Origin of the sequence: Sorangium sp. So ce362 (assembly GCF_051519845.1) — a bacterium.
In the GTDB taxonomy this organism is placed as follows: Bacteria; Myxococcota_A; Polyangia; order Polyangiales; family Polyangiaceae; genus Sorangium.
Window position 1 is genome coordinate 8,467,168 of the sequence record NZ_CP150332.1, and the last position, 57,671, is coordinate 8,524,838.

The window sequence follows — 57,671 nt, forward strand, 5'->3', positions numbered from 1 at the left end:
GGGCTGAGCGAGCTCTCGACCGGTTGCTCGTCGGCGCTCCTACCCCTTCCCTACTCGAAGTCCATCTGGACATCCCTCCGGCTCATCTGGACAGCCCCCTCGCCCATCTGGACATCCCGGCCGCTCATCTGGACATCCCCCCGGCCCATCTGGACATCCCCCCGGCCCATCTGGACATCCCACCCCTCGGCCTCGCCTCCCGGGTCCCCCCACCCGCGTCCAGACGCTGTTCCGTGCTGGACATCTCCACGAACGAGCTCATCCTCGACGCTTCGCGCCGTGCCCCGAGGGGCGCGGGACGCAGGAGGAAGGATCAAGCAGTCATCATGGCAAAGCAGGGGAAGGACTTCGAGCGCTGGGTCTAGGTCGCCGCCGAGACGGGGCGGACCGACAACCCGCTGAACATTCCGTACGATATCGCCGTGCGCGAGGCGTGGCCGCCGCGGCGTTCGTGAAGAAGTACTGGGAGCCCGACGGCGATCGCCTGGGCGCGGCACGGCCTCTCACCAGATGGAGCTACCCACTCGGGACGTGGCGGTTGGGGCGCTGCTGACGATGGTGCATGGCGAGGTCGAGCGCGAGCGGGTGTCGACTGCGCTGGGCGCTGTGCTGCCGTGGGCTGATGTTGGATTCGTGTCGGAGGGAATCTCGGTCCGGCACCTTGATCGGCTGCTGGATGGGCTCCTTCTGGCGACGTCGCCTCGCGTCGAATGGGCGAAGCTTTTGCGGCGGACTTACGCCGTAGATGTTCTCGCGTGCCCGCGATGCAGCGGACGGATGCGACTCATGGCCGCGATCACGGATAAGGCGACGGCGAGGAAGATCTTGAGCCACCTCGGTCTGTTCGCCGAGCCGCTGGAGTGCCGCGCGCGGTACCCGGCGGACCCCGCGTGACGAAACCGACAGGGAGGGACGCTGCTCGACGACGTGGCCGGGGGGAAGTCTGCCCTGAGGTGCGTGCGCCGGCCATCACGACGCGCCGCGAACCGCGACGGCGGCCGTTTGGACGAGCTCAGTAGGGTACAGCTATACGGTAGGATGCCTTCCGCTTGGTGCTACGTCGCGGTAATCCCAGGCGTTTCAGGCGTGGAAGACCTGCCTGCTCGCATAAGGCCCGTTCTGTCAATGAGCTCGTACCGTCGGACTGCAGGAGTCAGGAACGGCTCCGAGAATCTTGACTTTGCGGAACGCGTTTGCTTGTCCTATCCGCCGCGTGACCTTGCCCTCCGTGCGGAAGCTGGTCACGGCGGCGGAGCGCATCCGGGGCGGCGACCTCGATCAACGCTTCGAGGCGTCGGGCACCCGGGAGTTCGTGCACATCGGCGACGCGCTCAACGCCATGGCGCAGCAGCTCCGCGCGTCGTTCGCCGCCCTGGAGAAGACGAACGAGGAGTTCGAGCAGCGCGTCGAGCAGCGCACCGCCGAGCTCAAGGAGGCCAAGGTCGCCGCGGACGCGGCCAACCGTGCGAAGAGCGACTTCCTCGCCAACATGAGCCACGAGCTGCGGACACCGCTGAACGGCATCCTCGGGTACGCCCAGATCCTGAGGCGCTCCACGCGCCTGGGTGAGCAGGACCAGCGCGGCGTCGACGTCATCTCCGAGTCCGGCGCCCACCTGATGACCCTCATCAACGACGTCCTCGACCTGGCGAAGATCGAGTCGCGGACGATGGATCTCCACCCCAACGATTTCGACTTCCCGTCATTCCTGCGCGCGACGGTCGAGATCTGCCGGATCCGCGCGGAGCAGAAGGGGATCGAGTTCGTCTACAGGCCCGGCCCCGCGCTGCCCGCGGGCGTGCGCGCCGACCAGCGGCGCATGCGCCAGATCCTGCTCAACCTGCTCGGCAACGCCATCAAGTTCACCGAGCGGGGCCGCGTCACCTTCACGGTCGCGGAGGTGCAGGACGGCGCGCGCGAGGGCCTCCCGGACGACGGCGCGGGCCGCGTATCGCGGACCGGCAAGCGCACGATTCGCTTCGAGATCGAGGACACGGGCAGCGGGATCAGCGCCGAGCACCTCGACCAGATCTTCTTGCCCTTCAAGCAGGTCGGCGACAAGAAGCGTCACGGCGAGGGCACCGGGCTAGGGCTGGCCATCAGCCAGCGGATCGTCGCGCTGATGGGCAGCTCCATCCAGGTCAGGAGCGAGCTCGACAAGGACAGCGTCTTCTGGATGGACCTGACGCTCGCCGAGGCGCCGAACTGGATCGACAAGGCGAGGCTCACGGAGCAGGGTCGGATCGTCGGCTACGAGGGCGCGCGGCGGAAGCTCCTCGTGGTGGACGACAAGCGGGACAACCGCGCCGTGATCGTCAACATGCTGGAGCCCCTCGGGTTCGCGGTGACGGAGGCGAGCGACGGCCAGGAGGGCCTCGACAGGATCGCGAGCGAGGCGTTCGACCTGATCATCACCGACATCTCGATGCCCGTGCTCGACGGCTGGGAGATGATGCGCCGCGTCCGGAAGATGCCAGAGCGCGCGGATTCGATCCTGATCGCGTCGTCCGCCAGCGCCTTCATCACCGACCAGGACAAGAGCCTGGAAGCAGGCGCCAACGACTTCATCGCCAAGCCGCTGCAGATGGATGAGCTCCTCGAGAAGGTTCAGCGATACCTCTCGCTGGCGTGGATCCACGAGCGGCAGGGCGGCGCGCGCGAGGAGGCGGAGCCCAGGCCCGACCCGGGGGTGACCCCTGCGGTCGCCCCCGCGGATGTCCCCCTGCCCCCCGTCGAGGATCTCAAGGCCTTGCGCGATCTCGCGCGCAGAGGGCTCGTCAACCAGATCCAGAAATACGCCGACAGGCTCGATCAGGCGAGCCCTGCGAACGCGCCGTTCACCAGGCACCTGCGCAAGCTCGCCAGGGACTTCCGGCTGGAAGCCATTGAAGAATTCGTCGGCCGGCACCTCGACAGCGGCCCCCCGTGAACGGCGCCACGTGAACGCGCGTTTTTTCGTTGTGGAAAACAGCACTTCACGTACGTTCAAAAAATGCTGCCCGCATGCTGCCTGCGCCGCATCCTGGCTGTATGCACCGGTGCTACAGCCGCTCTTCTCGCTGCCGCTCTCCCCGCGGCGGCCGCCACGCCGTTCACGACCTTCGAATCGGGCCAGGTCCGCCCGATGGCCCTGTCGAGGGACGGCAAGCTGCTCTTCGCGGTGAACACGCCCGACAACCGGCTGGAGATCTTCCGCGTCCAGGCGGATCGTCTGCGGCTCAAGGCGTCTGTGCCCGTGGGCCTCGAGCCGGTCGCCGTGGCCGCCCGCGGTGACGACGAAGTCTGGGTGGTGAACCACCTGTCCGACAGCGTGAGCGTCGTCGACGTTCGAGACGAGGAAAAGGCGCGCGTCGTTCGCACGCTGCTCGTGGGCGACGAGCCGCGCGACATCGTGTTCGCCGGGCGGGGGCGCTCGCGCGCCTTCATCACCACGGCCCACCGCGGCCAGAACATCCCCTTCGATCCGCAGCTCACGACGCCCGGCGTCGGGCGGGCGGACGTCTGGGTGTTCGACGCCGACCACCTCGGGACGTCGCTCGGCGGCACGCCGCTCTCCATCGTGACGCTGTTCAGCGATACGCCGCGCGCGCTCGCGGTGACGCCGGACGGCAGCCGCGTCTATGCCGCCGCCTTCCACTCGGGGAACCGCACGACCAGCATCGACGAGAGCCTCGTGCCGAACGGCGGCGAGGCGGAGGGCGGATTGCCCTGGCCCAACACCAATTTCGAGGGCATTCCCCAGCCCGAGGTCGGGCTCATCCTCAAGTTCGACGGGGCCCACTGGGTCGACGAGCTCGGTCGTAACTGGGACGGCGCGGTGCGCTTCTCGCTGCCCGACAAGGACGTCTTCGTGATCGACGCGCTCGCCAATCCGCCGCGCCAGGTGGACGGGCCGGGCGGCTTCTTCACGGGCGTGGGGACCATCCTGTTCAACATGGTCGTGAACCCGGTGAGCGGGAAGGTGTATGTGTCCAACACCGACGCCCGCAACGAGGAGCGCTTCGAGGGGCCGGGCCTCTTCGCCGGCCACAGCGTGCGGGGCCACCTGCACGAGAGCCGGATCACCGTCCTCGGCCCGGGCGGCGTCGTCCCGAGGCACCTCAACAAGCACATCGACTACGACGCCTGCTGCGCGCCGGTCTCGAACGGCGAGAACGCGAAGAGCCTCGCGCAGCCGACGGGGATGGCCGTGACGCGCGACGGCGCGACCCTGTATGTCGCGGCGCTCGGCTCGGACAAGATCGGCGTCTTCGACACCAGGCAGCTCGAGAAGGGCACGTTCGTGCCGAGCCGGTCGAGCCAGATCCACGTCCCCGGGGGCGGCCCGACCGGCCTCGTGCTCGACGAGGACAGGCAGCGGCTCTACGTGCTCACGCGCTTCGACAACGCAATCTCCGTCATCAACACGCGGACCCGCCGCGAGGTCGCGCACGTGCCGATGCACAACCCCGAGCCCCCGAGCGTCGTCCGGGGGCGCCGCTTCCTCTACGACGCGTCGCTGAGCTCGAGCCACGGCGACTCGTCCTGCGCGAGCTGCCATATCTTCGGCGACTTCGACAGCCTCGCGTGGGATCTCGGGAACCCGGACGGCACCGCGCTGGTGAACCCGGGGCCGTTCTGCACCGATCTCTTCGGCCAGGACCCGACCCTCCATCCGATGAAGGGGCCGATGACGACGCAGAGCCTGCGCGGCATGGCCAACCACGGGCCGATGCACTGGCGCGGCGACCGGACCGGCGGCCATGACGCCCCCACCTCCCAGCCGGACAGCGGGGTGTTCGACGAGCGGGCGGCGTTCCAGAAGTTCCGGGCGTCATTCGTCGATCTTCTGGGGCGCGACGAGCCGATCTCGGAGGAGGACATGGAGGCCTTCACGGACTTCATCCTCCAGGTCACCTATCCGCCCAACCCCATCCGGGCGCTCGACGACTCGCTCACGCCCGATCAGCGCGCGGGGCGCGACTTCTTCGGGGGGCCCGTCTCGAGCATCCTCGGCGAATCGTGCATCGGGTGCCACGACGTCGACCCCGGCGCCAACCCGGACGACTTCGCGCCTGGCTTCTTCGGCAGCGACGGCGGCTCGGCCAACGCCAACGAGTCCCAGGTCTTCAAGGTCCCGCACCTGCGCAATCAGTACCAGAAGATCGGGATGTTCGGCATGGCGGAGTCGTTCGTGTTCCCGTTCGGCGGCTCCAACGACCCCATGGGCGACCAGGTCCGCGGCTTCGGTTTCCTCCACGACGGCGGGGTCGATACGCTCTTCCGGTTCAACTCGTTCTCCGATTTCGTCCAGATCCCGGAGAACCCCGGCGGCTTCCCCATCGGCCCCGAGGGGGACCTCCTGAAGCACCAGGTGGCAGCGTACATGCTCGCGCTGGAATCGAACCTGAAGCCGATCGTCGGCCAGCAGATCACGCTCACGTCATCGAACGCGGCGGTGGCCAGTCCACGCATCGCGCTGCTCATCGCGCGCGCCAACGCCGGCGACTGCGATCTCGTGGTGAAGGGCTGGTCCCACGGCGAGGAGCTGGGCTTTCTGTACACCGGGAATGGCCGGTTCGAGCCCGACCGCGCGCGCGAGCCGCGGCGGTGGGACACCGAGCTCCGTCAGCTCCCCCGGGGGCACCGCGGCGAGCTGACGTATACGTGCGTGCCGCCCGGATCGGGGGAGCGGATCGGCATCGATCGCGACGGCGACGGCTTCCGCGACGGGGACGAGCGGGACGCGGGCAGCGACCCGGCCGACCCGGCGAGCGTCCCGTGACGGAGCGTTGACGGAGGGATTGCGGGGCGGGCCCGCGACCCGCCGCCGGACGAGCCGCCCCTCGACGAAGATGGCCAGTAGGGTACAGCTATACGGTAGGATGCCTTCCGCTTGGTGCTACGTCGCGGTAATCCCAGGCGTTTCAGGCGTGGAAGACCTGCCTGATCGCATAAGGCCCGTTCTGTCAATGAGCTCGTACCGTCGGACTGCACGAGTCAGGAACGGCTCCGAGAATCTTGACTTTGCGGAACGCGTTTGCTTGTCCTATCCGCTCCAGTCCCCGCTGAGCCCGCACGTCGATCGCGCTGCGCCCGCACGTCAATCCCGCTGAGCCCGCAGGGCATGCCGGTTGCGTAGAGCCACGTCATGCTGCGTTTCGAGTCGCTGCTGGGGCAGGGCCACGAAGAGGAGCCCTCGTTCCTGCTCGGCACCGCGGCGATCTCGGACTTCATCAACACGTGCTACGCGCGCGTCGTGAGCGCTGGAGGCAAGCAGCGCTCAGGCGATTTGCGACAGATGTGGCCAGGTGCCCCATCGCGGCGCTCGGCCCTCGCGAACAGGCGGGGCGTTCCCCCGTGGAGCGCCCCTTGCACCCACCCCGGAGACTGGAGGTCAAGGTGGCACTTGATTTGTTGAACGAGCGGGGCACACCGCTGGACAAGCAGCAGTTCGACTGGCGCGAGATGGTCAGCATCCCGTCCAGCAAGCTGAACGATGACGCGTTCACCCGCGTCCGGATCATCTTGATGAACGGCATCGAGTCGGAGGCGGTGCGCTTCTCGCACGCCTGTGCTCGCATGAACGGCCCGCTCCAGCGGGAGCTCGCCCTCATTCGCCGCGTCGAGCAGCACCAGCAGACGATGGTGAACTGGCTCCTGCCGGGCGATCTGTCCGTGCTCGAGACCACCATCGGCTTCGAGCAGGTGGCGATCGAGGTCACCGCGTCGGTCGCGATGCGCGAGCCTGACGAGTACATGGCGCAGGTCTACCGGTTCGGGATGCTCGAGGACTTCGACCACCTGTACCGCTACTCGGCGCTCATGGACCGGGTGCACGGCAAGGACTCGAACAACATCCTGCAGTGCTACACGGACGTCTGCCCCGGCAGGCCCACGAGCGTCGAGCACCGTCACCCCGACGACGACCTGCGGGCCCCGTACGATCGGACGACGGCGGCGCCGCTCACCAAGCTACACGCGCTCACGATCATGGCGGCCGAGCACCAGACGCACGACTATTACATGAACGTCGGGCCGACCTTCGCCGACCCCATGGCGCGGCAGCTCTACGCGGAGATCGCCTCCATCGAGGAGCAGCACGTCACGCAGTACGAGTCGATCATCGACCCGAACGAGACCTGGCTCGAGAAGTGGCTGCTGCACGAGGCGGCCGAGGTCTACAACTACCATAGCTGTGCCCAGTCCGAGTCGAACCCGCGCATCAAGGCGATCTGGGAGCGGTTCGTCGATTACGAGCTCGGCCAGCTCCAGCACGTGCGCCGCCTCTTCGAGGAGATCGAGGGGCGCGACGCCGCGGAGATCCTGCCGAGGGAGCTGCCGGATCCCATCGAGTTCCGGAGCCACCGCGAGTTCGTCCGCCGCGTGCTGCAGGGCGAGGTGCACCTGCGCGCCGTCGGCAAGAGCATCGTGGATCCGCGGCAGGTGCCCGAGTCGCCGCAGACGCTCGCCTACCGCGATCGGCTGAACATGGCCGGCTCGCCGTCGGAGACGGTGGCGGCGGGGTACGTGTACGTCCCCGGGACCGAGCTCGCGGTCCAGGCGGCGCGGGGCAAGCAGGCGAACGGTAACGGCGCGAAGGTTTACAGGATGAGGTCAGCATGAAGACCGAGACGACCGCGGGGATGAACCGCACCGGAATGGACATGTCGCCGATGGACTCGAAGGAGCTCGTCGTCGGCGCGCGGATCATGCCGCCGAGCAGCGCGGGCGACGATTCGGCCATCGCCAACGTCATGGCCCACTATGCGCGGCGGGAGGAGCGGGTCGGCACGATGCCTCCGCCTGGCACGCTGAAGGGCGCCGTGAAGACGGCCCTCCAGGCGCTGAAGGGTGAGGCGCCGCTCGTCCTGCTCGACAAGCTGGGCGAGCGCCTCGCCTTCGAGCGGGCGGGGAGCCGGCTATGGAAGGGCGTGCTCGCCAAGCTCGACGCGCTCGGCTCGTTCGAGGGCGGCCCGACGCGCGAGGAGATCGAGCTGATCACCAGGGAGGAGTCGGAGCACTTCCTCCTCGTCGCCTCGGTGATCCGGATGCTCGGCGCCGACCCGACGGCCGAGACGCCGCTCGCCGACGTGCACGGGGTCGCCTCGTGCGGCCTGATCAAGGTCGTCACCGATCCGAGGACGAACCTGGCCGACGCGCTGGAGGCGATGTTGATCGCCGAGCTCACGGACAACGACGCCTGGGACGTGCTCATCGAGATGTCCCAGGGCCTCAACGACCAGGAGCTCCTGAACCAGTTCGCGGCGGCGCGCGCCGCCGAGGCGCGCCACCTCACGATGGTGCGCTCCTGGATCAAGGCATCCGTGCTTGCCCGGGCGAAGGGCGATCACGCGAACATGGTGTCGAGCTGAGCCGACGGCTCGTCGCGCAGGCCGGAAGGCCTGCGCGTAGTTTCAGCCTGCCCGGTGCTCGAGGACCTCCTCGAGGAAGCTCCGCATCGCGGCCCACGATCGCCTGGCGGCGGCGGCGTCGTACTGGAGGCCTGCCTGCGGGAGGTTCGCGCCCGGGTAGGTGAAGGCGTGCATCGCGTGGCCGTAGGCGTGGATCTGCCAGTCGGCCCTGGCCTCGGTGAGCTCGCGCGCGAGGGCGAGCACGTCGGCGGGCGGCGCCATCGGGTCTTCCCAGCCGTGGAGCACGAGCACCTTGGTCGTGATGGGCGCCTGCGGTCCCAGCTTCGGCGGGTGCAGCACGCCGTGGAAGCTCACCGCGCCCCTGAGGCCCGGCGGGCTGCTCCGCGCCAGGTCGAGGGCGCACAGCCCGCCGAAGCAGTATCCGATCACCGCGATGCGGTCCGGGTCGGCGAGCGGGTGCTGTCGGGCCGCGGCGAGGCCCGCCACGAGGCGCCTGCGGAGCAGGCCGCGGTCTTCCACGAAGGGCGCCATGAGCCGGGAGTTGTCCTCCATCTCGCCGCCGCGGACGCCCTTGCCGTACACGTCGAGCGCGAACCCGAGGTAGCCCAGCCCGGCCAGCTCCACGGCCTTCTCGTGCATGGCCTCGTTCTGCCCTGCCCACGCGTGGGCGATGAGCACGCAGGGCCGCTTCGCGGCGCAGGACGCGTCGTGCGCGACGTACGCCTCGCAGATCGTCTCGCCCTCTGTGTAGTCGAGGCGTTCGGTGTGAATGGGAGGGGGTGGTTGGATAGGCATTTCCTGTCCTTTCAAGTGAGGCGGCGTCCTGTGCGGCGTGTGCCGCCGAGGCGCCTGCCGTCCGGCGGCCAACGAACCGAGCTCACTCCATCTCGATGTCGTCGATCCACATCCCTGCGTTCGCCTTGTCGAGCTCGATTTGCAGGATGGAGGAAGACTGGGGTGCGTAGAAGCCGACCGCGGCGACGAGGGCGCCGTCGACGTACAGACTGGCTCTCTTGGTGGTCCAGTCGATGTTGCGCAGCTCGATGTGGTACCACGTGTTGGCCCTGGCTGTGACGCCGTGGAAGGTGCCGCTCGGCGCAGCCACGCCGACCCTGCTGCTGTGGAAGCCGAGCCATGCCACCTGACCGCCCGTGTCGCCGCGCAGCACGACGCCGGCATGGTAGGTGCCGAGCACGGTCGCGGTGCGGAGCCAGAAGCTCACCCGCGTGGGGCGCGCCGCGTCCAGCGAGCGGAACGCGAGGTCGTTGTCGCCGTCATAGTAGAGGCTGCGGCTGCCTTCCGCGGCGTGGGCGTCGGTGACGTGGAGCTGCACCCTCCCCTTGCCAAACGTCCAGTCGCTGCCGTCGGTGGTCTCGAAATCGTCCGCATACCAGTCGTCGCGGCAGGCGCCCTCGAAGCAGCGCTGACCGGCGGCCGCGCAGTCGATCCCCCCGGGCGCGTACGTACCGTCGTGGTTGCAGGTCGTCGCCACCGAGCCGTCGCAGGCGGGTCCCGGCGCGCAGGCGCAACCGCCGAGGGAGCTCGAGCAAACCTCGGGGTGCTCGCAGAGCCTCACACGTGTGCTCGAGTGCCCGTCCGGGCCGCACAAGGCGACCTCTCGATCGTTCGTGCAGAAGTTGGCGCCGGGCGTACATCGTTGGGTGGTGCGTACCGGGTACTGAGCCAGCTGCTTGACGACGACGCGGCCGTCCTGGATCCAGGCGCCGAAGACACGTGGGATGGCGTGCCTGCTGCCGAGGTTGTTCACGAGGATCCGGCCCACGACCGCCATGTCCAGATCCTTCGTGCTGTGCCCGGCGCACGCCAGCGAGAGCCCCTCTTCGAGCTTCGGCGTCGACATCGGCGGGAACGAGCCAGTACCGATGCGCACCGTGTCCTCGGTGAGCGACCCCGACCAGCCGAGCAGGTAGTCGTTGTTGCCGAGGAGCGGGCGCTCGTCGGGCTTCCTGGCGCGGAAGTGCGGGAGCGTGGGCCTCGACGCGACCTCGAGGGGCGCAGGGAACGACCGAGGAACGCCGCCGACGAGGCGCGACGCATGGAGGCGCCGGCCCTCGCCGACCCTGGCCGTGTAAACGACGAACGGGACATTGCCGTGGAGCTGGAGCGCGGGCTCCGCGGGGTCCTGTTCGGTACCGACGCGCTGCACGGATCCGGACGGCAGGAGCGTGTCAGCGTGCAGGCGCTGGTAGTAGAGGGCCGCATGGCCGAGGCGGCTGTCGATCCACGCAACGGCAGGGGCACCTGACGAGACGTCGGCCACGGCCAAGGTGGCCTCCGTCACGTTGCCTTCGCCTTGCGTGACGTCGACGACGTCCGACGCCGCCCCCAGCGAATCGAGCCGCAGCGCTCGCAGCCGACCGACGCCGGAGACCTCCTCGATGAACGTGACGACGATCCTGTCGACGTCGTATTGCGCGATTTCCACCGAGTGGAGGCCGGTGCCCGCGTGCAGCTCGCCGCCCGTGAGCAAGGCGCCGTCGTCGCTCACCTGCGCGTACCGCAGCGAAGCCTGGTCCTCGATCCAGACGACGTGCGTGTTCTTTCGCGTCTCGCCCACATCATTTTCGCGGACGAGCGCCGGCCGCTCCGCGTCAGCGCCCGCCGTGGAGAGCTGGAGCGGCGCGAACCCGGGCACCACCTGAGGCTCACCCAGGAAGTAGCGACCGGAGAGCGCCAGCACGGGGCCGCCCGTGAGCACGGCGACCCCTTTGCCCGCCACGACGTCGCGATAGCTCACCAGGACGACGTCGTCGTTCCCTGTGATGCGCGGCGACTCCGGCGCGGTGGGGTTCTCGCTCAAGACGTCCGGCACGAACTCCGAGAACGAAAACTCGATGCCGACTTCGGACACGTAATCCGTGCAGGTCGAGGAGCTGCACACGTTGAGGACATAGGCTGCCCACAGCGTCGCATTCGGGCGATCGACCTGCACGAAGGCCGGCTCCACGTGGCCATCGTTCGGGCCGTTGTAGCGGGTTCCGACGAGCGAGGCCGCCGGTCCTTCGCCAGAGAAGCGCGGGACGATGGAGAGTTCGGACCGGGCGTACTTGCGGTTCACCTGCGCAGCCGAGGCGCGAAACGTTATCACGACAGGGCCGCAGGCCGGCACGAGCTCCGCCGCGGCCCCGTTCCAGTACTGGTCGCCGGTTCGTCCGGTTCTGTAGCTGACCGAGAAGGGGTACTCACGGGGGCAGCCGGGGGTGCCATTGTCCGCCTCGAGGCAGCACGAAGCGACCGGGGAGGTGAAGCAGCTCGCGCGACAGTTCGTCTCGTTCAGGAGCCACGTGTTGAAGCAGGTTACGTTGTTGGCGCACGACCTCGAGGAGCCGGCGCACACCGCCCTCGTCACGCAGTCGCTGTTGCAACCATCGTTTTCGACGCGGTTGCCGTCGTCGCAGGCTTCGCCGCGTTCAATCGTCATGTTGCCGCAGACGGGCTCGTCGCCGCCGCCGCCGGTCCCAGCGCCGCCGCCCGTTCCCGCGCCGCCTCCGGTGCCTGCGCCGCCCGCTCCCGCGCCGCCTCCGGTGCCTGCGCCGCCCGCTCCCGCGCCGCCTCCGGTGCCTGCGCCGCCCGCTCCCGCGCCGCCGCCGGTCCCAGCGCCGCCGCCCGTTCCCGCGCCGCCTCCGGTGCCTGCGCCGCCCGTTCCCGCGCCGCCTCCGGTGCCTGCGCCGCCCGTTCCTGCGCCGCCTCCGGTGCCTGCGCCGCCCGTTCCTGCGCCGCCACCCGCCGCGGAGGCACCGCCGGTCGCCGAAGCGCCGCCCGTCGAGGAGGCTCCACCCGCGCCGAGGTCACCGCCGCCGGCAGCGTCACCGCCGCCGGCAGCGTCGCCGCCGCTGCCGGCGTCGCCGCCGCTGCCGGCGTCGCCGCCGGTTCCCGTGTCGCCGCCGGCTCCAGCGTCGCCGCCAGCGCCTACCGCGCTCGTCTGGCCGCCGGTGGCATCGCCGCCGCCTTCCGTTGAGCCGCCGCCACGACCACCCGTGTTCGACGAGCCGCCGCCGCTTGTCGCGCCCCCCGTCGCAGCGTTGCTCGTGCTGCCGCTCGGCGAACCGTCGCCCCCCTCGCCATCAGGCTCGACGGCCCCGCCACCGGGCCTGATCTCAAGACAGGCGACGACACACGTCAAGAGCCAGGCCTTCGATAGATTCTTCAGGAAACGTGTCATGCGTGATCCTCGGCAAGGAGCGACATCGGCGCTCATCAAGCGACACGACAGCGGTGGACACTGGAGGCTAGCAAGTCCAAGCGCGATCAGAAAGTCAAGCACCTCGTGATGGCCGTCCCGTCGTCCCGTCACGCTGCACGCGCTGGTTGTCCTGGCACCAAACGTCTCGGCAGCGCCTCGCGCGGTCAGAACCGATCTTCGGCAGCTCGGGGAGCGCAGGCTGCGCGGCGGGGGTCTTCGTCTCCTCTCATTGCCTCCGCCCCGCGATGTGTCTCTCCTCGCGCATGCTCGCTCGCGCGTCCGCCGGCCGCAAGCGCCAGGACACAGGCGATAGGACGTTGCCCATCCGAGCCTCGCACGAGACATCTCCCGTCCGCTCTCGGCGCAACGGGCGAGCCCGCGATGGCGGCGCATGATCGAGCACGTCAAGACGGTGCGCACCGTCTCGTTGCAGCTCTGGGTGAGCCAGCCCGTCGGTCGGCTCGGCACGAGCGCGCACGCGCCCATCGTCGGCGCCTACCGGATGCCGCTCGAGACGTGGGCCGACATGTCGCATCTCGCTCCCGTCGAGGGCTGGCGCGCCGGCGAGGGCGTGCAGGGGATCCTCTACGCGTGCGGGCAGCTCGGCCATGGCGACGATCCGGTCGCGGCGCGCGATCCGCGCGTGGACGACCTCGCCGCGCTGGAGCGCACCGCGCTCGATTTCCTGGAGAAGGACCTGGGGCACATCTGGCCTGCCGGACGGGAGGCCGCTGGCGGCGTGCGCTGGGACGCCCTGTTCGATCCGGAGGGGCGCGCCGGCGCCGAGCGCCTGCGCGCGCAGTACCTGCGCGTCAACGCGAGCCCATCGGATCGCTACGTGCTGTCGGTGCCTGGCTCGCAGAAGCACCGCATCGCGCCCGACGACACGGGGTTCGAGGGCCTCGTCGTCGCGGGCGACTGGACCCGGACCGGCTACGATCTCGGCTGCATCGAGGCCGCCACGATGTCCGGCCTGCAAGCGGCGCGGGCGCTCGGCGCGCCTGTGGAGGTCCTCGGCGAGGTCCGGCGCCGGCGGGCCTACCAGGCGATCGTGGAGGCGAAGGCCAGGGTCACGGCGCTGCGCGGCTTCGGTCCGCTCCCTGGCACGCTGCGCGTGGACTGGGATGATCACGACAGCCACCCCTTCTCGGCCGAGCTCGGCCTGGCTCCCGGTGGCCAGGAGGCCCTCGCGGCCGCGTGGGTCGATTTCGACTTGGGTGCGGCTCTTCTGGAACGAGGGCGTTTTGCTCATTTCACCCGGCGCAGTTTGGGTCGAGGCGGCGGCAGCGGTGAGGGGACATCGCCTCCTGCATAACGTGCACGGTGCGTTCGGTCATGCTCCTGCTGCAGGTGGAACGCCCAGTAGGCTTCGAAGTCGCCGCTCGAGCGCAGCGAGCGGAGGCGCAGCACCGCCTCTGCGCCTTGGAGCGACCAGCGAGCCCCGGTGCGGTCCATGCGATCCTTGACGAGATGGCGGCATGCGCCCTCGATCACCCCCGTGGCGATGGGCAGCCCCGCTGCGAGCGCGCGATCGTAGTGCAAGAGCGTCCGATGCTTCACGAGGTAGCCGATGCAGGTATCGAGCGTCACCGCTGTCCCCATGTCCACCACGCGGCTGCTGGCATGGCGCCGGATGGTGCTGGCAATGGCTCCGGCCGTGCGCCCCGCGAGCAGCTCGTGCAGCCGGCACGTCACCCACTGCTCGACCTCCTTGGTCCCGTCGGCGAAGAAGCAGTGCGCGGCCTTCCAGAGATATTCAAGCACGTGGATGATATCGAGGACTATTGTGATCTCGACGCATGCCTTCTTCGCGGCGCGCTTGACCAGGGTGATCTGGTCCTTGTTGCCGTCGACCAGCACCACCCACCGCCGAAGGCGTTCCGGATCGCGACGCAGGCCTTCAGCAAACGCCGCCGAGATCACCTCTCGCGATGACTTCTCCACGCTCGCCCAGACCCGTTTGTTCACCGGCCGCGGCCGTTGCGCGGCGACGTCATGCACAGGGCGCAAGTCGTTCACGATGTCGTCAGGCGTGCGGACCCAGGGGTCTATCGTGTAGAGGGTGGCGACCTCGGCCATTCGCTTCCGGTTGCGCTTCTCGCCCTTGGCGAGGCGCTTCGTGAGCTTGTGTTTCCCCGCTTCCGCAGCCTTCCGCGTCGCAGGTCGGAGGTCTTCGCGCCGCATCGCGATCCCCTTGCCGTCGAAGCTGAGTACCAGCAGCGCCTGAGTGTCCTCGACTTCGACGGCGCGGGTGGAGTAGAACGCATCGAAGTCCTGCGCGGCGCGCTCCGCGAGCTCCTCCACCTGGCGCTTCGGCACCGCGGCGCCGGTCGATTTTCTCAATCCCTCAACGACCTCATCGAACGAGCTGCGGGCGGCGCTCTCGGCGACGTAGCGACGGACGCTGTGCGAGTAGAGCTCGTCCGGGAGGCTCAGCGCCGCATCCATCGGATGAAGACCGGGGACGCCCGGCGCCTGATAGGCCGCGCGTGGCACATCGACCTCTCCGACGACCGACATGAGCGCTCTGCTGCTGAGACGTCGATGCTTGCGCTGAACGCCGTCCGCGCCCTTGACCTCCACGGGCCTTTCGCGCTCGGCCCGAAGCTCGAGGTGGGCCTGGAGGAGCCGCCGCTGGTACTCGCGCCCCTCGTCGACGACGAACCCCTCCAGCTCGGCATGCGTGCTCTCCATCGACTCGGATGACCGAAGATGCTTCTCCATGGCTTCTGCCTGCTCCCGGGCGCTCTCGAAAGGGTCCTGACCTGCTGCAACGGCGTACGCGGCGCTCACGACCAAGTCCTCCTGCCGGTCCAACCTGCCTGTCGGGACCGGCCTCTTGCAGAGGCCATGGATACGTCAGATTCGTGGAATTTCAACGCGTTGCATTTTCGCGCCCGGAATTATCACCTGTGGCGAAGTATACGATCGTCAATCCGTCGAATGTGGCCTCGCCCGCGCCCGGATTCTTTCACCTCTCGCGGCCGAACCTGGGCTGCGGCTTCGCGCTTGGGCCGGCGGATAAGTGCACGGCATCAACGTCGCAGGGGGGCCAAGTCCACCGGCTACGTCGACGGGCGTCTGCGTCGATGTGATAGGGGCGCGGTCCCAGGGACCGCGCCTTCGGCGCAACACCATGAAAGCGCACGGACTTTTGTCGTCGCCAAGGATCTACACCCTTTCGACTTCGTGATGGAGTCGGGCCGCGAGGTGTTCAATGCGGCCCGCGACGGCGGCAGCTCGGCGCGGCTCACGGCTTCCTGACACGGCATGGCGAGCTCCGGGGGGGGCACGAGAGCCATGCCCGCAGCTCGGCGCCTGTCTCCGACCGCCGCTCCGGGAGCCTGGGCGGCTCCAGGGACGCGTGGTGCGTGTGCAACAGGCCGTTCTGGCCGCGCTCCGCCGGGCCTCAGGCCGGCGCGCTCGTCGCTCCGCCGCCCTCCGCGCCCGCCCCGGTCGCCGGCGCTGCCGGTGTCGCCGGCGAGGCCGGCGAGGCCGGCGCTGCCGGGGAGGCCGGCGCTGCCGTCGCGCCGTTCGCCGCCTCGCCCTTGGTGCCGCCGTGCGCGCGCCGGGCGCCGGACTCGCGGTGGGCGTCGAGCGGGCGGAGGGCCCTCCGGACGGTCTCGAGCGTCGCGGGGTCGTCCTCGTCGACCATGCCGACCACCTTGGTCGCATAGCTCACGATGGCGGCCTGGATGGCGCGCACCACGGTGCCGAGGTTGGATGTCGCGGCGGCCTCCTCCTGCGCGACCATTTCGTCGCGTTGCTTCTTCATGGCGTGGAGTTCCAGCTCGGCGGCTGCGATGCGCCGGTCGAGCTCTCGCACGGTGAGCCGCAGGGGCGGCTGGAAGGCGCGCGGGAGGCGGCGGGCCGAGCGAAAAGGAGCGTGGAGCGTCGGGACGGCGTCACGCCTCGTCGTGAGCGTCGAGCCGAGCGCGTTTAGGCGCTGCGACGAAGGCAGCGGCCACAGCGAAATTCCCCGCCGTCCATCCCGAACTGCGCATCATTTCGGCTGCGTACTGGCCTTGACGCGCCGATGCCTCGGGGGTTGTTTGGTAGGGTCCATGGTTACCAAAATATGTCGTCTTGCCCAGCCGTGCGATGTCTCGGCGGGCCTCCTGGGAGAAGTTCATGAGAAAGCGTTCTTTTGTGAGTCTCGAGGCAAGCATGATTCGCTGCGTCGCGCGGGGGCTCGGCGTCCTCGCGGTCGGACTCGGCGCGCTGCCTGCCTGTAGCGAACATTCTGGCGCGGGGCAGTCTGCCGGATGGTCCTCCGCGCTCCCCACACGCATGGATGCCCCCGCCGACTTCGACGCGGTGGTGCGCGATTTCCGGCTCGCCTACCGGCCCGAAGCCGACGCCTTCGTGGGCGGCGGCGACGCGTACGACGTCCGGTTCCACGCGGGCGCTTTCGAGGTCGCGCATCGGCCCGCAGATCGGAGCGTCGGGGCATCCGCACATTTCCGCACCGTGACGATCACGCGCGGCGGCCAGGATTTCGCGGGCGCAGCGAACCCACGCGTCGCGCCGGACGGGCACCTCGCGATTGCACATGGCGCGGTGGAGGAGCACCTGCGCAACACGAGGGAAGGCGTGGAGCTGTCGTATTCGTTCGCCGAGCGGCCCGAAGGGCCAGGCGATCTCCTGGTCCGGGTGGAGGTCTCCGGCATGGAGCACACGGGGGAGACGGCGTCCGGTCACCATTTCATGGATCCGGCGACGCACCTCGGCTTGCGTTTCGGGATTGCCACCTGGATCGACGCGTATGGGGCCCGTACCGGCGTCCCGGCGCGCGTCGCGGGGGGCGCGATCGAGCTGTCCGTGCCTGCGGCGGTCCTCGAAGCGTCCACCTATCCGGCGGTGCTCGATTCGCTCGTCTCGCCGGAAACCGGGCTGGATCAGCCCGTGCTCACCCGAGCCGCAGAGCCGCAGGACCATCAGGCCATCGCGTATGGCGGCGGCCAGTACTTGCTCGCCTGGCGCGACCAGCGCGCCTACGAGGCTCGTGTCTTCGCCGCCCGCGTGAAGCACGACGGCACGGTGCTCGATACGTATGGCATCCCGATCGCGGCGGGCTCGAGGCCAGCGGTGGCCTCGGACGGGGAAGATTTCCTCGTCGTCTACGAGGGGGTCGGCGGTATCTACGCGAGGCGGGTCGACGCCAACGGCCAGCTCGTGGGGAGCCAGTTCCAGGTCAGCCCGGGGGGCGGGGTATATCCTGACGTGGCCTTCGACGGAACGAATTACGTCGCCGTCTGGAGCGACCTCTTCAATACCTCTCTCGCGCGCGTCAGCCCCGCGGGCGCGGTCCTCGACCCGAGTGGCGTGCTCGTCGGGCCCAGCCTGGGCCTTCCCCTCGAGACCCCCTTCAACAACCCCGCCGTCGCGTCGGCCGGACAGGGCAGCTCGCTCGTCGTCTGGAGTGACGGGCGTATCTGGGGACGGCGCGTCGATTCGCAGGGCGCCTTGCTCGATCCGATGCCATTCGCCATCAGCCCGCCGCTCACCGGAGACGAGCCCGCCGACAAGCACACGGATGTCGCGTTCCTTTCGGGCTCGTATTTCGTCGCCTGGACGCGGCGTGACGGGCTCTTCGGCCCGCAATCGATGGGCGCGGCGCGCGTCGATCCGGCGGGCACGGTGCTCGACCCGGCGGGGATCCTCGTCGCGGACCAGGTAGAAGTGGATTCTTACTTCTACGGCACCTCGGTCGGGTCCGACGGGACGAACGCGGTCGTGCTCTTCGGGGTCGGCGTCTACTCGGACGGCTTCAACGTGCTCGGCACCTTTCGCGTCCGCGTCGACGCAGGAGCGACGGTCCTCGATACCGCGCCCGTGCTGCTCGCGCCGGGCGTCATCGAGGCGGACATGACCGTGGCCCCCTCGCCCTCGCTCGCGACATCCACCGTATGGGACGTGAACGACGGGCCCCCCATGAATACGTTCATCGCGGCGACGCGTGTCGATCCCATGGGCGCCACCCTCGATGTCCCGGGGATCGTCGTGTCGAAGAGCGCCAACGCGCAGATCACGCCGGACGTGTCGTTCGACGGGACGAACTTCCTCCTCGTCTGGACGGATACCAGAGACTATGACCAGGCGGCCTCTCCTGGAAACGAATACCTCACCGATGTCTGGGCGGCGCGGGTGAGCGCGTCCGGTGACGTGCTCGATCCGAGCGGAATCCAGATCCGGAAGGCGGTGGGCTGGGACGTCGCGCCGCGAACGGTATTCGACGGGCAGAATCACGTCGTCACCCTTCTCCACGCCGATTACCTCTCCGACTACAATCCCCCGACCTGGGAGCCGCAAGTCGTGCGCGTGAGCCCCGCCGGCGTGGTGCTCGACGCGACGCCCCTCGCCGTGCCGGTGACGTCCAATTCGCACTGGAACGACCCCATCGCGGCGGCCTCGGACGGGACGCAGACGCTCCTCGCGAACGACGATGGTCAGGGCATTTCGGTGGCGCGGGTGCTGCCGGACGGCACGCTCGCGGCTCCGCCGGCGTTGCTCGTCGACGAGTCCGGCAATTTCGGGACCATCTTGCCGACGTTGTCGTACGGCGGCACCAATTTCCTCCTCGCATGGAGGGACGGGGTGGACGGCAATGACCTCGTCGCGTCGAGGGTCTCGGCGGCGGGCGTCCTCCTGGATCCGATGCGCCTGCAGATCTCGGCGCCGACGGAGCAGGTCGGGCGGAGCGCCATTGCGTACGGGGGCTCGCTCCACCTCCTGGTCTGGCCGGAGACGGTGATGGGGGGCTCCGTGCTCCGCGCCGCGCGCGTCGACGACAATGGAACGGTGCTGGATCCGGGCGGCTTCGTGCTCGCCACGGTGCCGGGCCTGGAAATCGAACCCTGTTCCTGGCACGACGCGACGAACGCATACGGCGTTTGCCCGTCGGTGGTCCACGACGGCAAGAGCTTCGTCGTCGCGTGGCGTTCGCCTCCGGACATGGCGGGCGTTATGCCTCCGGACCTCTTCGGGGCGCGTGTCGGCGAGGACGGCACGATCCTCGAGACGTTCAACGTGGCGAACGACCCCGAGGTGGAGGGCCCGCCGGCGCTCGCCTCGCGTGGAAATGGCAAGACGCTCGTCACCTACGCGCGTTTCGCCCCGGGAGCGCCGCTCTCCGCATACCGCGTGTTCACGCGTTTGATTCGCGTCCCGCAAGAGCTCGGCGAGGCGTGCGACGTGGCGGAGGATTGTGCGTCGGGCGCGTGTGATGCGGGCGTCTGCGTGACGCCGACCATGACGGGCAGCGGCGGCGCTGGCGGCGGCGGCGGCAGCGGCGGCGGCGGTGGCTCCGGTGGAATGGCCGGCGCCGGCGGCGCGGGCGGCGAAGGGGGAACCGCCGGGAATGGCGGCAGCGGCGGCGGCGGCAGCGGCGGCGCCTGCTCCTACCGCGCGGCGGGCGACACGCCTCACATGGGCGAGGCGCTCGTGGTTCTTGCGATGAGCGGGCTCGCCGTCGCGCGCCGGAGGCGGAAGCGCTTCGTCGCTTCGTGACGGCCGGTAGGAGGTCGCGCGGAGCTGGGGCCCTGCCCCAGGCCCCGGCAGGGGCTATCCGCCCCTGCACCCGGACCAGGCACGGCCTGGACCGATGTGGGAAGAACTGCGCGATGCGCAGTTCTTCCCGCGGGCCCGTGAGAGCCGAGCGCTATCCCTCGCCGCCCGCCGTCCTCGATCTCCGCGGCGCGGCTCTGGAGCACGGGGATCCGCAGCGCGCGGCGCTTGTCCTGCTGCGCGCCCCGAGCGCCTCGGTCACGGCCTGGATGTCATTCCCGGCGGGAGCGGTCTCCGGAGAGAGCAGGGATTCGACGATTGTCGTGGGGAGCGTGGGTGGACGTGCGTCAGGGGAGGCTCCTCGTCGTGGGGAGCGAAGGTGGATGGGCGTCAGGGGAGGCTCCTCGCCACGGGGAGCGTGGGTGGACGTGCGTCAGGGGAGGCTCCAGTAGGGTACAGCTATACGGTAGGATGCCTTCCGCTTGGTGCTACGTCGCGGTAATCCCAGGCGTTTCAGGCGTGGAAGACCTGCCTGATCGCATAAGGCCCGTTCTGTCAATGAGCTCGTACCGTCGGACTGCACGAGTCAGGAACGGCTCCGATAATCTTGACTTTGCGGAACGCGTTTGCTTGTCCTATCCGCTCCGGCTCGATATCGAGGGCTTCCCGGAGATCCGCGCGCTGCGCGAAGAGGTCGTGCGCCTGCGGGCCGAGGCGCGCACGCACGACACGGTGCTCGTCGGCGAGAGCGAGCCGATGCGCTTCCTCCGCGCCAGCATCGCCCGGGTCGCCGCGACCGACGTGCCGGTGCTGATCGTCGGCGAGACCGGGACCGGAAAGGAGCTCGCGGCCAGGGCGATCCACGAGCACAGCCCGCGCGCGAGAGGGCCGTTCATCGCGGAGAACTGCAGCGTCTTCGCCGAGGGCGTGCTCGCGAGCGAGCTGTTCGGCCACGAGGCGGGGGCCTTCACCGGGGCCGCGAGAAGAAGAAGAAGACGAACGACCGATGAAAGGGCGAACGGCGCCCGGGCCGCCGGCGTCAGCAGCGATGTCCTCGATGTCCTGAGGCTGGGCGCTCGAAGCCCGGAGAGCCGATGCCTACGCCAGGTGCACCCACGAGCGCGCGCGCCTGGTTCAGCCCTTGCATTGCCCCATCGAACAGCGTGGGAGGTAGTGCGAATGCTGGCGCTCACATACCATGGACCGAAGAACGTCCGCGTCGAGGAAAACCCGGAGCCTCGGGTTCAACATCCGAACGACGTGGTCCTGCGCGTGAGTCGCGCCACGATCTGCGGATCGGATCTGCACCTCTATCACGGCTACGTGCCTGACACGCGCGTGGGGACCATCTTCGGCCATGAGTTCACCGGCGTCGTGGAGGAGCTCGGGGCCTCCGTGCAGACCCTGAAGCGCGGCGACCGCGTCGTGGTGCCGTTCAACATCGCCTGCGGGACGTGCTTCTTCTGCCAGCGAGAGCGCACCTCCGCGTGCGAGAACACGAACCCGCTCACGACGCTCGCCAGCGGGATCTTCGGTTACTCACACACGACCGGTGGCTACCAGGGCGGCCAGGCCGAGCGCGTCCGCGTCCCCTTCGCCGACGTCGGCCCCATGAAGATCCCCGACGACCTCTCGGACGAGGACGCGCTCTTTCTCTCGGATATCCTCCCCACGGGGTACCAGGCCGCGGAGATGGGAGACATCGGCCCCGCGGACACCGTGGCCGTCTTCGGCTGCGGGCCCGTCGGCCTCGTGGTCCAGCGGTGCGCCTGGATCCTCGGCGCGCGCCGGGTCATCGCCGTCGACTCGGTCGGTTACCGCCTCGATTTCGCGCGCCGGCACAACAAGGCAGAGACGCTCGATTTCAGCGAGACCCCTGATGTCGTGTCCGCGCTCCGGGACATGACCGACGGCCGCGGGCCGGACGTCTGCATCGAGGCGGTCGGCCTCGAGGCGAACGGCTCGGCGCTGCACGACGTGCTGGGCAAGGCGCTCAAGCTCGAGGCCGGGTCGCCCGTCGCCCTCAACTGGGCGATCCAGTCGGTCCGCCGCGGCGGGAGGGTCTCGATCATCGGCGTCTACGGGCCGCCGTGGAACCTCGTCGACGTGGGCGCGGCCATGAACAAGGGGCTGACGATCAAGGCCGGACAGTGCGACGTGAAGCGGTACATGCCCCGCCTGCTCGAGCACATCCGCAGCGGGAACATCGACCCGAGGGCGCTCATCACCCACCGCGTCCCGCTCGAGGCGGCCGCGGAGATGTACCGGGTGTTCGCGGCGAGGACCGACGGGATCCTCAAATGCGTGCTCATCCCGCGAGGGGCCAAGTGAGCTCTGGCATCGAGGAGGAGGCGATCATGGAAGCCGAGATCGTGCTGCCGAGAGAGCTGCCGTACTGGGGAGTCGACCTTTGCCCCGAGGACAGGCCCGGCGTCCCGAGGGAGGTGCCGCCGCGCATCCTGGCGAGCGCGCACTGGCTCGAGCCCGAGCAGCAGCCGATCGAGGGGCCGCTGCTCAGACACCCCGGGCGCGCCCGCCCGACGCCGGTGTTCAGCACGGCATTGCCGCCGAGAGGAGCGAGCGGCGTGCTGCGCCGCATCGCCTACAAGGTCCCGGATCACCGGCTCTCCCACTGGGTCGCGCTGTTCATCGCGGATCGGGTCGACGTGATCGAGAGCCTCCCGCTCCTCTTCGATGGACTCAAGAGGCGGGCCGTCAGGGCAGGCAAGCCCAGGCGCACGGCGTCACAGCGCGCGTGACGAAAGGCGTGCTCGCGTCGATCCAGCGTGGCACACGCGAATGCCGGATCGGGACCAGGGCCCCCGGGGCCATGGCGGCGAGGAGCCGAGCGCATGCGCACTGGATCGATGGAAGCTGAAGGCCAGGAGAGCTCGGGCATGCGGCGCGTGATGTCCGGCGCCGCCGAGCAGGCGGCATGGTCGCGCGCGAGCAGGCGGTCACGCGGTGTGTCCCCGGGGTCGTCGAGCGCTGGGAAGGCGTCGTGGACTGCGCGGTCAAGATCGTCGGTGTCAGCGACGACGCCGAGGTGCTGGAGCGCTGCGAGTCGGGCCTCCAGGGGGCCTGCGCGTTCTTCTCTGCGTCACGCCCCGCGCCCCATTGCATCGAGGTGATGCACCCGCGGGCCAACTCCGGAGAGGTCGCGAGGACCCTCTCGGCGCGCCTCGGCCTCTCCGGCGCGGCCATGGCCACGATCGGCGAGCTGCCCGACCATGTGCTCATGTTCCGGGAGAGCGGGCTCAGCATCGCCATGGGGCAAGCGCGCGCCGTCGTGCAGCGGCAAGCCCGCTTCATCACGCTGTCGAACGCCGACGAGGGCTTCGCGCACGCCGTGGAGACCGGGCTGCTCGCCACGGGCGGCGGCGGCCAGTGAGGGACGAGGGGGAACGCGCCATGACGCCCCCACCCCCGCAAGCAGCCGCTCCAGCTCGGCCGCGCACGAGAATGCGTGTCGGAGGCGAACCTCGATGTCCCACGTCGTGCAGTCCGCGGCGCCCGGCCCCGCCTACGCGACGCGCCTCTGGCTCAAGAGGTCCCTGGCGAGGCGGACATAATCGGACGAGGTGACGATCCCGACGACGTGGAATCGATCGTCGACGACCGGGAGACACCCGATCTTCAGGTCGAACAGCTTGGCGGCAGCCTCGGCGGCGTCCGTGCCGGGGCGCACCGTCTCGACCACCCCGTGCATGATCTTGGCGACATGGAGCTTGGCCTTGTACTCGATCTCGTCGTCCTCCGACGGCACGCTGATGCTCGGCGGCGACGCCTCGAGCACGTCGTGCCGGCTGACGATCCCGACCAGCACGCCGCCGTCGGTCACGGGCAGGTGCCTGATCTTCTCGCGGTTCATCATCTGCTCGGCGCGCTCGACCGAATCGGTCGGAGCGACCGTGAAGACCGGGTGAGTCATGATCTCATCGACGCGCATCGGTTTCGACCTCCTCCGCCGCCGGGCGGGGCGCCCCCGGCGGGCGGCGCGCGGCGCAAACCCAGCGTCTGCGCCGCCCGCTCGTGGCCCTCCTCGGTCTGAACATTCCGATCGGCCATCTCGCCATCCCCCGCCGAAGACCGCCCCGCGCGCCCCGAGGACGCGCGCTGGGCGCGGTCTCCGGGCCGGGGCGCCTGTCACATGCTGGCCACCGGCCGCTGTCGCGCGGTGGTGCCGATCAGCAGCATCGAAATGCCGCTGACGAGGACGTCGACGCCGACGAGCAGCCCGATCGCCCACGCCCCGGTGCTCGGCCAGCCCCACCAGATCAGGACCCCGAGCGCCAGCGCGAGCAGCCCGTCGAACAGGAGCCAACCCCAGGCGGGCATCTCGCGATGCTGGAGCGCGCGGACGATCTTGAGGAAGCCTTCCACGAAGAAGAAGGCCGCGAGGATCAAGGTCAGCGTGACCGTGCCCGTCACCGGGAAGACCATGATCAGGACGCCCGCGGCGAGCTGGATCAGGGCGCTCGCGAGCGACCAGCCGGAGTTGGCCCATCGCCGGTGCTGGATGGCGTGGACGCCCTGGAACACGCCGCTCGCCACCAGCACGGCCCCGATGGCGACCGCCGTGACCAGCGAGGCGATCACGGGCATGAGGATCGCGAGAGCGCCAAGCACCAGGAGGGCGATGCCGAGCCCGATGAACGAGCCGCGGTGCTCCCGCAAGGTATGGGGCTCGACCAGTCGCAATCCGAAGCTCGTCGTACGAACAGGGTCCTCCCAGCGATCAGCCATGTGTGTACCCTCCTCTTCCCGGAGCTGGAGTTTCGCCGAAACCGTGACCGTGAATCGAAGCCCAGCGCCTCACCGGCGTGCCTGCTCGCCGCAATGAACGCCATGCGCTCCGCCGAGAGCGCATGAGCCGGGCGAGGCACGGCAGGGGCCGGGCCACGGCGAACAAGGTGCCGCCCCCGAGCGGTGTCAAGTGACCCCAGGGCGGCCGGTCTCGCGCGCCCGTGATCAGGTTGCTCACCCCCTCACGCCCGGGGGGACGGCGGCCGGCCCTCCCCGCTCACGCCCGGGGGGACGGCGGCCGGCCCTCCCCGCGGCATGGTTCTACCAGCGATCCGCGCGGCCGGGCCGCTCAGCCGGCGAGCCAGCGCAGGAGCGCGCGCCCGCGCTCACTCGTACCACGTCGGCACGATCTCCCGCACCTCGGCCAGCGCGGCGATACGACAAACCTGGTCCCATGCCCCGTCCTCGAGCGCGCCATGGCGCGCCGTGCACTCGGCGTCTCCCGTGGGGAAGAAGTACAGGGTCTCTGCGGGCACATCGCACCTGGCGCGGCCCCTCGACGAGCCGGCCCGGATCGCGGGCGCGATGCCCCGCACGCGCGCGAGGAGCGCCGCGTCGTCCGACGGCAGGCAAAACTCCAAAGATCCATCGTTCACGCACCCCGTTTCCCTGGTGAACGCGAGCTTCTGGGTCGGGCACGACGGCGCAGGGGGCGGAGGCCCCTCGACGCCCCCGTCCCCCGGCGTCGACGGCGGCGCCGACGTACAGCTCGCCAAGCACGCTATCAGCCAACGAGAGATCGCGAATCGTCGCATGGATCCACTCCCCGTGTGCTCCGGCGGCGCACCTGCAGCCGATATCGCAGAGACGCTGAGACTGTCAACCCGGAGGTCCTGCAGTTTGGGCTTGACGTTTCAAAAACGCTTGGGTGTGCTTTCCCCCGGCCTCGGCGGGCTTCAACCTCGACCACCTCGGGCTGGTGCAAGAATGAACGTCCGACTCCTTCTCTCGCTGTCTGCGCTGGGCGCTCCGCTGCTCATTCCCCCGCGCCGACATCGGGCTCGACGAGGCATCGCGCGCGATCGTGCTGGAACGCGGATACTCAGGAAAATTGTGACCCACTTCAGCCCGAGGCTGGGATAACATCGCCCTGAAGGGGAGATGGACGCGCAGAAGACCGTGGCGCTCGAGGCGGAGCTGGACGTGTTGCAGAAGGAAGTGCAGCGCCTGCGCTCCCGCGTCGCCGAGCTGGAGGAGGCCGGCCGCGGCTTCCCGGAGCGCTTGCTCGACGCGCTGCCCAGCCTCATTTACGTGCTCGATCTCGATGAGGGGCGGTACGTTTACTGTAACCGGGAGCTCGCCGATCTCATCGGAGAGGGCGGCGGAGCCGCGGCAGACTCGCCCCGCGGCGACGGCCTGTCCCCGATGGTGCATCCGGACGATATCGGCCGCATCGAGGAGTACCGGGCTCGCGTGGCCGCCTCGGAGAGCGGGGAGCAGGCGACGGTGGAGTACCGCGTGCGCGGTCGCGACGGCGGCTGGCGATGGTTCCTCGAGCGAGGCGTCGCGCTCGGCCGCGATCCGGAGGGACCGGGGCGGCGGATGCTGGGGTCGGCGCACGACATCAACGCGCGCAAGCATACGGAGCAGATGCTCGAGCGGAGTGAGAGCCTGCTCCATGCGTTCCTCGAATACACGCCGTCCATGGTGGTCGCGGTGGACGCCGCGGGCCGGCTCCTCCTCGTGAACCGCGAAATCGAGTCGTTCTACAAGATGAGTCGCGAGGAATTGCTAGGGCGGGTCGTCTACGACCTTCTCCCGGCGCCGGCGGCCGCCTCGATACGAAAGGCCAATGAAGAGGTAGCGGCCGCCGGACGCCCGGGCGCATCCGAGCAGGTGCTCGTCTACCCGAACGGTCCGCGCACCTACCTGTCGACCAAGTTCCCCATCCGCGACGCCGAGGGGAAGATCTACGCGGTCGGGACGATCTCGGTGGACATCAGCCGGACCAAGCAGGCCGAGGCCGAGCGCGCGGAGATGCAGCGGCAGCTCATCGAGATGCAGCAGGCGACGATCCAGGAGCTCATCACGCCGCTCCTGCCGCTGGCGCCTGGCGTCGTCGCGATGCCGATCGTCGGGAGCGTCGACCCCGCGCGCGCCGGGCAGATCCTGACGACGTTGCTCGAAGGGATCGCCGACCGGCAGGCCAAGATCGCCATCCTCGACATCACCGGGGTGAAGGTCGTCGACGAGCGCGTGGCGCAATCCTTCGTCGACGCGGCCCGAGCCGCGGGATTGCTGGGCACCCGGGTCGTGCTCACCGGGATCAAGCCGCAGATCGCGCAGACGCTCACGACGATGGGCGCCGATCTGAGCGGCATCGTCACCAAAGGGACCCTGGAGAGCGGCATCGCCTACGCGCTCGGGCGCCAGCTCCGCTGGTGACCGAGCGCGCTCCCATCGAGAGATCGGGTGTGCGCGGGTACGCACAGGGCCTTCACGGCGTCGGCGGAGCCCGCGACGACCTCGTGAGAGCAGGTTTCTGGCGCCCCTGACGGTGTACTCTAGTGATGACATGCGCCCGCGCCCATGACGGGAGCGCGAGGCGCTGTCGGTACAACGTGCGATGTGACCCAGGAGGTTGCGTATGAAGCCTAGAGTGATGCCGTTACGTGGCGCGATCGTGGTGACCATGGCCGTCAGCCTGGTCGCGGGGGCCGCGCTAGCCCGCGGCGTGCCGATGCTGCAGGGTTACGATCCGGTGCCCGGCCCCTCGCCGTGGGGCCCTGACGACGAGGCGGGCGCCTCCAACACGCAGACGCCGGACAAAGTCCTCGAGGGCAAGCGCCTGATCAAGGAGGGCAAGGTCTATCGTCTGGGTCACGTCTACGAGCCGGGGATGCCGACGTTCCCGGGCAACCAGGGGCTCTCCGTGGAGGCCGGGCCGACCGCGGTCATCCAGCAGCAGGTCACGAACTCCGAGGTGATGCACGGGGAGTTCGGCCAGATGGGGACGGAGTTCGACGCGCTGGGCCATTTCGGCTACATCCCGCCCGGGAGCACGGACCCCGCCGACGCGCTCTTTTACAACCAGTTCACTGGCGCCGAGATCCTCACGGAGGACGGGCTCGCGCACCTCGGCGTCGAGAAGGTGAAGCCGCTCGTCACGCGCGGCGTGCTCCTCGACGTCAAGCGCTACGCGAACGGCGGGGAGACGCTCGCGTTCGGCCAGGAGATCACGCTGCCCATGGTGATGAAGACGCTGCGCGCGCAGAAGATGAACGCGCGCGACATCGGCGTCGGCGACGTCGTGCTGATCTTCACGGGCTGGGAGGAGAACTGGGAGCTCGGCACCGAGGGGTATTACACGCAGCCGGGCGTGGGGCTGGCCCAGCCGGGGATCGGGCTCGAGGTCGCGAAGTGGCTCTCATCAAAGGGCATCGCCTGCGTCGGGTCGGACAACTTCGGCATCGAGGTCCTCCCGCCGAAGCCTCCGGTGGCGCCGGGGGTGATCTTCCCGGTGCACCATCACCTGCTGGTGAAGAGCGGAATCTTCATGCACGAGGTGATGGTGCTCTCGGAGCTGGCCGCGGATCTGGCCGCGGAGCTCCAGGAACGGCCCCACGGCCACAAGAGCCCCTACGAGTTCTTCTACGTCTACAGCCCGCTGCCCCTCCGGGGCGCGTCCGGATCACCAGGGATCCCGCTCGCGATCCGGTGAGCGGATCGGCGCGCCGGCGCCGCGCGCGCCCGCGTCACCCGGCGAAGAGTTGAGGGCCCCTGGAGCATTCCGCCGGCCGAGCGCATCCCTCGCCGCTCCTGTCCAGGACTTGCCACTGCGCGTCAGAGTGATTCACGCGGTGGGGCTCGCCGAGCAGGTTTCCAGTACGTGTCCGAGGCGTCTCTTCCGGCGGCGTCGAAGAAAGAGCCAGGCAGCATCGGCGAACTCGGCAGCTTCACCCGGGGTGCTCGGGATCGCTCGCTCGCTCGGCTGCTCTGGGTCTGATAGAATGGTCGTCGGCCATGCTCGAGCTCCTCCGCAACGCGCACCACACGGTGACGATCGACCCGGCTTCGCAGATCGCCCGGGTCACGAGGAGCGCGCTGCCGTCCGAGTCTGTCGCGCAGTTCGAGGAGCTGTGGATGGAGGTGAGCCGCGCGCTCGACCGGGTCGACCGCCATCGGCTGTGTCTGCTCATCGATCTGCGCGCCGCGGTGGGGCGGAACGACCCGCAGTTCGAGGCGGCGATGCAGCGGATTCGGCCGCCCGTGATGGGCCGCTTCCGGCGCGTCGCCATCCTGGTGCGGACGACCGCGGGGGCGCTGCAGATCCAGCGTCATTTCCGCGAGGACGGCATCGATCGGATGATCGGCAGCGACGAGGCCCGGCTGCTCGACTACCTCCGAGAAGCACCGGCGCGCATTCGTTGATGCGGGTCGCGATGGGCGCAGCCCCCAGACGCGCGCTGATGCGCCGTCTGCGATCTGCATCGAGGTGTCCTCCGTCCGGCGATATCCATCGCGGTGTCCCATGTTCCGTGAGGAGACGAGGATCCGAAGTCACCCGCGGCGCCGCCGCAGGGGGAACCGCCGCCAACCACGCTCCATCCCAGACCGACCCCCGACCCGACCTCTGCAGTGCTCAGGCGAGCCAGACGCGGCTCACCTTTCGTGACCGGCCGGCGACGATTTTTGTAACCTGGCGAGAATGAACGATTTTGTGGGCCGGCGACCGGGCCGCCCACGCGGGCTCTCGACGACCTCCTGGGCCGGTGAGGTGTCGCCCTCGACAGACGTGGCCAGTCGAAGACTGGGATGGATCACCACGCTTGGGCGCCGCGGTCCATGTCATTTTCGAGTTTGTGCAGCCCCCGTACTCCGGTCTTCTCGTTTGTTGTGCGATGTGCTTGTCAGTTCGTGAATTCGACGCATATTGGTATTCGAGTCGCGCCCCTGCCGTCCGCAATGTAGTCATGCGGCGTGTTGCAGCGCTCGTGTCGATCTGCCAGGTCGAGGCCCCATCCGTCCCGGTTTCGCTCTTGCGATGCCCTGGACGGTGTGTTCCGCGTTCGTCGATGCTCATGTCGCGGTGTCGCAGCCGACCGCCGCGGTCGTCCTCGGCCAGTAGGGTACAGCTATACGGTAGGATGCCTTCCGCTTGGTGCTACGTCGCGGTAATCCCAGGCGTTTCAGGCGTGGAAGACCTGCCTGATCGCATAAGGCCCGTTCTGTCGATGAGCTCGTACCGTCGGACTGCACGAGTCAGGAACGGCTCCGAGAATCTTCTTTGCGGAACGCTGAAGTCATGTCTGCTCGTCCAGCATCGGAAGACAGGCTTTCGACCGAGGGGCTATCCGCGTGGACTTCATCGCGGTGCGGGCTCTCCCCAAATCCCCGGGGACGCGACGGATCGCGACGGATCGGCGCCGCGGAACAGTCCCGCGAGATCCATCACGGAACATCTCGCGCGAGCTGGGGCGGTCCGTAAAGTCATCAACCGGCGCTCAGCGAAGCCTACGTCCCACTGTTTGAGGCCGCGTGCCCGGACGAGCCGGCAGAGGACGCCCTCGCCGCGTACATCGACGAGGCGCGCGCCCTGCGCAGGTCCTGCGCGGCCCAGTGAGGAGGGCTCCGCCGGCGAGCAGCGGCGCGCGCCCGAGCTGCCGATCAGCGCCCGAGCACGTCGAGGAAGCGCTCCTCGTGAAACCCGATCGAGATCCGCGTGCGCGTCCCCTGCACGGCGCGCGCACCCCATTCGCCCTTTGCTCGATAGATCTCGACCTCGGCGAGGTCGCAGACGCGCTCGTCAAGCGCACAGGCGGCCGCGACGAGATCGTGCATCGCCTTGCCGACGCCCTTGTCGTCGAGGTAGCGGTCGAGCGCGTCGATCATCATCCTCAGACCAACCCGCGACGGATTGCTCGAGATCCGGCGATTCAGCGCGTCCTGCATGGATGGGGTCCACACGACCCCGTGGCACACGTTCTTCGAGACGAACACGCGCTGGTCGATCTGCGGTGAAGCGAGCAGCGCGAGCGTCTCCCGGGGCGCGCCGCCGGGGTTGAAGCTCGGGCAGGTGAGCCGGCCGCGGAATTTCTCGAGCGGTTCGGCGACCAGGTCATCGCCCGCGAAGCCGCCCTGCTGGACCCAGCGCGCGAGCCTGAGCTCGGGAACGTCCTTGAACGCCTTGCCGATGTTCTTGGGCGCCGCCCCGACGAGCACCGTGGCGTCCGGATCGCGCAGCAGCTCGGCAAGCAGCGCGGGGCCGATCGCGATTTCGCCGACCGGGTGCTGGAGGATGCCTTCGCCGTAACACGCGTGATGGAAGCCGGAGACACGCGCCTTCTTGCCATCGCTGGTCGCCCACCAGGACGGACCGTGCAGTGCGCCGATCGGGACATCCGGCCGGCCGCAGCGATCGAGCCCCCAGCGGACCAGCTGGCACTGGTCCTGCGAGCCGGGCGTGACGAGCACGCCGAGCAGCTCGACGCCGGGGTGATCGGCGAGCCAGAGCAGCGTCATGAAGTCGTCCGGGTCCGAGGTCTCCATCTCAAAGATCATGCGCCGCATGACCGCTACTCTATCCCATCACCCGACGAGCCGCCGCTCGAAACAGGCGGCTCGAGGAGCTGTATCGGCTCGGCATTCCAGCCCAGGGCACCATCACGTCGTCGTGCGTGCTCCGGGACTGCTTCCCCTGGAACAACATGAACGTCGGCAATCCGAGCGCCCGGCCGGCCTCCACCTGCACGGTCACGCCCATCAAGGAGCGTGCTCGGTAACACCCAGGACCGAGCCATCACGACGCTCGCGGTCCCACCCCTTCGGTTTGCTGCGCTACACTTCCTCGCGCTGCGATCCGGCTTGATTTGCCTACGCGCAGAGCCGTCATGCCGGATCGCGCACGTATGGCTGCCGCCCGCAGCCACCATGATGGCGTCGGCGAGCGTGGGGCCGTCTGGCGGGATCTGGCATCCAGGATCACCTCCGCCGCCCCCGCCGGACGCGCCCCCGCCGGACGCGCCCCCGCCGTCGCCCCCGCCGGATGCGGCGTCGCCCCCGCCGCCTTGCGCATCGATCGGACCGCCGCCCATTCCGCCGCCCGCGCCGCTGTCCGAGAAACGCCGGTCGGGAGCGGTGCATCCCGCCCCCGCGGCGAGGGTGGTGGCGATGACGAGAAGGGAGACCGTACAGCCCGTCTTCGGCAACGGCCTGGCGATCAGCGATCCGCCGTTCTGGCTGCGGCAACGGCGCATCATGCCAGTAGGGTGCAGCTATACGGTAGGATGCCTTCCGCTTGGTGCTACGTCGCGGTAATCCCAGGCGTTTCAAGCGTGGAAGACCACGCCTGATCGCATAAGGCCCGTTCTGTCGATGAGCTCGCACCGTCGGACTGCACGAGTCAGGAACGGCTCCGAGAATCTTCTTTGCGGAACGCGTTTGCTTGTCCTACCCGCCCACGCAGGCACCGCGAGCTTACCGGCGAGCACCAGCGCCAGGCCCGTCGAGGGCCGCTCGCTGCGCACGCCGCCGAGCCCCTGCAACATCAGCGCTAGCGCTTGCATCGAGCCGCGGACCTGGCTACGTCAGCGTCTCCGTGACTCCCGCCCCCTCGCCCTACGGTGTCCTAGGCCCCCTCGACGTTCCCCTCGGCCTCGGCCTGCTCCGGCTGGCCACGGAGGGGCGCCCCTCGGAAGAGGACGCGACCGCCGTCATCCACGTTGCCCTCGATCAAGGCATACGCCTCCTCGACACCGCCGACTCCTACTGCCTCACCGACCGCGAGGTCCACTATGGAGAGCGCCTCGTCCGCAAGGCGCTCGACGCCTGGTCCGGCCCGCGCGACGACGTGCGCGTTATCACCAAGGCGGGCCTCACCCGACCCAAAGGGCGATGGGTCCCGAACGGCAGCCGCGACCACCTGCGCCGCACGGTCGAGGGCAGCCTGAAGGCGCTCGGCGTCTCGCGGATTTTCATGCTCCTCCTCCACGTGGCCGACCCCAAGACCCCCCTCGAAGAGAGCCTCGCCGCCCTCGCCGAGCTCCAGAAAGAGGGCCTCATCGAGCACCTCGGCCTCAGCAACACCACCATCGCAGTGGTCCGCCAGGCCGAGCGGCACTTTCCGGTGCGGGCCATCCAGGAGGAGCTGAGCGTTCTCGATCGCGGCAGCGCCGCCCGAGGCCTCATCGAGCTCGCCAAGCACATGGGCATCCCGTTCCTCGCCCACCGGCCGCTCGGCGGTCACGCCAAGGTCGATAGCCTCCTCAAGAACCGCGCGATCAAGCCCATCGCCGCGCGGCACAGCATCACGCCCCACGAGGCGGCCCTCGCGGCCCTGCTCGATCTCGGCCCCCCGGTCCTTCCCCTGTTCGGGGCGACCAAGCGGGCGAGCGTCGAGTCCTGCTTGCGCGCGCTCCGGGTCCCCTTTGGCGCGCGCGATCGAGCCGACCTCTCGAAGACCAGCTTTGCGCCCACGGCCGATGTGCTGGCCTCGATCGCGCCCCCCGTGATCCCCGCCGGCCTGCGCAAGCTCGAGCCCGGCGAAGGCCCGGGCGATGCGCCCGAGGTGGTCGTGGTCATGGGCATTCAAGGGGCAGGCAAATCGTCGGAGGTCGCCCGCTACACGGCCAAAGGGTACGCGCGCCTGAACCGCGATGAGCTCGGCGGCACGCTCGACGGCGTGGTCAAGAAGCTCGGAGAGCTGCTCACCTCGGGGCAAACGCGGGTGGTCCTCGACAATACGTACGGCACGCGCGCGTCGCGCTATGCGGTGCTCCGGATGGCGCACGCGCACGGCGTGCCGGTCCGGTGCCGGTACCTGGCCACGCCCATCAACGAGGCCTACGCGAACGTCGTCCTGCGCGTCCTCGAGCGCCACGGCAAGCTGCTCGGGCCGGAGGACATGAAAGCGCTCGGCAAAGAGGATCCCAACCTGCCGCCGCCGCAGGCGCTCTCGCGGTGGGCCGCGAATTTTGAGGCGCCGCACGTGGATGAGGGGTTCTCGGTGGTCGAGGAGATCCCGTTTGCCCGGCGCGTTGATCCGCTCTTCACGGGCAAGGGCCTGCTCCTCGACGTCGACGGCACGCTGCGAAGGACAAAGAGCGGCGAAATCTACCCGCGCGACCCCGACGACGTCGAGCTCCTGCCCGGTCGGCGCGCGGTCCTGGAGCGCTGGGTCAACGACGGATATGCGCTCTTCTTCGTGTCAAACCAGAGCGGCATCTCGAAAGGATCGGTGACCGAAGAGGCTGTCCTGGCCGCGTTCTCGCGGACGATCGAGCTCCTCGGCCTGCCCGTGGCCGAGGTCGTGTACTGCCCGCACCCGGCGTTTCCGGTCGGCTGCTTCTGCCGCAAGCCCCTGCCGGGGCTCGGGATATCGCTGATCCAGCGCCATAAGCTCGCGCGCGAGCACCTGGTTATGGTCGGCGATATGGAAAGCGACCGGGAGTTCGCGCAAGCGCTCGGGGCGAAGTACATGACGGCCGAGGAGCTCTTCCCGGGCGAGTGAGCGCCCGCGATGGAGAGCTACCAGGCGCGCAGCGCCCCCCGTGGGCCCCCGCGGGGACGCGCCGGGCGCCGTCCTCGCCCAGGCAACCGGCCGTCAGCGCGGGCGACCCGTCGCTCAGGTGGCAGTCGCCGGCGAGGAGATCCGAGAGGAGCGGGTCCGCGACGATGTTCCCGTCCTCGCCGGCGACGATCACGTTGCCCAGGCGCTCGTTCGTAGGCGCCCGGACCCTTCGTTTGCGTAGCTCAAGGTACTGCAGCGGGGATTTGGCGAACTGTGACGGGAGCCTCCGCTGCGGGAGTTGCTGACAGCACCTCCCGACCCTAGCCGCTGGGAGCGTGAAAGAGGGCCACGTGGATGAGCACGGAAGCATCGAGGGTGCTCGGCCTGTGGGTCGAACATCCCGTTCCCTAGAATGCGCCTCCACGGTCCCGTTTCGGACCCCAGTATGCATCCAGGCCACCAGGGCGACCGCCGGCCTGTGAATGCGGATCGTCGATCGAGCCACAGCTCGCTCCTGCGGACGCGATGAGGCGCTCAAGCACAAGCGGAACGACGCCCCACCAGGGCGAAGGGAGAGGTCCATGCCGAAACGACCTGCACTGACGACGCCGAGCGCCGCCGCTGCCGAGCCGAAGCCCGCCCGCCGCGCAAAGAGAGCGCTCGAGCCCTTGACCTCAGGGCTGCTTCATCGTCGATGCATGGATAAATGATTGATATAGCGTCGTTGTTCCAGGAGGCTTCAGCGGCGCCCTACCTCTGATCCACCCTTCGGCGCCCAGCTGATCCACCGCGCCGGCCAGGTGATCCAGGAGCGCGGGAGGGGGGTCAGTTTTACTGTCGTAAGGGGGTCAGAAGTTACTGTCGCTTGACACCCCGAGGCGAGTGGGAGCGCCGTCTCGCCGGAGACGTGGTGGCGCCTCGGGGTCTCGGCCGCCCAACTGTGACTGATGGGTCAGTGCAAATCTCGCAGAAAAGTGCGAGATATGACCAGCCTGTCGCGGTCGAGATCCATGTGCGCGCCGCGCTCGGTGGATCACGAAAGCGCCGCCGTGGATCCACCACAGCGCCGGGGTGGTGGATCTCGAAGAGGCTCCGGATTGGATCAGTCCCGGGGCGCCGCCGAAGAGGAGGGCCGGATCGCATAGAAGAAGGCTCTGTCGATCCAGGGCAGGTCCCGCAGTTGGGGCTTGACGTCTCCGAAACGTTTGGATTTCCATCTCCCTCGGCTTCACCGGCCGCGGCGGATGCGAGGTTGCTTTGCCACGGGCGGTGGCTGCTCACGCACGCGGCGAGGCGTCCGCGCGCGTGAATTGCGTCATCGATCTGCGGCACGGAGCTTGCTGGCGCGCGACCCGTGAATCAGCTGCTCAGCGCGCTCCTCGTCGCTTTCGGAGTACTGGCTTGGCCGCGTCTCGCTCAGGCAACGTACAGCGTTCATTGTTCGACTACGCGCGTCACACTGATCGTCAACTACGGCGGCGAGGGCGAGCTCGTCGCGATCGCCTACTCGGCGCAGGACGAACCAGCCCCAGCCTATCTGGAGCCGACCTTCTGGCGCATGGCCGGACAGCAAGTGCTTGCACTTCGCAAGCGCGCGGACGCTGACAGGCGGCAGTTTCATCTCGGCATTCGCGGCAGGCACGCGGCATTGATCTTCCGGCAGCAGCGCCATTTCCTACGCTGCGACTGGGATACCGAATGACGTCGGGGCGCCGCCATGATGGCGAGAGATCGCGAAGCGACGAGTCTCGCGTAAAGCACGCAGATTGCGCCACTTTCGCTGTGGCACAACCAGAACAAGGGGCTTTCCCCCAACGCCCAATCAGCGCGTCCCGCGTGGCGCGGCGAGCCCGCAGGTTGTGGAGTGAAAGCGGCCCCGTAGATGCATGGACAAGCTGTTGATACAGCGTCGCTTTTCCAGGAGGGGAGTGGATCGCGTAAGGTGTTCTATGTCGACCAGCGCGCGCAGCGTGGCCGTACGGTGGGACCGGTGATGCCGCGAGCCCTTCACCGCGGCCTACGCTGGGGAGCTCGCCGCGACCGATCCGTCGCCTCGGGCGGCCTTGGTCGCCTCGCTCGCCAGCACCCTGGGCCGCGCCGTCGCCCTTGGCGATGAGGTAGGGGCCCGGGTCGTTCACGAGGCGATCGGTCGGTTGCTCGGGCTGCCGGTGGCATCGGAGGGGTGAGCAAGTTTGGACTGAACGTCGAGCCCGCCGCTCGCGTCGACTCGCTGCCGAAGCCTTGCCGCTCGCCCACGCCCGCAGGCTCTGCTGAGATCGCCCGCGCGTGGTGCTTGCGTGCCGAAGCGCCCCGGAGGCCTCCGGCAAAGTGCTGTCGGCATGCAGCAGTCCTGTGCCGGGGAGGCAAGCGCGAGGGCGTGCGCGGGCGATCCACCTCTCTCCGCGATGATGCCTGGCGACGCCGTGGCGCAACTGCGGAGGCTCAGTAGGGTACAGCTATACGGTAGGATGCCTTCCGCTTGGTGCTACGTCGCGATAATCCCAGGCGTTTCAGGCGTGGAAGACCTGCCTCATCGCATAAGGCCCGTTCTGTCGATGAGCTCGTACAGTCGGACTGCACGAGTCAGGAACGGCTCCGAGAATCTTGACTTTGCGGAACGCGTTTGCTTGTCCTATCCGCTCCCCTGCGCCGCCGCCACGGCGTGATCCAGGAACGAGAACCTCGACTCGTCCGTCGTCCGCCGGAACGCCGCGGTGAGCTTCGTGTGCACGTCGTACGGCGGCGACCACTCGTAGAGCACCGTGAAGTGGTCGCGGATGCTGTCCTGATCGGCGCCGTACCCGGGCAGGATCGTAGCCGCTGGCGGCCAGCCAGAATTCGAGCGTGTGCTCCGCTGCGTTCAGGTGCCCGAGCGGGAAGTTGTAAGGGCCCTGATCGAACCCACGGCGGTAGAGCAGGTTGCCGTTCAGCCTCACGTTGTCGGCGTGGGCGAACTGGCCGGGATCGGTGTTCCGGTAGGCGCCTCCCTTGAGGAACACAGGGGACGCCGCGCCCTCCACGGCGACCCGATTTCATGTAAACCCTGCCAGGGACCTCGAGGGCTCGGAGGGGAGCCAGCGTCTTCTGGAGGGCCTCGTCCGGGATGTTGGGGATGCGCGTGAGCTCCTGAGCGGAGGTCTCGACCGGGGCCTCGAGCGCGAGCTCGTCGTCGGCGCATCCGACGACCGGGCCGAGGGCGCCGAGGAGCAAGAGGGCCAGCGCGTCGCCGTGACGGGCGGCGCGCCGGGCGCGACCAGACGGGACGTGCGTCGACGAGATGCTGGTGTCGGTCATGAGCGGATAGGGCGGATAGGACAAGCAAACGCGTTCCGCAAAGAAGATTGGCTCTCTTTTAGGTTTGGTGGAAGCGTGGCCACGTGTGAACAGGTTGCAGCGAGAGACCTGAACAGCAGAGATGAATCAGCGCGATGAGGGAGGAGGCTCCGTGGAGGCCGTAGGACCGTCGCGTGATGGTGCGCACCTTGCCATTGGTGCCTTCCGAGCGTGCGTTCGACAGCCCGCTCGCGACGTAGGCGACGATGCCGTCGAGATGGTGACCAATCGTTCGCGCCGCTTTGGCGAAGGGCTTGAGACCCGAGTGCGTGGCCCACGACATCCACTCTTCGAGTTTCGCCAGTACGACATTCGGCTGACGCCGATCGAGAATGGCTGCGAACGACTCCTTGAGCAGGTAGGCGCGGTAGAGCGTCGCGTTCGTCTTCGGCAGTTCCGTCAGCTTCGCTTGCTCGATTGCAGTCAGATTCCAAGGGTTCTTCTGCAACGCGAATCGGGTATGCTTCAGCGCGCTGCGGTCTTCGGGGTCTTCGATTGTCCTCACTTCTGCACGGCGTACTTCGTCGAGCGCGTCATGAACCAGCCGCTGGACATGAAAGCGGTCAAAGATGATCTGCGCGTTCGTCGCCGACTCCGAGACCGCCGAGATGTACGCTTTCGACATGTCGATCGTGACCGCCTGGATGAGCGCGCATCGCTCCGAGCCGAGCTCTTGGAAGAAGGCCCGGAGCGTGTCGGCGTTCTTCCCCTCTCGCGCCCAGACCACGCGCCCGGTGACGTGGTCGACCACGATGGTCACGTACTTGTGGTGTTTCCTGTAGGAGAGCTCGTCGATGCCGATGTGCGTGAGCCCGTCGAGGATGTCGCGGGGAAGCCGCCGCTCGACCACGCGACTAATGATTGCACCGACCGTCGCCCACGCGACGCGCATCATCGTCGAGACGACGGTCTTCGAGGTCATCTGCGCCAGGTAGCCGACCGTCTCCTCGAAAGCGTGCGTGAACCAGCTCATCGGGTCGGCCCACGGCACCATCTCGGTAGTCACTCCGCACCGCGGGCAACGCAACCGCCGCGGCGAGTACCGGAGCTCCAGCGACATCCCCGCGAGGTCGAGGTGACGCCAGCAACGCGGTTTCCGCTGGTCGTACACCTTCCTCACCGGGCGACCGCACCCTCCGCAGCGAGGGATCTCCGTGGTCGGCTCGACGTCGCAGACCAGCCCGTCCGCCGTGAATTGCGCGCCCGTGACGCGAGTGAACTTGATTCCGAGGACATTGTTGAGCAGAGTGGTCGCGCGCACAGCCGATCGGGCTCCAAGGGTTGGTGTCGTAACCCCCGAGGTAGCCCGTCGGCTGTGCGCGTTCCATCCCCAATCGCACCGCGCCATTCCTGCGCCGAGCTCGCCCGCAACGCCGCGGGGGCCGGGACCAGGTCACGCAGCCGCGCTTCCACCAAACATCTCGGAGAGCCAGAAGATTCTCGGAGCCGTTCCTGACTCGTGCAGTCCGACGGTGCGAGCTCATCGACAGAACGGGCCTTATGCGATGAGGCAGGTCTTCCACGCCTGAAACGCCTGGGATTACCGTGACGTAGCACCAAGCGGAAGGCATCCTACCGTATAGCTGTACCCTACTGGCTCGACTCTTTGGCGCGACAAAATGCGCCCTTCGCGGCTCGGGCCGTCCACTCGGGCCGCCTACTCGGGAGACAGCCCCCCGATTGCCGCTCTGCCTGGAAAGCTTTGACGACGCCTAAGCGCCCCTGTCGATTGCGCCAGATTTGGCGGAGCGGCAGCGGGTGAAGGCGAAACTGGTGATCAAAGGCGCCTGCCTTCGAGCCCAAGGCTTGCCTCATCAATCGAGAAAACCATGAAAATTCATCACAACGAACTCAAGAAACTCTGGCTCGCCTTCGGGATAGCGGCGGTGAGCTTAGGCGCCTCCGCTTGCACGCTCACACCTGAAGACGCGCAGCTCTTCGAAGAAGAGGAAGACGTCCGCTCGCATGAGCAAAGGCTCGTCATCAGCATCGCCAGCCTCGCCGACCTGCGCGCCATGGGCACCACCGGTGACTACGAGCTCGCAGCGAACATCGACGCGTCTGCAACGCAGACCGCCGGGCAAGAGTTCGAGCCCATCGGCGAGCAAAGTGCCTTTTGGTTCAGCGGCACCTTCGACGGCAACGGCTACACGATCAGTGACCTCAAGATCAAATCCGGCGTCTTCGGTACAGGCCTCTTCGCGGGCACGGATGACTCCGAGGTCCGGAACGTCAAGCTCACCAACGTGTCGGCGACCGGCCAGGAGGCCGTGGGTGGGCTCGTGGGCTGGGCGAGCAGAACGACCATGAAGGACAGCTCCGTCACTGGCACCGTCACTGGCACCGCTGGCATGAGTGCGCGCGCGAGCGCCGGCCTGCTCGTCGGAAAAATTGGCATCGATACCCTGATCGACCGCAGCTGGGCCCAAGGCACCGTGAATGGCCTCGTCCAGAGCGCGGGCGGCATCGTGGGGAAGGCGGACGGGACCGGTTACAGCAACGGAGGCCAGCCCCCCCATATCCGCGAGGCTTTCGCCGACGTGACAATCAGTCCCACCTTTGGCAGTCCAGCGACGATCGCTGCCGGTGGTATCGTCGGAGAGCTTATAGCTGGCCGTTTTGAGGATGTCCTCAGCACCGGCGCCGTCCTCGGCGACTACTCGGGGGGCGTGGTTGGCGCCATCTACTTCGTCGATGACTGGGAGGTCTCCTGGCTGCGCTCAGGCGTGACGCACGCAGTGGTCACGGTGAACAACGTCCCCAACCGCACCGGCGCCATCGGCTACTACGACACCACGAGCGCCATTGGCGATTGCAGGGGTGTTCTCTACAACACGACCACCGATGGCGGCACGGTGCGCCCCGACAGCACCGCCTGCCAAGCAGGGCTCAGCGAGAGCGTGCTGCGCGCCCCCAAGCCTGCGCCGGACCCTTTCTACTATCCTTATATTTTCGGTAGTCAGCTGCCACCGAGTGATCCGTCCTACCCAGCGGGCAGCGATGGCACCTGGAACTTCAGCGCCTGGGCCCTGAACTCGGCCTCGGAGTACGCCACGCTCCTCAACATTCCTTGGTCCATTCAACCCAAGTAACAGCCGAACCGGCGCGAGCAGGGCGGCGATCACGCCGCCTTGCTCGTTTCGGCAAGCACCCCGCGCAGCCTCCCCTCGTCCCACTCGTCTTCACCGCGACGCGCAACCGAACGAAGGGTGATCCCCACGGCTCTGGTCCTCCCCCGCTTCCGCGGACGACATCGACAGCGATCCGTTCGCCGACCCGAGCAGCGACTGCGCGTACATGGCCACGACCCTGGCGAACCGCTTCGACCTCGCGCCGCCGGACGGCGCCCATTGCGGCGAGTACCGCATCGTCTTCGCGAAGAGGTCGGGCATCACCAACGGCCTGAACCGCAACTTCATCATCTTCGAGGCCCAGCTCCCCAACCCGACCCCGAGCCAGGGGCGGCTCGGGTGCCTCCCGGTCGTCCAGTTCTGGCTCGACCAGTCCGACCCCGCGAAGAGCCCGGCGACGAGGGCGGCGGAGCTGCGCGACTTCTACTTCGATGGCCTGAGCGGGTTCGAGCCCGTCGTTCACATCGATCACTACGGCCCCGAGGGGGGCCAGATACGCACCAACGAGTTCGTGAGGCCGGGTGGCCTCCCGCTGAGCTCCTGGACGCTCCGGCAGTTCGAGACCGCGCACGCCGGTCCGACCGGCGGCTGGCTGCTCGTCGTGCCTTCGTTCGTGTCGGACAACCGGGCCGGGAAGCTGTTCACGAGCGCGTCGGGCGATCCGCGCGTCACCAGCTTCCAGGGCACGTTCTTCCCGGGCGTGGTGGAGCGGCTCGCGGCCGCGGACGACATCGACCGCTTCGCCTACGGGGCGGCCGTGCCCAGCGAGCACGAGGCGGGCGAGAGCCTGATGATCCCGCTCCACAACAACTACCTGAACAAGTTCACCACCGCGCCGACGGCCTTCAGGAACAGCATCCAGGCGAAGCTCACCGCGATGGGGAGCAGCTTGACCCCGGAGCAGCTCGTGGGGCTCACGATCGGCAACAAGGTCACGGTCGACCTCTTCGTGTCGCCCGAGCAGCCGAGCCCGAGCTGGGGGCAAGGGGAGGTGGTGAACGGTGAGGCGGCGCCCCTGCTCCGAGATGCCGGCCGGAACGTGGTCGGGCAACACGTCCACCCCCCCTGTCGTCCAGCGAGAGCAGCCCGTCGGCGATCGCGAGCCCCACGGCGACCGAGGTGAACGACTTGGTCAGCGAGTAGGGAAGGTGCGGGCGTTCGGCCGAGTACGGCGCCCACCAGCCTTCGGCGACGACGTGCCCGTGGCGTACGACCATGAGGGAGTGACACTCGATGGATTGCGCTTCGAGCCGGTCCAGCAGCGCGGCGATCGAACGGGACGACATCCCCGAGGCAGCCCGCGCCGACCGCGGCAGCAGGGTGCGCTGAGAAGGCATCCGGTCACCGTAACAAGATCCGCCCGATCGAGTTACCCGATTCGGCCTGGTCAGACGGGCCGGGTGACGCCGGTCAGGCGCTCGGAGATCTCCCGGAGCCGCCGCTGCGCCGCCTCATCGCGGGCCGACGCGCTGCAACGGAGAATCTTCGCTTGCGCCACCGATCTGTCATCGGCGAACGCGCGCAACCACGGGCGGACAGCCGCCGACGTGACCAGGGACGGACGTCGTTGCCGTGCCCTCGCGCAAACGCTGGTGCTGCGCACGGACGGCGCTTCAGGGGTCGTGGGGCAAGGGCTTGCGCGGGAGCTGGGCGAGATCCGCGAGCGCGCCGGGGGCTCTTGTCAGCGCCCGAGGGGCTCCGAGGCGCGCTGCAGGCCGCTCAGCACCTTGTAGCGGGCGGAGATGGCCTCCAGCTCGCCGGGGGCGAAGACGTCCTCGATACGGTCGAAGCCGCCGGGCGCGCGCTCGTAGGCGATCTGCAGGCACTGCTCCGGACCGTTGCGGCGATTGGCCGCGACGATGGCGGCGGTGGCGGGCAGGCGCTCGGCCTCGTAGGCGGCCAGCGCTTCCACCGGATCGGCATGGGCGGCGAGCGCGCGGACCAGGGCGCGGGCGTCCAGGATGGCCTGGGTGGCCCCGTTGGAGCCGTTCGGATACATGGGATGGGCGGCGTCGCCCAGCAGCGTCATGCGCCCATGGCTCCAGCGCGGTAGGGGATCGCGGTCAACCAGCGGGAACTCGTAGATCGCCTCGGCGTCCCGGATCAGGCCGGGCACATCCAGCCAGCCGAAGCGCCAGTCCTCGAACCTGGGCAGGAAGTCGGCCGGGTCGCCCGGCCGGTTCCAGTCCTCCCGTCGCAGGTTCCTGCCGACCGCGAGATCGGTGGCCCAGTTGATCCTCTGGCGGCCGTCCGGCTCCGGTGGGGAAATCGGATAGGCGACGAACTTCTGGTCCTGATGCCCGGCAATGATCATGCTGGCGCCGGTGAGGAAGGGCGCCGCCAGGCTGGTCGCCCGCCACAGGAGGCGACCGCCGTAGATCGGCGGCCCCTCGTCCGGATAGAGGCCGGCGCGCGCCGCCGAGTGGATGCCGTCGGCGCAGATCAGGAGGTCGGCGGGAACCTGCCACGCCGCGCCCGCGCGATCGAGGAAGAGCGCCACGACGCGGCCTCCGCCCTCCTCGTGGCCCGAGAAGCGCCGGTCGCAAATCACCCGGTCAGGGCCCAGCCGCTCGACGGCGGCGTCGAGCAGCACGCCCTGCAGGACGCCGCGGTGCAGGGAGATCTGCGGCGCGGCATGCCCGGCGAAGCGGCCGCGCGGCTCGCCCCAGATGCGCTGGCCGAAGCGGTTGAAATAGACAATCTCGCGGGTCGCCACCCCGTGGGCCAGCAGGGCCTCGGCCAGGCCCAGCTCGCCCAGCACCTCGACGGCGTTGGGCAGGAGGTTGATGCCGACCCCGAGCGGCAGGATGCTGGACGCCGCCTCGAACACTGTCACTTCATGGCCCGAGGCGTGCAGCGCCAGAGCCACGGCCAGGCCGCCGATCCCGGCGCCCGCGACGATCACTTGCATAAGTCCTCCCGTAGACATGCGGCTCGACGCCTCCCCTTGTTGGAGCCGCCGCCCTCTCGAGCGCCGGCACGGCGGCCGCGGAGGGTCATCATCGCGGCCCCCGAGCATCGAGATACCCATCCTCGTGTTCGAGCATCCGTGCTGAGCCCCAATATGTCATGACGATCCGTTGCGATCCACGGTGACCTGCTGCGCTCTGCTGCAACCGCGAAACCGCGGAACCGCGGGCCAAAACGTGCATTTTGATTGACGCGAAGCCGTGGTCTGCGCGAGGATGTCCGGCTAATCTCCCCGGAGGTTCGCGGTAAACCACGCCCGACCTCGCATCGTGTACATCATTCGTGAGCGTGGGGACTCCTGCCCGCAGCCTCATGCGCGACGTGGCCCGGACCGGCTCACGGAATCTATTGTCACGGAGGACTTTTGAATGAGCACCATGACGAAGGTCTTGAAGCCTGCGTGTGCTGGAGCGGCGAGCCTCCTCGTGGCCGGCTGCGGCGTCGACGCCGGCGCGTCCCAGCGGACGACCGACCGGCGATAGCTGCTCTCGGCACCGGCCGCAGGCGACGTGACCCTGGTCTGGCGAGCCGACGCTCACCGTCCCGATCACGGACATACCGTCTGGCGCTGCCGCTCTCCTCCTGCTGGACGTCACCGACGGGACGAGCAGGAAGAGTCGCCTTCAGGGCTTCGCGCGCAGCGGGCAGCGGAGCCTCCGCCTCGCAGCGCAGCCTCGTTAGCGCATCTTGCGATGAGGCCGTGCGGGGCGGTTTCGCCGAAGCAGAGCTCGAAGGTCGCCGCGGCTTGGGCCGTCACCGCCCCCTCCCCTCTCGCCTGACCGCCGTAAGCTCGGTCACCAATGCTCTCAACAATTCTCGACGCCATGCGATGTCAAGGGCGAACCGCCACGCCCGCGTCAGGTGACAGAAGGTCCCTTTGCGGTCCGCCTCCCTCCTGAAAATTACACTGCATTAACAATTTAACACCGATACTACCCAGATGGGCGGGCTGCATACTCCGAATAAACGGGGGCGATGGCGACGATGACTGCACCGCGCGCCGCGCCGGTGTATACCCCCCCTCGACATGGTGCATTTGGACGAGAAAGTTGAGCCACTCTTCGAGCAGATCGTTCGCCGCAACCCCGGCGAATCGGAGTTCCACCAGGCGGTCCGTGAGGTCCTCGAGTCCCTCGGCCCGGTGTTCTCCAAGCATCCCGAGCTGACGCGGCACAAGATCATCGAGCGCATCTGTGAGCCCGAGCGCCAGGTGATCTTCCGCGTGCCGTGGGTCGACGACCGCGGCGAGGTGCAGCTGAACCGCGGCTTCCGTGTGCAGGTGAACAGCGCGCTCGGTCCCTACAAGGGCGGCCTCCGCTTCCACCCGACGGTCTACCTCGGGACCATCAAGTTCCTCGGCTTCGAGCAGGTCTTCAAGAACGCGCTCACCGGGATGCCGATCGGCGGCGGCAAGGGCGGCGCGGACTTCGACCCCAAGGGGAGGTCCGAAGGCGAGATCATGCGCTTCTGCCAGAGCTTCATGACCGAGCTCCACCGCCACCTCGGCGAGTACACCGACGTGCCAGCGGGCGACATCGGCGTGGGCGAGCGCGAGCTCGGGTACATGTTCGGGCAGTACAAGCGCCTCACGAACCGCTACGAGTCGAGCGTGCTCACCGGCAAGGGCCTCGCGTGGGGCGGCTCGCTGGTGCGCAAGGAGGCGACCGGCTTTGGCGCCGTCTACTTCGTCGCCGACATGCTGCGGGTGCGCGGCGAGAAGCTCACGGACAAGACGTGCGTGGTGTCGGGCTCGGGCAACGTCGCGCTCTACGCGACCCAGAAGCTGGAGCAGCTCGGGGCCCACGTCGTTGCGTGCTCGGACTCGAGCGGCTACGTGCACGACCCCGACGGCATCGATCTCGCGCTGCTCAAGCAGGTGAAGGAGGTCGAACGCGCTCGCATCAGCGAGTACGCGACGCGGCGCGGCCGGCGCTCGCGCTTCGTGCCGGGCGGCAATGTCTGGGAGGTGCCGTGCCAGATCGCCCTCCCCTGCGCGACGCAGAACGAGCTGAACGCGCGCGACGCGGCGATGCTGGTGAAGAACGGATGCCGCGCCGTCGCCGAGGGCGCGAACATGCCCACCACGCCCGACGGCGTGCGCGTCTTCCTCGAGTCCGGGGTGGCGTTCGGCCCCGGCAAGGCGGCGAACGCCGGCGGCGTGGCGACCTCGGCGCTCGAGATGCAGCAGAACGCGAGCCGCGACTCGTGGTCGTTCGAGCACACCGAAAAGCGGCTCGCCGAGATCATGACGAACATCCATCGCACGTGCTACGACACGGCGGAGGAGCTCGGCGTGTCGGGCAACTATGTGGTGGGCGCGAACGTCGCGGGGTTCCTGCGGGTCGCGCGCGCCATGATCGCGCTCGGCGTGACCTGACGGCGGGCCGCGAGCGAAAGAAAACCGCGCACGAGGCGGCCAGCTGGGATTCACCACCACGTCGACTTCGCGATCGTGGGCTCCGGCTTCGGGGGCAGCGTCTCCGCGCTGCGCCTCACCGAGAAGGGCTACTGGAGCGCTCCACCGCGCTGCTCAACGAGCGGCGCCGCCGGCTCCGGGCGCGGGGGGGGGTGCTCAGCGCCGGCGTGCTGGGCTCAGTAGGGTACAGCTATACGGTAGGATGCCTTCCGCTTTGTGCTACGTCGCGGTAGCCCCAGGCGTTTCAGGCGTGGAAGACCTGCCTGATCGCATAAGGCCCGTTCTGCAATGAGCTCGTACCGTCGGACTGCACGAGTCAGGAACGGCTCCGAGAATCTTGACTTCGCGGAACGCGTTTGCTTGTCCTATCCGCCGAGAGCGCCGACAAGATCTTCCGCGCCGGCCTCAAGATCGAGCGCGAGCGCAACCCGCAGAGCGATCTGTGCGGCACGCTGATGAAGCGGATCTCGCTGCTCTAGTTCCGTACGTCCGGTTCAGCGCGTCCGATCGAGGGGGCAGCGCGCTCGCGTGCCTCCATGCGCTTCGCCTCGCTGCGGGGCGCTTGCAGCGGCCTGGATCCACAGTGAGCGCGGAGCCTGCACGGTAGCGCGGGCGACGGCGGAGGGGCGCTCCCCCGGGGGGCTCGCAGGCCGTCCGCCGTGACATGTCCCGTGACATGTCACGCGCTCGCAGGCCGTCCGCCGTGACATGTCCCGCGCGCGAGACGCTCACCGCGCCGCTCCTCGTGCTCACGCCGCGTGAGATCCTCGCTTCGTAGCGTGGGACGTTCGCGTCCGGATCGCGGCTTTGCCGGTGCCGGCGAGGCTTTTCTTCACGAGAGCCGATCTGCCGGACGAGGACTTCGCACGGCGTGTGGCGATGGCAAGCCGCTTGCAATGTTCCATCCGGAACGCCGTCGCTGTCTCGCACCTGGGGACGCGGAGAGACGGCGCGCCTTCTGGCGCATGCCTCAGATGGGCTGTGCCGGCGCGCCCGGCCTCCACGGCGGCTGCGTTTGTCCTTGGATCAGCTGGATTGGATCGAGGTGGTGAAATGACACAGGCATCGTGGAAGTTGATATCTAGATTTCTTGGTCTATCGCTGCTCGCCGCGGCCGGATGCACCGTCGAGGCGGTCGGGGCACCGGAGGAGCTGGACGAGGAGCCGCAGGCGTCTGTCAGTGCAAAGCGGTTCGGCACGTATTGCCAGGAGACCTTCGAGAACGGTTGGCAGGACGAGGTGATTGACGCGTGGGATCGCTGCTCCGCGTTCAACGACGAGCTCGACGATACCGATACCAAGGTCTTTTACTGGAACCTCCACGGCGCGAAGCCATTCTGGGAGGGGGCGTCGGACCAGGTCTTCGTCGAAGACGTGGACCTCATGTTCGCCAATACCCACGGCGGCGGCTGGTTCGACTCCGCGGTCTACACGATGTGGGACGACGGCGATCTCGTGCACTCGACGAACCTGCGATGGGGGAACGAGGGGGTTGGCCTGAGCATCTTCGCCTCGTACGCCTGCGAGACCTTGAAGTACTCGGATGACCGCACGTGGCAACGCTGGAACGTGGCGATGAAGGGCGGGCTGCGCATCATTCTGGGCAGCCATGACGAAGTCTGGAACTCCGATACGACCGACGAAGTCGGAGAGGATTTCGCTGACAACATCCAGGGCGGCCAGTCCCTCAGGAACGCGTGGAAGGACGCGCTGAGCGACTGGTACTTCGATAACGACGCCGCCGCCGTTTCCTTCGGCAATAGCCTCGCGGACTGCGAGTCTCGTCGCGACGGCATGACGTGGAACAACTACACGTCTTTCCCGAGGCGAAGGGACGGGGACGTGACCCACTGGTGCTACGTGGCCTGGGAAGATGTTTGATTGACGTCGGCTGGTCTAGAGGAGGAGCTACAGTGAATCGACAAATGATGAAAAGGTCAGTGGTCGCGGCCCTGGTCGCGTCAATCGCGGCGCTGTCGTCCGGCGCTCAAGCTCGTGAGAGCGCGTACCGGGCGGAGCTCGGGGCTCGTTCGCGCGCGAGCGGGCTCGGCGCCAAGACGGTGGAGTTGCTGCGGCGCCTGCCCGGCAGGGGCAATGCTGAAGTGGCGAGCCTCGTGACGTCCCGGCTGCGAGCGTCGGCCGGCGTCCTGCGGCTCGCGGAGGGGAGCGAGCGCCAGAACGTCGACGGGGGCCGCCTGCAGGTCACCTCGACGAGCGGGTGGTCCATTCGAGTGAGGGAGGATGGCACCAGGGTGGAGTTCGACAACCGCGGTTATCTGGAGCAGGCGGCGGCGGGCAAAGTGGCGGTGAAGGACCGTATCTCGCACGAGGAGCTCGAGCAAATCGGCAAGAGCTTCATTTCGAAGACGCTCGGGGGCCTGGTCACGACGAAGGCTGGCGAGGAGCTTGTCCCGCTGAAGAGCGAGTACGAGGTCCACGGAGGCGGCGAGGGCGCGGGGCCCAAGCAGTACGAGAACGTCGTGGCCAACACCATCGTCTTCGGGCGCACGGTGAACGGGATCGCCGTCCTCGGCGCCGGCTCGAAGATCGCGGTGACGTTTGCCAACGATCGCACCCCGGTGGCGTTCTCCTACGACTGGCCTGAGTACGCCGCGCTCGGCGAGCGGCAGGACGTGCACGACATGTCGGTCACCAACGAGCGCATGTCCGCTCTCGCGTCCATGCGCTTCGGAGCGTCGGAGGTCGAGGTCAAGCGGTTCGAGTGCGGGTACTTCGATCGGGGAGCGAAGAGGAAGCGAGACGTGGCCGCGCCGATCCAGGCTGCATGCGTCGTGCACTACGTCGGCCGGCGGCAGGTCCAGGAGGTCGCCGCGGACCGCGCGGCTCCGGAGAGCGGAGCCGTGGTCACGGCGATCTCCGACGCCATCCCGGTGGGGGTTCATGTGCTGGAGGATGCGGCCTGGCCTCACGCTCAGGCGCTCAGGAAACACGGGGACGTGTGCGCGGTCTCGGAGATCTCCGAGGCCCTTCTCCCCGACCAGTCTCCGCGTTAGGGTGACCTCATGAAGAATGGGTGGACGGCGGCGGGTATGGTTATCTATGGCTGTTTGGCCGGCTGCGGTGGTGCTGAAACGCCGCAGGGAGACTGGAAGCAGGTGCTTGCGTCGCTCGATGGCGAGTCGGCGACCTTCTCCCTCTCCTACAGGGCCGATCCGCCGGACGGAGCGATCGTGCGCGCTGCCGTTCATCAGGGGGGGATCGATGCGCCATGCAGCTTGTACTCTGGATCGGAGACCAACAAGGGGGACTTCTGGTATCTATCCGTCACGGCGAACAGCGCGCGCTCCGGCGCCTTCAACATCGTCCCGCAGATGAGCGGAGGGGACGGCTTGCCTGAGCACAGGGACAGCGCGCTCGTGCGCTTGATCGATGTGCGCGGCTGGGAGAAGAGGCGGGTCTACACGGCGCTTTCGGGGACGGTCACGCTGGCGGACGTCCCGCTGGACCTGGAGGAATGGGCGGAGGGGCGGCCGATGGTGATGGACATATCCGCCTCGTTCCCGGACCAGCCCATGCAGAGCCTCGGCTGCTCCGGGGGAGGGAGCGGCGACGGGAGCATGTCTGTCCATCAATGCGAGTGCGGCAGGGAAGACGGCACGACGGTCACCTGCACACCGGATGTGCCAGGACAGGACTGCTGCCTGCGCGACGCCGGTTCGGGCGCGGGACCGCAGGTCCGGTTGAACGCGGTAGCCCAGCAATGCCCAGACATGTGCAGCTTCACTGATCCGGGGCTGGCCAGGCACTGCCGAGCGCTGAAGGATGGTAACTGAGAGTCGGGTGAGCGTGAGGCCTTGGCGGACCGTCTTCGCTTGCTCCTTGTGCCGGTACTGCCAAGCGCTGAAGAAGATCCTAACCACGCGTCAGGTGAGCATGAAAATTGGGTGGAGTGCCATTGCTTGCGTTTTGGTCGTCGGTTGCGGCGCGGGTCCGTCGGAGGGAGACGGCTCCGCGGGAGGGTCGAGCCGCTGCAATGGCGGATGTGAGCGCGACATCTGGCCGAGGCTCATCCTCGGGATCAGCGGCTCGACGCCAGAGGCGGAGCTCGACGTGGTCGTCCTGGCGGAGGGAGACCGCTCGGGGGAGCGCGAAGCCCGCCTGCGAGGGTGCCCGACGTCGCTCCCGGCGCGGTATCTCTGCTCGTACGGCATCCTGCCGAGCCCGACGGACAGCACCGTCACGCTGACCCTGACCCTGAAGGGCAGCGGGGCCTCGGAGGAGGTCGTGATCGACCTCGCGGAGTATAACACCTGTGGTCGACAGATCAGCTATCTGCTGGTCGAGCATGACGGAGCTTCGCTGAAAGTCGGTGAGCCGACGCTGATATCCCCCTGTCAATCGATCCCCGAGTGAGCGCGCGCACCGACCGGCGCCGCCCCCGCGGGCGTGGCCGGTCCCGCCCAGCTCAGCAGGGTACAGCTATACGGTAGGATGCCTTCCGCTTGGTGCTACGTCGGGCACCCTCGCAGGCGTCCCGCGCTCCGCCGCCTCCCACGCGGCTCGCATGCTGCTTTCAAGTTTTCCTCCCCCCTCCATCGGTGGTCCCATTCGCTTCAGCGCCTCCAGGCGCGCAGCCTCCAGCCTCGACCGGCGCGGCGCCGTCGCCCGGCGCTTCTCCACGAGCTCACCGAGCACCTGCTCCGCGCGCTCCCACTGCGCCGCCGCCCCCGGCGCGTGCGCGATCCTTCGCACGGCGTTCCAGGACGCTTCAAGCTGATCACACAGGTTGCCGATCTCGGGGTGCAGCCGTGCGATCGCGCGCAGGTGGCACCGGGTCTGCTTGTTCATCTGAAAACACTCTTCCAGGACGTGGCTCGGCGCGCGGACAACTCCGCACGCGAGCTCGTACCAGCGCCGCGAGCTCATACGTCTACAAAAGCACCGAACCACAAACCTGCCAGAGCGAAGCCTTCATTTTCCGTTCAACTTCAAAGAGCGTTAAAGCACAGTACAAGAGTCGGCTCCTGGCGAGGGCGACGGCATTCAAGTCTGATGTAGCGTGCGACCAAGAGGACGCCGGTTCTCACGTGGCACCGTGACCTGACTGGCATTCGCTGGGGCCCGATCACGTGACCTCGGTGTGCGGGGTGACCCCTCCGGCGATCCCACGGCCCGGCCGTCGAGCGGGGCCAGCTCGCCCGGCGTCGCGGCCGCGGGCCGCCCCGCGGTCGTGCCCGCCGCGCGTCGCCCTTGCCTACGTATGCGACAAAACGGACGTCGGCGGCTCGCCGGAGACCCTCAGCCGACCCCGCGCAAAATTACCAAATCGACCGCCTTCGCCCCCCCCAATCGGCCCCTCGGGAGCCCCCTCGAAGCGGTCCAACTGCGCGTCACCAAAGCGGTTTCCACACCTGACCAGATCCCGGTAACTCGCGACGAGATACCGGGTCGTCAGAATTACCTTTTCGGGCCTCCTCACGGGCTCTCGTGCAGGCTCCGTCCCGATCCCGAAACACCACAACAACGGAGGTTCCGATATGGCAGGAGCAGCTACCCTCGCGCCCTCGACGGCTCCAGACGCGCGGTCGTCGGGCCGCGCAGGCGGGCGACGCTGCTCCACGGGCGGCATCGTGCGCAGCCCCAGGCGTTCGTCCGTCAGCGCGCGGTCCCCGCGACCTGCCCCACGACGCGCTCCGAGGAGCCGCCCGCCCGCGGAACGGCCGCGCGCGGGCGACGTCGTGCAGCTCGAACCCCGACAGCGAGAGTGCCGACGACCTCCTCAAGGAGGAGGAACCGATCTGGCGCGCGCTGCGAGCCGTCGCGCTCGAGCGTGCTGGCTAGAGTTCGTCAGGTCGAAGGGTGGCGGGCCTGAGCGCGGTAACCGCCAAGCCATCGCCATGGGCATGGCCCCCTTGCGGGTCTCGCTGAGGTCGACGATGCTGGGCGCGGGGCGGCGTCGGCCCACGGCCCCGCGCCAGCCTTGGCCGAGAAGGCGGGCGTAGGAGGATGCTCGGCGAGGCGGTCTTCGCCCGCGTCGCAGACCGAGGCCCGCGTTGTTCAGGATGCGCCGGCGTCGCCAGCGGCCGGAGCCGCGAGCGACGCTCGCGCCCACGCGGCGGGCAGCAGCTCGTCCAGCCGTTCGCGCGACCAGCCCGCCTGCAGCATGCCGATCACGTCCGTCGCCCAGGCGAGCGGGTTGACTCCGTGCATCGGGCACGAGCCAAATACCGTGTAGCCGACGGCGAGGCGTTCAGCTCCCTTGTCCGAACCGGCGAACAAGTAGTTCTTCCTTCCAAGCGCTACACATCGTATCCGCCGTTCGACTTCGCCGATGTCGATCTCGAAGCGCCCATCCGTGAAGCAGCGCCGCCACGCTGCCTCCTGATTGATGGCGTACTGCGTTGCGACGTAAAACGGCATACTTGGCACGAGCCCCAGGTGCAGCTCGTGAGCAAGCTCGACATCCTCGTGAACAACGCCGGCGTCGCTTCGACCTCGAACGTCGAGACCGAGACGCTCGAGAAGTGGCGCTGGTTGCAGTCGATCAACCTGGATGCGGTGTTCGTCGGCACCCAGGCTGCGATCGGAGCGATGAAGGAGAGCGGCGGCGGGTCGATCATCAACGTCGCCTCGATCGAAGGCATCATCGGCGACCCGAACCTCGCCGCCTACAGCGCCAGCAAGGGAGATGTACGGCTCTTCACCAAATCAGCCGCGCTGCACTGCTCGAAGGCAGGCTACGGCATCCGAGTGAACTCCGTACATCCTGGCTACATCTGGACGCCGATGGTCGAAGCCGTTGCCGGAGAAGGTGGTGACCAGGACGCCGGACGTCTCCGCTCGCACGCCAGGCCGCCACATGCCTCTTCCACGTAGCTGCATCCGCCATCCCCTGCACCGCTCAGCCGGTCATGCTCAAGACGGGGCTCGTGCAGCGGGTACGCCGTGTTGCGCGGCGAGAAGGCTTCCGACGACGCGCTGGCCCGCGAGCTGGGCGCGATGGGGCTGCTCTGAGTCAGCGCGCGCGCCGGTAGTGCATGGCGACCGCGCCGCTGCGGAGCGGCTTCGCCGAGACCAGCTCGAGCCGTCGCGTGCTGGGCAGCCCGCTCTGGTACAGGGTCGGGCCGTGGCCGGCGATCCTGGGGTGGACGAGGAACTTGTACTCGTCGATCAGATCCAGCCGGTCCAGCTCGGTCGCGAGCTTGCCGCTACCGAGGAGCACGCCGGCCGGGGTCGCGTCCTTGAGCTTCTGCACGCCCGTGCGCAGGTCGCCCGCGATGTGGTGGCTGTTGGTCCACGGGAAGTCCTTTCGCGTCGACGACACCACGTACTTCGGCTTGGCCTCCAGCTTGACCGCCCACTCGCGCATCGCCGGCGGCGCCTCCTCGTCGCCGCGGGCGACCGCCGGCCAGTAGCTCTCCATCATCTCGTAGGTGACGCGGCCCCACAGCATCGCCCCGCCCTCGTCCATGAGGCGGGTGAAGAAGGCGTGTGTCTCGTCGTCGGCGATTCCCTCCTGGTGGTCGACGCAGCCGTCCAGGGTGACGTTGATGCTGAAGGTCAAGAGTCCCATGCGGCGAGTCTAACACTCCTGGCGATGGAACGGCAGGCCGTCGCAGAACTTGTCGCTGAGGATGTGCGCCAGGAGCGACGGTGTCGCGAGCGCGCGCGGCAGGATCTGCGGCGGCAGCGGTGCGGTCACGATCGTCGGCTCGGCAGTGTCCGCCGCGCCGGCGTCGCGGTACTTGGCGCGGGCGATGACCATGCGGACGTGGCTCGGGCGCCGCCAGGCGAGCTGACAGCTCTCCTCCCAGCCGATCCTCGGGGCGGAGCCCTCGAGCAGCGGGTCGGTCAGCTCGATGCGTTCCTCCGGGAGGTCGGCCTCGCGTAGGTCGCGACGCCCAGTCGGCTTGCGCTTGCCGCCAGGCGGGCGCGCCCCGCCCGTCTCGGTTGGATCCGCCGGCGCGGACGCAGCGGGCTGTCCGAGCTGCTGGTTGAGCGCGCCGAGTGCCGCGAGCTTGTGGGCAAACTCGAGCTCGAGCTGGGTCGTATCGAGCCGCTCGGCTTTGGCGACGAAGAGCCGGCGCCGCATCAACTCCAGCTCGTGCTGCAGGTTGCGGTAGGCGAGCCGCAGCGTGTCGCGCTCGACGGTCAGCGCCGCGACCGCCACGCGCTCCGCGGCGAGCGCCGCCTCGAGCTCGGCGACGCGTTGCTCGGCGCTGCGGGACTCCGTCATCGGCGTGTCGGTGGCATCGGCCACCCGCGTCCTGTACTCGACTGCGATCCGGGGGTCGAGCCCCGCCGATCACGATCTGCGATCAGTGTCAGTAGGGTACAGCTATACGGTAGGATGCCTTCCGCTTGGTGCTACGTCGCGGTAATCCCAGGCGTTTCAGGCGTGGAAGACCTGCCTGATCGCATAAGGCCCGTTCTGTCAATGAGCTCGTACCGTCGGACTGCACGAGTCAGGAACGGCTCCGAGAATCTCGACTTTGCGGAATGCGTTTGCTTGTCCTATCCGCCCAACATGGGCTTGGATCTGACGGCCGGTACTCGATGCGTGCACGGCTGCGCCGCACACTTGCTCGCCACGGCCTCAGCGCAAGCCCGCGCTCTGCGCACGGTGCTCCGCCGGCGTCGCTCGCGCGTGGCCTCGGGGTGGAGGGCGCCCATTCCGGCGTCCCCACCCGTCGCTTGACACGGGTGAAAGTTCCACTGCCTACTATGCCCGGATCGTTTGCAGAGCGGACAGCCTTCGAGCGCGGCGAATCCGCCGATACTGTGCGGCGGTGCGCATCGTGCGGGCACGACGTCGCATACTTCGATGCCGTCATCGAGGACGAGAAGCTGACCGGCTATGCGTGCCCCCACTGCACCGCGAGCCCGACCGAGGCCTGGGTCGAGGAGCGGATGCGGCCGGGCGGCTGGTCGCGCTGCGGTTTTCTGGGAGAGGCGGAGGTCCTGCGCGACGTCATGGCCCGGGACGCCGAGACGCTGCAGCGGCTCGGGCTTGGTCACGCGCAGATCGCGGACGCGCTGGATCGCCTCCTCGCGGAGGCCCTGCGGGCGTCCGAGGATCGCATCGCACGTGCGACCGACCAGTTCGAGGAGGCGGTTCCTGCGAGGCTCCGGTCTGCTGGTGCACCTGATCCGCGATCATCGCTTCTTCGAAGGCGAAGAGAGCCCTTTCCGGCTGGATCCCGAGCGGGCCGCGCATGTGCTGGGGCTCTCGTCCTGACCGGGAGCGCGCTGGTCTGTGGGCGCGATGCTCCGCCGAACCAGCCGCTGGCGAGGACGGCTTCGCCACGCGGCTATCCGAGGTGGCCTTCTCTTCCTCCTTGCATGTGAAAGCCGCCACAAGGTACTTTCTCGGCGCGATAGCAGTCCCCGCTCGAACAGCTCGAGGAGATTATCATGCCATGGTATGTCTATCCCGCGCACTTCTTCGGTGGGGCGATCTTCGCCAATGCGCTCCCTCACCTGATCGCGGGCGTGTCCGGCCTACCATTGCAGAGCCCATTCGCATCACCGCCCTTCAAGGGGCTGTCGTCGCCGACGGCGAACGTTGCCTGGGCGCTGGCCAACCTCGCCTTCGCGTATCTCTTGCTTGTGCAAGTCGCTGCATTCGACCTCAATAACTGGTCTGATGTTGGTGTCTGTTTTATTGGGTTCGGCACCATGGCCCTCCTGTGCTCTCGTTCTCTAGGTCGCCTTCGCAAGATGGCCGTCTCCTGAGCTACCCCGTCGCGAGCGACGAGAGCGCGCGCCGCGAACGCCATCAGCCTCTCATCCGAGCTACGCTGGGGCGGGCCGCAGCTGAACAACCAAACGTCGGGCGAGCGAGGGAACACTCCTACGCTGTATCGACCGCAGGGACCCATGCCCAGCATCCAGGGTCTGCTCGGGCCCAACGCGGTCCCGAGCGCGGGCCTCCCGGCAAACTCCGGTCCGCGGCACCTCGCGTTTCATCCGCAGGGCGCGGTCGCCTTCGGGATCAACGAGACCGCGAGCACGATCACGTCGTTTCGGTTCGATCGAGCCTCGGGCCGGCTGACGCCCATCGCGACGGCCTCGACGCTGCCCGAGGGGTACTCGGGACGAAACACCGGGGCCGAGATCGCCGTGCACCCGACCGGCAGGTTCGTCTACGGTTCCAATCGCGGGCGCGATAGCATCGCCGTCTTCTCGGTCGACGCTTCGTCCGGGAAGCTCTCGCCGCTCGCCGATGTGCCGTCAGGGCACGGCGGCGGCCCGCACAATCCGCGCAGCTTCGCGCTGTCGCCAGACGGCCATCTCCTCTATGCCGCCAACCAGGGCTCCGGTCAGCTCGTCGCATTCCGTATCGGGGCCGACGGCAAGCCCGCGCCGCTCGGCGTCAAGGCGCAGGCGCCGGGCGCCACGTATGTCGGTTTGTTCCGCTTCCCGGCCCACCGCGAGCCGGCGCCACGATAGAGATCGACCTCCGGGAGGAGCTACCTCATGATCGCGCGCCATCCGAGGGTTCAATGGCCTCGCCGCCTGCAGTGCTTCCTGCTGTGGGCGACCGTCGTCCTGGCCAGCGCTTGCCGGCCGCCGGCGGCCGCCGACTTGATCTCGCCCGTGGACCGGGCGCCAGACGCGCCGGCGCCGACGCAAGATGCCATCGCGCGATGCCTCGCCCCGGCCGCACCCAGGACGGTCTTTCCGAGCTCGGCGGGCTACGAGCGCGACCGCCGTGGCTTCAACCTCCGTATCCAGGTCCTTCCGGGCGTGATCGTCCACCCCGTGAACGTCCCGCAGGTCCAGGCCGCGGTCAGGTGCTCCCGTCGCCTCGGCCTGAGCATCGCGGTTCGCTCCGGCGGCCACAGCTACGAGGGCTACTCGCTTGGCAAGGACGGCGGCATGATCATCGATCTTGCCGGCATGACCGACCTCGCCATCGACAAGGACCGAAAGACGGCGACGGTGGGCGCCGGGTGGCGCCTGGGCCCGCTTTATCACGCCGTGTGGCAGCAGGCGCAGCTGGCGTTCGTGGCGGGCAGCTACCCGAGCGTCGGCCTGGCTGGCCAGAGCCTCGGCGGCGGCTATAGCTTGATCTCCCGCAAGTTCGGCCTGGTCGCGGACAATGTCCTGAGCATGACGGTCGTGGACGCGGAAGGAGAGGTCCTGAGCGCCGACAGCATCAACAACCCCGATCTCTACTGGGCCCTGCGCGGCGGCGGCGGCTCGTTCGGCATCGTGGTGTCGTTCACGCTTCAGCTACACCAGCTCCCGGATACGGTCGCGGTGTTCCGCTACAAGTGGCCGCGCGAGGCGATCAAGGCCGTCATGACGGCCTATCAGCGCTGGTCGCCGGCTCTCCCGCCGGAGGCGAACGCCATGATGGTGGTGAGCTCCAGCGGCGTATCCGTCAAAGGTTTGTACATCGGCGCCGCGTCGGCCGCCGCCGCGGCCGCCGCGCCCCTGCTCGCGACGGTGCCCGGCGCGAAGACGCTCTTCGTCGAAGAGATGCCCTTCATCCAGTCGGTGCTCTTCTTCGCCGGCCTCCCGACGACCGACCCGA

The 57,671-nt window shown here is 68.4% G+C and carries 42 protein-coding genes and 4 pseudogenes (2 of these 46 only partly in view); 29 read left to right on the forward strand and 17 right to left on the reverse strand.

Annotated elements, in window-relative coordinates; all coding sequences use genetic code 11:
- The 6 genes from WMF17_RS32590 to WMF17_RS32615 all read left to right on the forward strand — a co-directional run.
- Nucleotides 1–7, forward strand: partial view of a hypothetical protein gene (locus WMF17_RS32590; RefSeq protein WP_437644897.1) — the 3' end only. It extends 323 nt beyond the left edge of the window; 7 of the gene's 330 nt are visible here — the last part of the coding sequence; its start codon lies beyond the left edge, outside the window; the stop codon is at nt 5–7.
- Nucleotides 8–531: 524 nt separating this feature from the next.
- Nucleotides 532–894 (forward strand): hypothetical protein, encoded by a 363-nt coding sequence (locus WMF17_RS32595; protein WP_437597117.1) that lies wholly within the window; start codon nt 532–534, stop codon nt 892–894.
- Nucleotides 895–1,228: 334 nt separating this feature from the next.
- Nucleotides 1,229–2,929 (forward strand): response regulator, encoded by a 1,701-nt coding sequence (locus WMF17_RS32600; RefSeq protein ID WP_437644899.1) that lies wholly within the window; start codon nt 1,229–1,231, stop codon nt 2,927–2,929.
- Nucleotides 2,930–2,992: 63 nt separating this feature from the next.
- On the forward strand, nt 2,993–5,764 hold the full coding sequence (locus WMF17_RS32605) for a beta-propeller fold lactonase family protein (protein ID WP_437644901.1): 2,772 nt from the start codon (nt 2,993–2,995) through the stop codon (nt 5,762–5,764).
- Nucleotides 5,765–6,381: 617 nt separating this feature from the next.
- Nucleotides 6,382–7,605: a hypothetical protein gene (locus tag WMF17_RS32610; RefSeq protein ID WP_437644903.1), complete on the forward strand. Its 1,224-nt coding sequence runs from the start codon at nt 6,382–6,384 to the stop codon at nt 7,603–7,605.
- Nucleotides 7,602–8,354 (forward strand): ferritin-like domain-containing protein, encoded by a 753-nt coding sequence (locus WMF17_RS32615; RefSeq protein WP_437644905.1) that lies wholly within the window; start codon nt 7,602–7,604, stop codon nt 8,352–8,354. The genes WMF17_RS32610 and WMF17_RS32615 overlap by 4 nt, the downstream gene beginning before the upstream one ends.
- A 42-nt stretch (nt 8,355–8,396) precedes the next feature.
- Here WMF17_RS32615 and WMF17_RS32620 read toward each other — a convergent pair whose 3' ends face one another.
- Nucleotides 8,397–9,149, reverse strand: a complete 753-nt coding sequence (locus WMF17_RS32620) for a dienelactone hydrolase family protein (RefSeq protein WP_437644907.1) — start codon at nt 9,147–9,149, stop codon at nt 8,397–8,399.
- An 82-nt stretch (nt 9,150–9,231) separates the two neighbouring features.
- Nucleotides 9,232–12,537 (reverse strand): hypothetical protein, encoded by a 3,306-nt coding sequence (locus WMF17_RS32625; protein WP_437597126.1) that lies wholly within the window; start codon nt 12,535–12,537, stop codon nt 9,232–9,234.
- 412 nt (nt 12,538–12,949) lie between these two features.
- Here WMF17_RS32625 and WMF17_RS32630 point away from each other — a divergent pair, with 412 nt between their 5' ends.
- Nucleotides 12,950–13,873 carry an FAD-dependent oxidoreductase gene (locus WMF17_RS32630; RefSeq protein WP_437644909.1) on the forward strand — a complete coding sequence of 308 codons (924 nt, stop codon included), beginning with the start codon at nt 12,950–12,952 and terminating at the stop codon, nt 13,871–13,873.
- On the opposite strand, the gene WMF17_RS32635 is transcribed toward WMF17_RS32630, so the two are convergent.
- The 3 genes from WMF17_RS32635 to WMF17_RS32645 form a co-directional block, all read right to left on the reverse strand.
- Complete coding sequence (locus WMF17_RS32635) at nt 13,807–15,351, reverse strand: ISKra4 family transposase (RefSeq protein WP_437643636.1); 1,545 nt, start codon at nt 15,349–15,351, stop codon at nt 13,807–13,809. The genes WMF17_RS32630 and WMF17_RS32635 overlap by 67 nt on opposite strands.
- 616 nt (nt 15,352–15,967) lie before the next feature.
- Nucleotides 15,968–16,333, reverse strand: a complete 366-nt coding sequence (locus WMF17_RS32640; protein WP_437644911.1) for a hypothetical protein — start codon at nt 16,331–16,333, stop codon at nt 15,968–15,970.
- Between the two features lie 130 nt (nt 16,334–16,463).
- On the reverse strand, nt 16,464–16,691 hold the full coding sequence (locus tag WMF17_RS32645; RefSeq protein WP_437644913.1) for a hypothetical protein: 228 nt from the start codon (nt 16,689–16,691) through the stop codon (nt 16,464–16,466).
- Between the two features lie 157 nt (nt 16,692–16,848).
- Here WMF17_RS32645 and WMF17_RS32650 point away from each other — a divergent pair, with 157 nt between their 5' ends.
- From WMF17_RS32650 to WMF17_RS32670, 5 genes and pseudogenes are all read left to right on the forward strand, one after another.
- Entirely contained in the window at nt 16,849–20,067 is a 3,219-nt protein-coding gene (locus tag WMF17_RS32650; protein ID WP_437644915.1) for a hypothetical protein, read from the forward strand.
- A gap of 753 nt (nt 20,068–20,820) precedes the next feature.
- Nucleotides 20,821–20,997 (forward strand): annotated as a pseudogene (locus WMF17_RS32655) (sigma 54-interacting transcriptional regulator); the annotation flags it as partial.
- Nucleotides 20,998–21,243: 246 nt separating this feature from the next.
- Entirely contained in the window at nt 21,244–22,395 is a 1,152-nt protein-coding gene (locus WMF17_RS32660; protein ID WP_437651420.1) for a zinc-dependent alcohol dehydrogenase, read from the forward strand.
- A gap of 26 nt (nt 22,396–22,421) precedes the next feature.
- Nucleotides 22,422–22,823, forward strand: a complete 402-nt coding sequence (locus WMF17_RS32665) for a hypothetical protein (RefSeq protein WP_437597135.1) — start codon at nt 22,422–22,424, stop codon at nt 22,821–22,823.
- 176 nt (nt 22,824–22,999) lie between these two features.
- Nucleotides 23,000–23,455, forward strand: coding sequence for an HAD hydrolase family protein (locus tag WMF17_RS32670; protein ID WP_437597136.1), 456 nt, complete (start codon nt 23,000–23,002; stop codon nt 23,453–23,455).
- A 132-nt stretch (nt 23,456–23,587) separates the two neighbouring features.
- On the opposite strand, the gene WMF17_RS32675 is transcribed toward WMF17_RS32670, so the two are convergent.
- From WMF17_RS32675 to WMF17_RS32685, 3 genes are all read right to left on the reverse strand, one after another.
- Entirely contained in the window at nt 23,588–24,013 is a 426-nt protein-coding gene (locus WMF17_RS32675) for a CBS domain-containing protein (RefSeq protein ID WP_437597137.1), read from the reverse strand.
- Between the two features lie 197 nt (nt 24,014–24,210).
- Nucleotides 24,211–24,810, reverse strand: coding sequence for an HdeD family acid-resistance protein (locus WMF17_RS32680; protein ID WP_437597139.1), 600 nt, complete (start codon nt 24,808–24,810; stop codon nt 24,211–24,213).
- Between the two features lie 386 nt (nt 24,811–25,196).
- Nucleotides 25,197–25,586 carry a hypothetical protein gene (locus WMF17_RS32685; protein WP_437597140.1) on the reverse strand — a complete coding sequence of 130 codons (390 nt, stop codon included), beginning with the start codon at nt 25,584–25,586 and terminating at the stop codon, nt 25,197–25,199.
- A gap of 385 nt (nt 25,587–25,971) precedes the next feature.
- Between WMF17_RS32685 and WMF17_RS32690 the strand changes: the two genes are divergently transcribed.
- The 3 genes from WMF17_RS32690 to WMF17_RS32700 all read left to right on the forward strand — a co-directional run bounded on the left by WMF17_RS32690 (nt 25,972) and on the right by WMF17_RS32700 (nt 29,241).
- Nucleotides 25,972–27,255, forward strand: a complete 1,284-nt coding sequence (locus tag WMF17_RS32690) for a PAS domain-containing protein (protein WP_437597141.1) — start codon at nt 25,972–25,974, stop codon at nt 27,253–27,255.
- A gap of 217 nt (nt 27,256–27,472) precedes the next feature.
- Nucleotides 27,473–28,531 (forward strand): cyclase family protein, encoded by a 1,059-nt coding sequence (locus WMF17_RS32695; RefSeq protein ID WP_437644917.1) that lies wholly within the window; start codon nt 27,473–27,475, stop codon nt 28,529–28,531.
- A 302-nt stretch (nt 28,532–28,833) separates the two neighbouring features.
- Entirely contained in the window at nt 28,834–29,241 is a 408-nt protein-coding gene (locus WMF17_RS32700; protein WP_437597144.1) for a hypothetical protein, read from the forward strand.
- Nucleotides 29,242–30,477: 1,236 nt separating this feature from the next.
- Here WMF17_RS32700 and WMF17_RS32705 read toward each other — a convergent pair.
- Nucleotides 30,478–31,359: a nucleoside hydrolase gene (locus WMF17_RS32705; protein ID WP_437644919.1), complete on the reverse strand. Its 882-nt coding sequence runs from the start codon at nt 31,357–31,359 to the stop codon at nt 30,478–30,480.
- A 1,048-nt stretch (nt 31,360–32,407) separates the two neighbouring features.
- Between WMF17_RS32705 and WMF17_RS32710 the strand changes: the two genes are divergently transcribed.
- Together WMF17_RS32710 and WMF17_RS32715 are read left to right on the forward strand one after the other, a co-directional pair.
- Nucleotides 32,408–34,318, forward strand: coding sequence for an aldo/keto reductase (locus tag WMF17_RS32710; RefSeq protein ID WP_437644921.1), 1,911 nt, complete (start codon nt 32,408–32,410; stop codon nt 34,316–34,318).
- A 1,354-nt stretch (nt 34,319–35,672) separates the two neighbouring features.
- Nucleotides 35,673–36,020 (forward strand): hypothetical protein, encoded by a 348-nt coding sequence (locus WMF17_RS32715; RefSeq protein ID WP_437644923.1) that lies wholly within the window; start codon nt 35,673–35,675, stop codon nt 36,018–36,020.
- A 930-nt stretch (nt 36,021–36,950) separates the two neighbouring features.
- Here the strand turns inward: WMF17_RS32715 and WMF17_RS32720 are convergent.
- Both WMF17_RS32720 and WMF17_RS32725 read right to left on the reverse strand, forming a co-directional pair.
- Nucleotides 36,951–37,079 (reverse strand): hypothetical protein, encoded by a 129-nt coding sequence (locus tag WMF17_RS32720; protein WP_437597152.1) that lies wholly within the window; start codon nt 37,077–37,079, stop codon nt 36,951–36,953.
- A gap of 591 nt (nt 37,080–37,670) precedes the next feature.
- Nucleotides 37,671–38,999: an ISL3 family transposase gene (locus tag WMF17_RS32725; protein ID WP_437644356.1), complete on the reverse strand. Its 1,329-nt coding sequence runs from the start codon at nt 38,997–38,999 to the stop codon at nt 37,671–37,673.
- Between the two features lie 481 nt (nt 39,000–39,480).
- Between WMF17_RS32725 and WMF17_RS32730 the strand changes: the two genes are divergently transcribed.
- Both WMF17_RS32730 and WMF17_RS32735 read left to right on the forward strand, forming a co-directional pair.
- Nucleotides 39,481–40,743 carry a GLUG motif-containing protein gene (locus WMF17_RS32730; protein ID WP_437644925.1) on the forward strand — a complete coding sequence of 421 codons (1,263 nt, stop codon included), beginning with the start codon at nt 39,481–39,483 and terminating at the stop codon, nt 40,741–40,743.
- Between the two features lie 205 nt (nt 40,744–40,948).
- A complete protein-coding gene (locus WMF17_RS32735) occupies nt 40,949–41,905 on the forward strand; it encodes a hypothetical protein (RefSeq protein ID WP_437644927.1) in 957 nt (318 codons plus the stop codon).
- Nucleotide 41,906: 1 nt separating this feature from the next.
- On the opposite strand, the pseudogene WMF17_RS32740 reads toward WMF17_RS32735, so the two are convergent.
- Together WMF17_RS32740 and WMF17_RS32745 are read right to left on the reverse strand one after the other, a co-directional pair.
- Nucleotides 41,907–42,119, reverse strand: a pseudogene (locus WMF17_RS32740) (serine hydrolase domain-containing protein); the annotation flags it as partial.
- A gap of 344 nt (nt 42,120–42,463) precedes the next feature.
- A complete protein-coding gene (locus WMF17_RS32745) occupies nt 42,464–43,693 on the reverse strand; it encodes a flavin-dependent oxidoreductase (RefSeq protein WP_437644929.1) in 1,230 nt (409 codons plus the stop codon).
- Nucleotides 43,694–44,779: 1,086 nt separating this feature from the next.
- On the opposite strand from WMF17_RS32745, the gene gdhA reads away from it, so the two are divergent.
- The 6 genes from gdhA (at nt 44,780) to WMF17_RS32775 (ending at nt 50,542) form a co-directional block, all read left to right on the forward strand.
- Entirely contained in the window at nt 44,780–46,129 is a 1,350-nt protein-coding gene (gene gdhA, locus WMF17_RS32750) for an NADP-specific glutamate dehydrogenase (protein ID WP_437597156.1), read from the forward strand.
- A gap of 395 nt (nt 46,130–46,524) precedes the next feature.
- Complete coding sequence (locus tag WMF17_RS32755) at nt 46,525–46,647, forward strand: hypothetical protein (protein WP_437597157.1); 123 nt, start codon at nt 46,525–46,527, stop codon at nt 46,645–46,647.
- A 574-nt stretch (nt 46,648–47,221) separates the two neighbouring features.
- Nucleotides 47,222–48,049: a DUF6345 domain-containing protein gene (locus WMF17_RS32760; RefSeq protein ID WP_437644930.1), complete on the forward strand. Its 828-nt coding sequence runs from the start codon at nt 47,222–47,224 to the stop codon at nt 48,047–48,049.
- 44 nt (nt 48,050–48,093) lie between these two features.
- Nucleotides 48,094–49,182 carry a hypothetical protein gene (locus WMF17_RS32765; protein WP_437644931.1) on the forward strand — a complete coding sequence of 363 codons (1,089 nt, stop codon included), beginning with the start codon at nt 48,094–48,096 and terminating at the stop codon, nt 49,180–49,182.
- A gap of 9 nt (nt 49,183–49,191) precedes the next feature.
- Nucleotides 49,192–49,962 (forward strand): hypothetical protein, encoded by a 771-nt coding sequence (locus WMF17_RS32770; RefSeq protein WP_437644933.1) that lies wholly within the window; start codon nt 49,192–49,194, stop codon nt 49,960–49,962.
- Between the two features lie 277 nt (nt 49,963–50,239).
- Nucleotides 50,240–50,542, forward strand: a complete 303-nt coding sequence (locus WMF17_RS32775; RefSeq protein WP_437597163.1) for a hypothetical protein — start codon at nt 50,240–50,242, stop codon at nt 50,540–50,542.
- A gap of 66 nt (nt 50,543–50,608) precedes the next feature.
- Here the strand turns inward: WMF17_RS32775 and WMF17_RS32780 are convergent, their stop codons facing one another.
- Both WMF17_RS32780 and WMF17_RS32785 read right to left on the reverse strand, forming a co-directional pair.
- Nucleotides 50,609–50,977 (reverse strand): hypothetical protein, encoded by a 369-nt coding sequence (locus tag WMF17_RS32780; protein WP_437644935.1) that lies wholly within the window; start codon nt 50,975–50,977, stop codon nt 50,609–50,611.
- A 1,209-nt stretch (nt 50,978–52,186) separates the two neighbouring features.
- Nucleotides 52,187–52,582: pseudogene (locus WMF17_RS32785) on the reverse strand (IS66 family transposase); the annotation flags it as partial.
- Between WMF17_RS32785 and WMF17_RS32790 the strand changes: the two are divergent.
- Nucleotides 52,580–52,939, forward strand: a pseudogene (locus tag WMF17_RS32790) (SDR family NAD(P)-dependent oxidoreductase); the annotation flags it as partial. The pseudogenes WMF17_RS32785 and WMF17_RS32790 overlap by 3 nt on opposite strands.
- 205 nt (nt 52,940–53,144) lie before the next feature.
- Here the strand turns inward: WMF17_RS32790 and WMF17_RS32795 are convergent.
- Nucleotides 53,145–53,702 (reverse strand): dihydrofolate reductase family protein, encoded by a 558-nt coding sequence (locus WMF17_RS32795; protein WP_141254428.1) that lies wholly within the window; start codon nt 53,700–53,702, stop codon nt 53,145–53,147.
- A 9-nt stretch (nt 53,703–53,711) separates the two neighbouring features.
- The gene (locus tag WMF17_RS32800) at nt 53,712–54,389 is read right to left on the reverse strand and encodes a hypothetical protein (RefSeq protein WP_437644937.1); all 678 of its coding nucleotides are present in this window, start codon (nt 54,387–54,389) and stop codon (nt 53,712–53,714) included.
- 1,154 nt (nt 54,390–55,543) lie between these two features.
- On the opposite strand from WMF17_RS32800, the gene WMF17_RS32805 reads away from it, so the two are divergent.
- The 3 genes from WMF17_RS32805 to WMF17_RS32815 form a co-directional block, all read left to right on the forward strand.
- On the forward strand, nt 55,544–55,864 hold the full coding sequence (locus WMF17_RS32805) for a hypothetical protein (RefSeq protein ID WP_437644939.1): 321 nt from the start codon (nt 55,544–55,546) through the stop codon (nt 55,862–55,864).
- 144 nt (nt 55,865–56,008) lie between these two features.
- Nucleotides 56,009–56,581 (forward strand): lactonase family protein, encoded by a 573-nt coding sequence (locus WMF17_RS32810; RefSeq protein WP_437644941.1) that lies wholly within the window; start codon nt 56,009–56,011, stop codon nt 56,579–56,581.
- Nucleotides 56,582–56,608: 27 nt separating this feature from the next.
- Nucleotides 56,609–57,671, forward strand: the 5' portion of a protein-coding gene (locus WMF17_RS32815) for an FAD-binding oxidoreductase (protein ID WP_437597177.1). 473 nt of this gene lie beyond the right edge of the window; only the first 1,063 of its 1,536 coding nucleotides appear in the window; the start codon lies at nt 56,609–56,611; its stop codon lies off the right edge, out of view.

Bases quoted from the DNA above. Each gene is read 5' to 3' on its own strand.
- WMF17_RS32605 (WP_437644901.1), top strand. From the start codon at position 2,993: ATGCTGCCCGCATGCTGCCTGCGCCGCATCCTGGCTGTATGCACCGGT.
- WMF17_RS32615 (WP_437644905.1), top strand. From the start codon at position 7,602: ATGAAGACCGAGACGACCGCGGGGATGAACCGCACCGGAATGGACATG.
- WMF17_RS32620 (WP_437644907.1), bottom strand. From the start codon at position 9,149: ATGCCTATCCAACCACCCCCTCCCATTCACACCGAACGCCTCGACTAC.
- WMF17_RS32625 (WP_437597126.1), bottom strand. From the start codon at position 12,537: ATGACACGTTTCCTGAAGAATCTATCGAAGGCCTGGCTCTTGACGTGT.
- WMF17_RS32630 (WP_437644909.1), top strand. From the start codon at position 12,950: ATGATCGAGCACGTCAAGACGGTGCGCACCGTCTCGTTGCAGCTCTGG.
- WMF17_RS32640 (WP_437644911.1), bottom strand. From the start codon at position 16,333: ATGAAGAAGCAACGCGACGAAATGGTCGCGCAGGAGGAGGCCGCCGCG.
- WMF17_RS32645 (WP_437644913.1), bottom strand. From the start codon at position 16,691: ATGAACTTCTCCCAGGAGGCCCGCCGAGACATCGCACGGCTGGGCAAG.
- WMF17_RS32650 (WP_437644915.1), top strand. From the start codon at position 16,849: ATGGATGCCCCCGCCGACTTCGACGCGGTGGTGCGCGATTTCCGGCTC.
- WMF17_RS32660 (WP_437651420.1), top strand. From the start codon at position 21,244: ATGCTGGCGCTCACATACCATGGACCGAAGAACGTCCGCGTCGAGGAA.
- WMF17_RS32665 (WP_437597135.1), top strand. From the start codon at position 22,422: ATGGAAGCCGAGATCGTGCTGCCGAGAGAGCTGCCGTACTGGGGAGTC.
- WMF17_RS32670 (WP_437597136.1), top strand. From the start codon at position 23,000: ATGGTCGCGCGCGAGCAGGCGGTCACGCGGTGTGTCCCCGGGGTCGTC.
- WMF17_RS32675 (WP_437597137.1), bottom strand. From the start codon at position 24,013: ATGCGCGTCGATGAGATCATGACTCACCCGGTCTTCACGGTCGCTCCG.
- WMF17_RS32680 (WP_437597139.1), bottom strand. From the start codon at position 24,810: ATGGCTGATCGCTGGGAGGACCCTGTTCGTACGACGAGCTTCGGATTG.
- WMF17_RS32690 (WP_437597141.1), top strand. From the start codon at position 25,972: ATGGACGCGCAGAAGACCGTGGCGCTCGAGGCGGAGCTGGACGTGTTG.
- WMF17_RS32695 (WP_437644917.1), top strand. From the start codon at position 27,473: ATGCCGTTACGTGGCGCGATCGTGGTGACCATGGCCGTCAGCCTGGTC.
- WMF17_RS32700 (WP_437597144.1), top strand. From the start codon at position 28,834: ATGCTCGAGCTCCTCCGCAACGCGCACCACACGGTGACGATCGACCCG.
- WMF17_RS32705 (WP_437644919.1), bottom strand. From the start codon at position 31,359: ATGGAGACCTCGGACCCGGACGACTTCATGACGCTGCTCTGGCTCGCC.
- WMF17_RS32725 (WP_437644356.1), bottom strand. From the start codon at position 38,999: ATGGCGCGGTGCGATTGGGGATGGAACGCGCACAGCCGACGGGCTACC.
- WMF17_RS32730 (WP_437644925.1), top strand. From the start codon at position 39,481: ATGAAAATTCATCACAACGAACTCAAGAAACTCTGGCTCGCCTTCGGG.
- WMF17_RS32735 (WP_437644927.1), top strand. From the start codon at position 40,949: ATGGCCACGACCCTGGCGAACCGCTTCGACCTCGCGCCGCCGGACGGC.
- WMF17_RS32745 (WP_437644929.1), bottom strand. From the start codon at position 43,693: ATGCAAGTGATCGTCGCGGGCGCCGGGATCGGCGGCCTGGCCGTGGCT.
- gdhA (WP_437597156.1), top strand. From the start codon at position 44,780: ATGGTGCATTTGGACGAGAAAGTTGAGCCACTCTTCGAGCAGATCGTT.
- WMF17_RS32760 (WP_437644930.1), top strand. From the start codon at position 47,222: ATGACACAGGCATCGTGGAAGTTGATATCTAGATTTCTTGGTCTATCG.
- WMF17_RS32765 (WP_437644931.1), top strand. From the start codon at position 48,094: ATGATGAAAAGGTCAGTGGTCGCGGCCCTGGTCGCGTCAATCGCGGCG.
- WMF17_RS32770 (WP_437644933.1), top strand. From the start codon at position 49,192: ATGAAGAATGGGTGGACGGCGGCGGGTATGGTTATCTATGGCTGTTTG.
- WMF17_RS32780 (WP_437644935.1), bottom strand. From the start codon at position 50,977: ATGAACAAGCAGACCCGGTGCCACCTGCGCGCGATCGCACGGCTGCAC.
- WMF17_RS32795 (WP_141254428.1), bottom strand. From the start codon at position 53,702: ATGGGACTCTTGACCTTCAGCATCAACGTCACCCTGGACGGCTGCGTC.
- WMF17_RS32805 (WP_437644939.1), top strand. From the start codon at position 55,544: ATGCCATGGTATGTCTATCCCGCGCACTTCTTCGGTGGGGCGATCTTC.
- WMF17_RS32810 (WP_437644941.1), top strand. From the start codon at position 56,009: ATGCCCAGCATCCAGGGTCTGCTCGGGCCCAACGCGGTCCCGAGCGCG.